Genomic DNA, 41,994 nt, shown 5'->3' with positions numbered 1-41,994 from the left:
CTCTAAANNNCATTGAAGTTCAATTAATCGATGATGCTCAAGGTAAAACATTAGCAGTTACTTCATCACTTACACTTAAATTAGAAAACGGTGGAAACATTGAAGCTGCTAAAACAGTAGGGGCAGACTTTGGTAAAAAAGTTGCAGCTCTTAAATTAGAAAAAGTAGTATTTGACCGTTCAGGTTATGTATACCACGGTAGAGTACAAGCGCTAGCAGACGCAATCAGAAACGAAGGAGTGAAATTCTAATGGCAGAAAACACAGAAACAAAAACAGTAGAAGTAGTAGCAACTAAACCAGTTGAAGCTCCAAAAGCTCCCGCTAATGGTGCAAGAAACGCTTCTAACGCAAGAAATAATAATGGACGTAGACCTCAAAGAGGAAACGGACGTAGAAGATTTAACAACAGAAGACAAACAGAGTTTGAAGAAAAAGTTGTTAACATCGCAAGAGTTACAACAGTTGTTAAGGGTGGGCGTAGATTCTCATTCTCAGCATTAGTTGTTGTTGGTAACAAAAAAGGTAAAGTTGGTTGAGGTTGAGGAAAAGCAAACGAAGTTCCTGACGCAATCAGAAAAGCTATTAAAGACGCACGTAACAATATGATCGTTGCGCCAATCATTGATAAAAGAACAGTACCACATGAACAAACAGGTACATTCTTAGCATCAAAAGTTCTAGTTAAATCAGCTCCAAAAGGTAAGGGAATCATCGCTTCAGGTGCTATCCGTACAGTTGTTGAGCTTGCAGGATACACAGATATCTATACAAAATCACTTGGTTCAAGATCTAAAACTAACTCAGTTAAAGCAACAATCGACGCTCTTAAAAACTTAAGAACAGTTGAAGAAATCGCAAAATTAAGAGACGTTAAAGTTTCTGACATAACAGGATAGGAGATTTTTATGAAATTACACGAATTAAAATCAACAGAAGGATCAAGAAAACTAAGAACTAGAAAAGGACGTGGACACGCTGCTGGTAAAGGTAAAACTGCCGGACGTGGTGAAAACGGACAAAACAAAAGATCAGGTGGAGGAGTACGTCCAGGATTTGAAGGGGGACAAAACCCATGATTCAGACGTCTACCTAAACGTGGATTTACAAACGTAAATCACGTTGAATACGAAACAGTTAATCTATCAACATTAGAAAAAGCATTTAATGCAAATGATGTTGTAACAAAAGAAATTCTTTTAGAAAAAAGAATTACTAGAAGAAAAACTATGCCGGTTAAAGTACTAGGTAATGGAAAAATTACTAAAGCACTTACAATCCAAGTTCAAGCTATTTCAGCTTCTGCTAAGGCAGCAATTGAAGCAGCTGGGGGAAAAGTAGAGGTTAAATAATATATGCGTAACAAAATCTTAAACGTTTGAAGGGGTTCAACTACCTTCATACGTAACTCAAAAAGCAAAACTAAAAACTTTTTTAGAAATAAGCAATTGCTTACTAAGATTTTGTACACGCTATTACTATTATTAATCTTCAGAATAGCAGCCACTATTACAGTGCCTGGTGTTAAAGCTTTTAATACAAATGCCGCAACCGATCCGTCTTCATTCTTAGGACTGATGGATATGATGGGTGGTGGCGCAATAAAGAGATTCTCAATCGTAGCATTGGGAATTTCTCCATATATTACAGCCTCTATTTTGATGACCATATTGCAGTCGGAATTTTTCCCTCCAATACATCGGTTAGCCAACTCTGGAGCTGCAGGTAGAAGGAAGATAAACATAATAACAAGGTGGTTAACACTTATATTTGGTATTTTCCAAGCTATAACTATAGCGAAATCATTTGAATCCCAAGGATTCTTAACAATAATTCCTGAATTAAATAAACCATGATTTATTTATTTTGGAATTCCAACTATATTATTAGCTGGATCAATGTTTACATTATTTTTAGGTGAGCAAATCACACAAAAAGGTGTTGGTAATGGTACATCACTAATTATATTTTCAGGTGTAGCTGTAGGGCTACCATCAAAATTCAAATTAGCATATGATTTCTTCGTTTCATCTAACGGTGGAGCAAGTACATTTGTAGGTATTGTTAACTTTGTTGGATATATTTCACTGTTCTTGGTGTTAATATTCGTCATAGCTTACATTTACAAATCTGAACGTCATATTCCATTGCAACAAACTGGTAGAGGATTAACTCAAGATAAGGCTAGAATGTCTAGATTACCTATTAAAGTTAATACTGCTGGTGTTATGCCTGTTATGTTCGCGGCCTTAATAGTTGTTATACCTTTACAGGTAGCTCAACTATTACCAAGGTATTCAGAATCAAGATTCTGAATTGAACATAATATGCGTTTCACAGATCCTATCGGTCTATCGCTATACATTGCAGTAATTATGGTATTTACATTAATTATGTCTATCTTAATATTCACTCCTTCCAAGGTCGCTGAAAACTTCTCTAAAAATGGGACATTTATCCCTGGAGTTAGACCTGGTGAAGAGACAGAAGTTTACTTAACAAAAGTATTATTAAGATTAGCTGTATTTTCAGCTTTATTCCTTGCCGTTATATCTGCTTCTTCTTACATAGAACAGATACTTGGTATGGATAGAAACATCACATTTAGTGGTACATCATTAATTATTTTAGTTTCAGTATCTATTGAAACATTAAATCAAATTAAGACCAGAGGTAAATCTGGAAAAATTACAAAAATACAAAACAATAAAACAACATCTAAAACTAAAAAAGGTGTTAAAAAAGAAGATAACTCTACAGGAGGGTTGCTATGATAAACAAATTTATATTTTTAGGGCCTCCAGGTGTAGGAAAAGGTACTTTAGCTTCAAAATTATCTGAAACTAAAGGAATTAAACACATTTCTACAGGTGATATCTTTAGGGCTGAAATCAAAAACAAAACAGAATTAGGTCTTAAAGTTATTGATATTACATCAAAAGGAGAATATGTTCCTGACGAGATCACAAATGAAATCGTTAAGGGTGTTCTTGAGTCAAAAGAGATTCAAGAATCAGGTTTCCTTTTAGATGGATACCCAAGAACAATAAATCAAGCAGAATTCCTTATTAAGGAAGACCTGCAACCTCAAAAGGCCATCTTATTAGATGCACCAACAGAGGTTATTGTCGAAAGACTAAGTGGAAGAAGAGCATGTCAAACATGTAAGCAAAACTACCACATTAAATACAAAAAACCAAGACAAGAAAACATCTGTGATAACGATGGTGAAACATTAATTCAAAGAGCAGATGACATGCCTGAAGCAATCCAAAAACGTCTTGAAGTTTATAAAAATCAAACAAAAGTTTTAATTGATTTTTACGAAAAGCAAGGAATTTTGGTAAAATTTAATGCAGATAAGAAACCGGATGACATATTTGCTGATATCGAAAGAGAGCTATTTTAATGATTAGTATAAAATCTAAAGATGAAATAGAAAAACTGAAGAAATCAGCTGCTATCCTGGCCGAAGTTAAGCAAGAGCTTAAGACTTTAGTAAGACCAGGCGCAACAGGATTAGAACTTGACGCTTATGCGGAAAAACGTATAAGACAATTAGGTGGAACTCCATCCTTCAAAGGATACATGGGATTCCAACATACATTATGTATTTCCCTAAATGAAGATCTAATTCACGGTATTCCTAATAACAAAAAGTTTAAAGATGGAGATATTGTAAAGATTGATATGGGTGCTGTCTATAAAGGATATCACTCAGATTCAGCTTTCACTATCGGATTAGGGACCATCTCTAAACAAGATAAGAAGGTTATCGAAGTTGCTGAGCAGTCATTCTATAAAGGAATTGATGCCATTAAGCCCGGAGCACGTATAGGTGACATTGGTCACGCTATTGGATCATTTGTTGATTCAAAAGGGTTATACGTACCCGATGATTTCACAGGACATGGAATTGGTTCATCATTACATGAAGAACCTTACATACCAAATTATGGTAATCCAGGAACTGGACCATTATTAAGAGATGGTATGGTTATATGTATCGAGCCTATGATAATGCAAGATACAGAAGAAGTGGTTATATTAGAAGATGGATGAACTGTTCGTTCACTTTCTGGAAAAAACACTTCACATTACGAACAAACTATCTTAATTGAAAATGGATACCCAGTTATCCTAACAGAGAAGGAGGACTAATGGCTTCAAATGCTATTAAAATGGAAGGGAAAGTAACAGTAGCGCACTCTACAATGGAATACGACGTTCAACTAGAGAACGGCGTAATCATCAAGGCCCGTGTTTCAGGTAAAATCCGTGTACACCACATTCGCATTTTACCTGGTGATACTGTAGATGTAGAAGTTTCCCCATATGACTTAACACGCGGGAGAATCGTGTATAGACACAAATAATTTTTGTCTATAAAACATTCACAAACAAAAAAACAAACAAAAAACAATTTTAAGAAAATTAACAGGAGAACAATTTATGAAAGTAAGAGCATCAGTAAAAAAGATGTGTAAAGACTGTAGAACTATCAAGAGACGTGGAGTGATTAGAGTTATTTGTAAAACTCCTAAGCACAAACAAAGACAAGGTTAAGGGAGATAAATTATGGCACGTATATTAAATATCGAAGTACCTAACGACAAAAGAGTCGTTATCTCATTAACTTACATTCACGGAATTGGAAGCTCACTGTCAAAACAAATCTTAAAAGAAACAAACATCGATGAAAGCACAAGAGTTAAAGATCTAACAGATGATCAACTTAACGCTATTCGTCAAGCTGCAAACAAATACACAACAGAAGGTGATTTACGTAGAGACGTTGCATTAAACATCAAACGTCTTATGGAAATTAAAGCGTATAGAGGACTACGTCACAGAAGAGGACTTCCAGTTAGAGGTCAAGTGACACAAAAGAATGCACGTACAAGAAAAGGCCCAAGAAAAACAGTGGCCGGTAAGAAAGGTTAAACCATAATGGCAAAGAAAATTAAAGCTAAAAAAGCTAAAAAGAAAAACATTACAACTGGTGTAGCCCACATTCACTCTACACACAATAATACAATCATCACATTCACAGACGAACAAGGTAACGCATTCGCTTGATCATCATCAGGTGCTATTGGTTACAAAGGTTCAAAAAAATCAACACCTTATGCAGCACAATTAGCAGCAGCTGCAGCAGCTGATTCAGCTAAAGAACACGGACTAAAAGAAGTACGTGTTGAATTAAAAGGTACAGGTCCAGGTAAAGATTCAGCTAGAAAACAACTAGAAATCTCAGGACTTAAAGTAACTCAAATTAAAGATGTTACACCAGTTCCACACAACGGAACAAGACCACCTAAAAAAGTATTAAGAAGAAGAGGTTAATATGGAAAAATTTATGAAACTAGCTTACTCAGAAATTAAAAAACAAAGAATCTCAGAGTACGAAACAGCATTTACAATTCAACCACTAGAAAGAGGTTTTGCAAACACATTAGGGAACGCAATTAGAAGAGTTCTTCTATCATCAGTAACTGGTGTAGCTCCTTTTGCAACTAAAATTGCTGGTGTGTCTCATGAATTTCAAACACTTGCAAATGTTGAAGAAGACGTTGTACAATTAATTCTTAATTTAAAAGAACTTAAATTTACATACAACCCAGAAATCATTAAAGATGGAGAAATTTACACAATTTCAATTAAATCTCCAAAAGGAGAAGTTACAGCTGCTGATCTAGTATTACCAGTTGGAATGGAAATTGTTGACCCAACACAACACATCGCTACAGTTTCAAAGGCTAAAGCGTTAGAACTTGAACTATTCGTTAGATCAGGTAGAGGTTTTGTTGGATTTGATAAAAATAAAGATTTCGTTAAAACAGTTTCTACACAAATTGAAACTAAATTAACATCAGGAAACATTATTGCTATCGATTCAGACTTTTCACCAATCAAACAAGTTGCTTACGAAACAAGAGAATTAAACTCATCAGCTCCAATTATCCAAGAAGCTTTAGAGTTTAAAATCAAAACAAATGGTTCAGTTGAAGCTAAAGACGCATTAGCTCAAGCTGCAAACATCTTAATGTCTCACTTAGCAATCATGCAAGATATTTCAAACCTAGATGCAGAGGAAGTATTTGAAGAAGCTAAAAAAGCTGAAGAAAATTCAAAATCACTTTCACTGTCAATCTCTTCACTAGATCTTTCAGTAAGATCATACAACTCTCTAAAGAGAGCCGGATACAACAAGGTTGCAGATATTTCTAACTTAACATTATCAGAACTTGAAAACATCAAGAACTTAGGTAAAAAATCAGTTTCAGAAATCATCGAAAAACTTGAAACTCACGGAATCACATTTAAAGAAGGAGACGAATAATGGCTAACCCAACACAACTATTTAGAAGAAATGCTGAATGAAGAAAAGGTGTTATGCGTTCATTAGTAACTGATGTTATCGTTTACGGTAAAATTACTACTACTGAAACAAGAGCTAAAGAAGTTCGTCGTCATGTTGAAAAAATGATTACTAAAGCTAAAAAGAACACTTTAGCTTCTAGACGTCAAGCTGCTGCTTACCTAAGAAATGTTAAAACAACAGATGGTAAAGCAACTGCTCTACAACACTTATTCAATGTTGTAGGTCCTAAGTATAATGACAGAAATGGTGGTTACACACGTGTGATCAAACTTCCTGCAAGACTTGGTGACAACTCAAAAATGGCGATTGTAGAACTAGTTTAATTCAATAATACTAATTATTACAGCTATAAAACCCTTAGCGGGGTTTTTTATTTTGCACTTTTTACATCTCAACTACATATTAGTATATGAAAATCAAAAAACAAGAAGATATAAGAGATTGTGGAATATCTGTTTTACAAGCTTTTCACAATTACTTTTATAATAGATGAATCAATATCAATGATTTCAAGAAAAAAGCCTCTTATGGTCTAAAAGGGATTAATATTGAGGGGTTGTGTGAGGTTTCTGAATCCTTTGGCATGAAATTAATTCCAATGAAGGGTGAATTCGAAGCTTTGAAAGAATTGAAAACAACAAAACCTATAATAGCTTTGATTGGCAATGAAGAAGAAAATCATTATGTGATTATAGAAAAAATAAGGAAAGATTCATTTAAGGTGCTTGATCCCATGACGGGACAGGTTGAAAATATTTCCTTTGAGAAATTTCAATTTCAATTTTTAGATGTTATTATTCATGTTCAAAAAACAAGTTATTCACACAAAAATGTAAAGGTTAATTCTATGTATGAATATTTATTTGAATTCAAAACTACTATTCCTTGAATTTTGATTTCAATTGTAATTTCAATTATCGTATTATTTTCATCTTCATTTTTCATGAAAATAATAATGGACCAAATAATTCCGGGAGCATTAAATAAAACATTAATTATTCTTTTTGTGGGATTTGTGTTGATTAGTGTTCTTGGTTCTTTGAATGCTGGATTCAAGAATTTCATAATTTATAAGATGTATTTGCATATTTCAATGGAGATCACTCAAAAATTCAACAATAAAATAAAAAATACGGAATTATTAAAAATCGAGAAATTAACTAGAAGCGATATTATAAGAAGAACATCATTTATTGAACCAATTTCTTTGTTTATATCATCAACGGTATTTTCATTAACTACAGAAGCATTGGTTTGTTTGGTTGCTTCGTCTATATTAATTTGGATAAGTGTTAAATTATTTCTAATCTCTGTTATCGTGGTTGTAATTTTATTGATTGTAACCTTTGTCAGTCAAAGAATTATTAATGCTAAATATGGAGTATTTATTAAAAAGCAACTAGATTATTCATCGATTAATTTAGATTCTTTAGAAATGAACAAACAATTGAGAAAACCGTCTATGAAACAATTCTTTTTAATTAAACAAAGTGATACTTTGTATCAATTTAAAAAGATTGATAAAAAAATTTGAATCACAAATAATGTGTATGGAGTTGTTCAAAATATTTTAATGAATGTTGCACCGTTATTGATAACCTTGTTAGCAACACAATATGTAATCAAAGACAGGATAACTATAGGTTCTTTAATTCTTTATATTTCTATGTTTCATTTCTTTGTAAATCCAATAACATCTATTACAAATGTTTTCATGAAATATCCCTTGATAAAGAAGGAAATGGATATGTTGCAATATGTATTGGATTTAAAAAACGAAAAAATTAATCCAAAAGGTAAGAAGATACAAAAAATTAATACCATAACATTGAAAGATATTGTATTTGCTTACGAAACCGGTAAACCTATATTAAATATAAAAAAATTATTGATTGACGAAAATATCATTTTGAGAGGTCCGAATGGTTCGGGTAAAACTACATTATTGGATATTGTTGTAACTAATTATCAGGTTCCTGGTGTATATTTCAATAATTTAGAAACTAAATATTACAATCTAAATTCAATAAGAGATAGTGTTTTTAGAGTAAATCCATCAGATCATCTACCTAATGCAACAATTATTGATTTTATAACTGCTGGCGATATTAAACGCTATGAGTATTTCTTTGAAAATTACAAAAGATACAAATTACACTCTATAGTCGAGGAAATGGGTTTATCTTTAAATAAAAAAATGCTAAATAATGCATCTAACTTATCTTCTGGGCAAAGGCAATTGGTGCAATTGTTACGGCTTTTTTCACAAAAATATGAATTAATCATATTGGATGAAGCTTTTGAAAATATTGAGTCGAAATTATGCAAAAAAATAATTATTGCAATAAGAAAATGTAAAGAAAAAGCACTTTTTATAGAAATATCACATAATAATATTTTTGTAAATGAAGGTAAGGAGGTATCTGTTGAATCATTTAAGCAAAATTAAAAATTGGGTTTGAGGAACATTTGGTTTCATACTAACTTTATTATTTGTTGCAACTTATTTCGTATTAACAAATCGAATTGAAAAATATGTGATTGTTAAGGTTGTTGTTTCAAAAACAGGTGTTGATAAACTTTTGATTAAATCTCAGGATATGTTTCTAATAAATAAAACAAAGAAGATAAGATTGAAATCTAGCTACAAATATTATGACGTAACGATAGAAAGTATTGAAGAGAAGGAAAATGGTGAAACGGAATTAACAATAAAAGAGAAGGTTGCTGATTTCACAATAAATAGCACTATGGAAGCAAGAGTTATATATTCTTCAATTCCAGTTTGAGAAAAAATCTTAGAACGATAGTGTTATAATTCTTTTGATGAATAAAATACACATAACAAACAACACAAAATATAACTTTGAACATGAACAATTATTTGGAAAAATTGTTGAATTAGTAGGTAAACAATTCAATACCGATGCACCCATTGAAGTGAGTGTGATAATTGTTGATAATAAAGAAATCAAAAAATTAAATAGTCAATACAGAGGTAAAGATTATGCAACAGACGTTTTATCATTTCCACAAGGAGCGTTAGAACTAAGAAAACAAATAGGTTATTACTTAATGGGTGATATATTTATTTCTTGAGAAAAAATAGAAGAACAAGCAGAAATGTTTGGTCATAACACCAAAAGAGAATGATCATATTTATTTACTCATGGAATGCTTCATTTATTTGGGTTGGATCATATGACTCCAGAAGAAGAAACTCATATGAACTCTTTAGCTTATGAAGTTATGGACGCAATCAAGATAGGTAGAGAATAATGAAAAAATTTATAAAAAAAACACAAAGAAAATTCTTATATGCTCTGATTGGATTGTGAGTAACGGTTAAAGAAGAAAAATCTTTACTTACACACATGTTAATTACAGCAATAGTGATAGGACTTGGAATTTGAGTGAAACTTTCTTTAACTCATTGATCAATTCTAGTTATTACAATTGCAATAGTGATGGGTTTTGAGGTTTTAAATACTGCAATGGAGGCTTTGGTTGACATGATTTCGTTTCAATACAATTTAAAAGTAAAGAAGGTAAAAGATATTGCAGCAGGAGCTACATTACTTGTAGCGATAGCGGCGGTTGTTGTAGGAATGTTGATATTTATTCCGGAATTTAAGGATATAGCAAATGGTATTAGATAAACTAAAAGAATTACAAAAAAACGCATATGCGCCATACTCAAACTTTAGGGTAGCGGCTATTTTAATAGATAGCAAAGGTAAAGAATGAAAAGGTGTTAATGTCGAAAGTGCATCTTACGCACCAACTAATTGTGGAGAGAGAAGTGCTTTATTTTCAGCTATTTCTAATGGTGTAAAAACACAAGAATTTAAAGAAATTCACATCATCGGGGGTTCAGAAGACAAAATAATTACACCTTGTGGTGTATGTAGACAAGTCATGATTGAATTAATGCCTATTGATGCGAAAGTATTTCAATATTCAGCAAATGGAGAAGTTAGAGTTAATACGGTTGGGGAATTACTTCCTTATGGATTTGAAAAAGGAGATTTAAAATAATGAAAACAGGATTCGTAGCAATACTAGGTAGACCAAATGTTGGTAAATCAACATTATTGAATGCAATTATGGATTACAAGGTTTCAATCACTTCTGACAAACCACAAACAACTCGTGATCAAATTAGAGGAATTTACAACGATAAAGATTCTCAAATAATATTTATTGACACACCAGGTATACATAAACCTAAGCAAAAACTAGGAGAATCTTTAAATGAAGCTTCTTATAAAGCTTTAGAAGATGTTGATGTAGTTTTATTCTTACAACCAGCTGATGAAAAAATAGGGCCTGGGGATAAAATGATCCTTGAGAAAATAAATAAACAGAAAAATAAAGTTGCAATATTAACGAAAGTTGATTTAGAGGATGATTTTGAATTATTAAAAGAAAAAGCTGAAGTACTTAAAAGTGAATATGGATTTGAAGTTGTTCTTGGTACTTCTGTTGAAATACAAAGAACAGTTGACCTTGTTATAAAAGAACTTAAGGAAAGATTACCAGAGGGTCCTAAATTCTACGACACAGATCAATTAACGGATAAATCTTTAAGATTCATTGCTAAAGAGATTATTAGAGAGTCAGCAATAAACATGCTAAGAGATGAATTACCTCATTCTATTGGTGTTGAAATAATGGAATTTAAAGAAGGTGAAGAACAATACAATATAAGTGCACGTATCTATTGTGAAAGAGAATCTCAAAAAGGAATTATCGTTGGAGCGCAAGGTTCAAAGATAAAAAGAATTGGGATTTCCGCTAGAAAAAAAATGGCTTATACCTTTGATCAAAAAATTCATTTAGATTTAAAAGTTAAAGTTAATAAAAATTGAACTGAAGATGTTCAAAAAATAAAAAAAATGGGATACTAATCCATTTTTTATTTTTTTTAAAATATTTAAAATACTATGATGCTTTAAGTTATAATTTGTTTAAGACAACGAAGGGCTTGGAAACCTGGAGTCGAAAATATAAATATTAAATAAGAATCCTTTGAGGGTGGAACGTTGGTCCCTCAAATAAGGGTTTTTTTATTTTAAAAATAAAAAACCTATATATAAAAGGAGAATATAAATGAAAAAAGATATGCAAACTATAGTTAACCACTTAAAACAATCAGGATTTGTTTTTCAAGGTTCAGAAATATACGGAGGACTTTCTAACACATGAGATTACGGACCGTTAGGAGTTCTTTTAACAAAGAATGTAAAAGAAGCTTGATGAAGAGAATTCATCACTAAGGAACCCCAAAACCATGGTATTGATGCAAAAATACTTATGAACCCTAAAGTTTGAGAAGCTTCTGGGCACGTTGGTAATTTCTCTGATCCGCTTGTTGAAAACAAAACAAACGGGAAAAGATATAGAGCGGATAAATTGATTGAAGAACACAACCCTGAAATCAATGCTGAAATTATGTCTAAAGAAGAAATGGAAGCATACCTAAAAGAACATATTACAAAATATGAAGGTGCTGAAACAGAATGAACAGAAATCAGAGAGTTTCACCTTATGTTCGAAACTCAACAAGGTGTTGTTGTTGATAAAAAGTCAACAATATTCCTAAGACCAGAAACAGCGCAAGGTATTTTTGTTAACTTTGCAAATGTTCAAAGATCACAAAGAGCAAAATTACCATTTGGTATTGGACAAATTGGTAAATCATTCCGTAATGAAGTAACACCAGGAAACTTTATATTCCGTACAAGAGAATTTGAGCAAATGGAACTTGAATATTTTGTAAAACCCGGAGAAGATGATGAAGCTTACAAATATTACATTGAAAAAGCAATGAATTTCATTCTTTCATTAGGGGTTAAACAAGAAAATGTTAAATTTAGAGAACATGATGAAGAAGAATTAGCTCACTACTCAAAAGGTACAACTGATGTTGAATACAAATTCCCATTTGGTTGAGGTGAATTGTTAGGAGTTTCAAATAGAACTGATTTCGACTTAAAAGCTCACGCAAAACATTCAGGTGAAAAACTTGAATATAGAGATCCAATGACAAATGAAGTTTATACTCCATATGTAATTGAACCTTCATTTGGTATGGATAGATTAGTTCTTACACTTATTTGTGATGCATTTGAGATCGAGCAATTAGAAAACGATGAAAGAGTTGTTCTTAAATTAGATAAAAAATTAGCACCTTATCGTGCTGCTGTTCTACCTTTAACTAAGAAAATTTCAAAAGAAGCAAGAGAGGTATTTGCATCATTAATTGATGAAGGATTCTCGGTTGCTTTCGATGAAGCTGGTTCAATTGGTAAACGTTATAGAAGACAGGATTCAATTGGTACTCCATATGCAATTACTTTTGATTATGATTCATTAGAAGATAAAATGGTAACCATAAGACATAGAGATACAATGGAACAAGAAAGAATTTCTATTTCAGAAATTGCGAATTACATTAAATAATCAAGAATAAAATAAGGGTGTAAACCTTTATTTTCTTTTTATGTAATAAAAAGGTGGTAAAATTAAAGTAATTAACGAATTGTGAGGCAAAATGCAAAATGTAAATGTTTTTGAACAAATCAAGAATTCTACGGATATTGTTTCTGAAGTTTCGGTATATGTTGATTTAATAAAAAAAGGTAAAAATTATTGAGGTGTTTGTCCTTTTCATGATGATACATCTCCTTCAATGTCAGTTTCACAAGAAAAACAAATGTTTAAATGTTTTGTTTGTAATGTTGGTGGTAATGTAATTAATTTCGTTGCGGAGTTTGAAAAAATAACTTATGTAACAGCAACTAAAAAATTAGCTGATAAAATTGGGATTCCATTTAATTTAAAAAATTCCAACCATAAAGAATACAGTGAAAAAGATCAAAAGATATTAGAAGTCTTAAAAGAAGCAATGAACTTTTTCCAATATTCTTTATCAACAACAGAAGAAGGGGTTCAAGCGCTTGAATACCTTCAAAAGAGGGGTTTAACACAACGATATCTTGATAAGTTTTCTATTGGTTATGCACCAAAAGAAGGCTTGGTTAAATTCCTTAGAACAAAAGGATATGATGATTCAGTGTTGATTAATGCATCACTAGCAACTGAAACAATGCATGATTTTTTCAGGGAAAGAATTATATTTGGAATAAAAAATAATTTCGGTCAAATTGTAGGTTTCTCAGCAAGGACTTTAGATCCTGAAGCGAAAGCTAAATATATTAACTCTTCAGATGTGAGTGTATTTAACAAATCAAGTATTTTGTATAACTATTCTGCAGCTGAACAAATGATAAGAAGAAATAAAGAAGTTGTAATCACTGAAGGATTTATGGATGTTATCGCATTAGATAAAGCAAATATCTACCATGCAGTTGCAATCATGGGTACAGCATTAACTGATGAACATTCAAAAGTTTTAAAAAATACCACTGTAGCCCTTATGTTGGATTCTGATAGGGCAGGTATTTCCGCAACTATAAAATCAATCAAAGTATTATTGAAATACAATCAAGATATATTTGTTGTAAAAAACAATTCGGGATTGGATCCAGATGAATACTTCAATGAAAATGGTGCGATAGAACTACAAAAACTAACACAAAATAGAGAACATGCGTTGGAATTTATATTTAGAATGCATATTGATAAATATGGAAGTGACTCTCCGGATAAAGTTGATGGCTTTGTTAAATCATTTACGCCTTATTTACAAAATGTTAATAACACATATAAAGACTTCTATATACAAAAGATGATTAATACTCTTGGAGTTTCTAAAGAAACAATATTGAGTAAAATTGGAGTTTCCAAAAAAGAAGATAATGTAAAAAAAGAATTTAAAAGGTATGAACCTCAACCACCAAAACCAGAAGAGTTTATTATTGTTGATATTCCAAGTCAACAGGTAACTAACGATGAACAATTAGATGAAAATAAATGATCATTACAATTGTTATCAGCAATGATGCGGAAACCAGTATTAATCAATTTGGCGATGAAACAGGAAATTAATTTTTCAGATCCAATGTTGGTATTAATTTCAAAATATCTAATTGATGCAAAACAAGGGAACATAAAAAAGGTTAGTCCAGACATGTTGAATGACATGTACGGGATAAAAGGTTATATAAAAAATGACTCTGATTTACCTAATGAAACAGAGTTTAATGATATGATTAATAGGATTAATAAGGCCGCTAGACCTAAGGCCCTTAAAAAATTACAAAATAAATTTAATGATGACAAGCTAGATGACAAAGAAAAAATCAAACTTTTAGAGTCAATGATTAAGTTACAAAAAGAAAGAGAGAAATAAATGGCAAAAGTAGTAAAGAAAAATCCGTATGAAACAATAGTTAAATTATTGAAAGCGGAACAAAAGAAAAAATCAAAAAAAGCAAAAGAAGAAATTATCTTTTCACAAGAGGAAGTTTTTGAATTCCTTAATAAAAAGAAATTATTCGTTTCAGAAGAAGGTGCTGATGAATTATTAGGGACTTTAATTGAAAATAACATTATTGGAACAGAAATTGATGCCCATGACTTTGACGATGTTAATGAAGAAGAATTACAAGAAGGAAGAGTTAGAGAAGAAAGTATTTCATTACAATCTTTTGATGAAACACAAGAAATTTCACTTTCAAATATTTCAACAGCTGCACATATTGAAGATAAGCAATTATCAAATAAACTAACAGAAACAGATGATATCGTTAAATGATACATGCGTTGAATTGGTAAATATGGAAAATTACTTAAACACGATGAAGAAATTGAATTGGCTAAAAGAATTGAAAAAGGGGATAAACGTGCAAGAGAAATCTTGATCCGTAGAAACTTACGTCTTGTAGTTAACCTAGCTAAAAAATACAAAAACAGAGGTTTATCATTTATTGATTTAATTTCTGAAGGTAATGCAGGTCTTTTAAAGGCTGTGTCAAAATATGAATGAGAACGTGGATTTAAATTCTCAACATATGCAACATGATGAGTAAGACAAGCTATTACTCGTGCAGTTGCTGACCAAGCACGTACAATTCGTGTACCGGTACACATGGTAGAAACAATTAACAAATTAATTAAGATTGAAAGAGAATTACACCAAGAACTTGGGCGTAAACCAACTGATGAAGAATTAGCAGTTGAATATGGAAATGGATTTACAGCAGAAAAAGTTCAATACATAAGAAAAATTAATATTGATCCAATTTCACTTGACAAACCAATTGGTAAAGAAGATGATTCATCATTCTCTGATTTTGTTGAAGATGATTCAGCAACATCACCAGTTGATTTTGCAGCAAACGAAGAATTACGTAAAGTATTATTACAAATTCTTGACACATACTTAGAAGAACGTGAAAGAGAAGTTATTAAAATGCGTTACGGTATCGGTGAAGATGAAAATGGTGAGAGAATGAGAGCTCATACATTAGATGAAATCGGTGAAAAATTCGACGTAACACGTGAAAGAATTAGACAAATTGAATCTAAAGTTCTAAGAAGACTAAGACATCCGCAAAAAAGAAGAAAATTAAAAGATTTCATTAATGCTTAATAAAAAAATAACTGCAAAAACAGTTATCAACACTTTAGAGGAAATTTTTCCTTTAAAACTTGCAGAAGAATGGGATAAAGTTGGAATTCAAATAGGGGATTCTAAAAAGAATGTAGAAAATGTAATCGTTGCAATGGAAATCACTTCAAAAGTTGTTGATTTTGCAATCCAAAACAAAGCGGATTTAATAATAACTTTTCACCCATTTTTATTTAATGAATCTGATTTTGGAATAACTCCAAAACAACCTTGAAAAAGAAAATTATTTAAACGTTTAATCAAGTCGGGTATTACAACTTATTCAATGCACACCGCTTTTGATAAAGAACCAAAAGGAATGCGTTTAGCAATGTTGAGAAAACTTGAATTAACAAAGGGTTCCAAACAAATAAAAGGTCTTGAATATGGCTCTATAATAACATGAGGCAAGACTTTGGGTCAATTGATGCAATTGCTCAAGGAAAAACTTAAAACAAGCGTTACATTAACTAATATTGATAAAAAGCGAGTAAAAATTAATAAGTTTGCATTCATTCCTGGTTCAGGTTCAATTGAAGGTATTCAAACTGCATGGAAAGAAAATGAGATTGATCTAGTTATAACATCAGATATTAAATGATCTGAATGAGTAACTATTAACGAAGAAAATATTTCTGTTATGGAAGTTTCTCATATAGTTGAAGATGTTTTTACAGAACATATTTGTGAATTCTTAAAAAAGAATTTCAAAAACATTAATATAAAAATGATTGAAATGGAACCTATTATAAAACATTCATAAAAAAATAAGCTACATGCTTATTTCTTTTTTATAAATTTTGCTACTTCTTTTGCAAAAGTCATTGTTGATAGATAATCCCTACCAGTTATTATGTTTTTATCCACTTCACATTCGGTGTTTGTGGATTTTTTTAATTCTAAACCAGGTCAACAAGTGAAAGAATGATTTTTTAATATACCTGCATCAAAAAGAAGTGAAGGTGCAGCACATATTGCAAAAATCCCCTTATTTTTACCGTTAAAATCTAACAATATATTTGTTGTTTCTTGGTATTTTTTGAATAAACTAGTTGATTTGCCTCCAGGTATAAAAAGATTTTCAAAATCATCAAAACTTATTTCACTAATTGGTTTTGTATCTACTTTAGCAAAATAAGAACCCCTTACTTCAGTTTTATTTTGAATTGAGATTAGCTCAAAATCAATATTTTCTCTTGTTCAATAATCGATCGCTCCTATTAATTCTGTATCTTCAAATCCGTCAGCTACAAGTATTGCTATATTTTTCATATTGCCTCCTACAACCATTATATAATAAGTTATAATTTTTCTATGATAAAACTAGGAGCGCATGTTTCCTTTTCGAAAAAAGGAAATTATTTAATTGGAGCGGGTGAATCCGCTAAAAATATGGAGGCTAATACAATGATGATTTATCTTGGGCCTCCTCAAAACACAAGGAGAGCAGATACTAGTCAATATGGGCTAGAAGAATATATGGAGAAGTTTTCAAGTGTGGTTGCCCCAGAAGATATCGTTATACATGAACCATATATAATAAATCCCTCATCTCTTGATAAAGCTGATTTCGCAGAAGAAATGCTTATTGCAGATGCGAAAAGAATGAATTTTATAGGTGCTAATTTAATGGTGGTTCACCCTGGAGCAAGTACAAAATTCGATAGGCAAGAGTCAATAGATAGATTGGTTACAACTATCAAGAATGTTTTAAAACAAACAAAAGATGTTGATATTTGTCTTGAAACAATGGCAGGTAAGGGTACAGAAGTTGGTAAAACTTTTGAAGAATTATCTTATGTAATGAAACAAGTTGACTCAGAAAGGGTTGGAATTTGTTTGGATACATGTCATGCATGGGATGCGGGTTACGACTTTAAGGATTTACCATCAGTAATTAAAAAACTAAAAGAAAATGACTTACTTAACAAAATAAAAGTATTGCATATTAACGACTCTAAGAACCCTTTATCAACTCACAAAGACAGGCATGAGAATATTGGAAAAGGCTACATAGGCCTTGAAACATTAAGGGAAATTGTTCATGCTCCGGAGTTTGAAGGGCTGCCAATGATTTTAGAAACACCTTGAGTAGATGGAAAAGATATTTATGATAAGGAAATAAAAATGTTAATTAGTGTATAATAGATTTACTATTTAATAGAACAATAACAAAATATTAAAGGAGAACAACATGGCTAGAGATGGAATCATTTTAAGATGTGCTGACTGTAAAATGGAAAATTACATTACTAAGAAAAACAAGAAAACTCAAACTGAAAAACTTGAAGTTTCAAAACACTGTCACAAATGTAATAAACACACAACACACAAAGAGAAAAAATAATTTTCTCTTTTTTTATACCCATTTTTTATTTAGGAGTAAAATTAGAGTAGTTATTTAACTATCATTAAGGAGAAATTATGAACAGAAAAGTAGTAGATAAACATTTTGCTGAAAAAGGTCTTGATGCAATCATCATTATGTCAGACCAAAATAGATTTTGATATACAGGAGTCCAATCATCATATGGATTCTTATTCATTGAAAAAGATAGAGCGGATTTATTCGTTGACTCACGTTACATCATTTTAGCTAAAAACGAAGCTAAAAACGCTGATGTTAACTTATTAAAAGCGGGAGCGTTAAAAGAATTTGCAAAAACTAAAGAATCAAAATATAAAAAAGTTGCATATGAATCTGATTATGTAACAATTGACCAATTAAACCTTGCAAAAGAGTTATTCCCAGATGCTGAATTTGTAGCTGTTTCAGGACAAGGTCTTAGAGATTACAAAACAGATGAAGAAGCTTCAAAAATTAGAGAAGCAGCATTAATTGGACTTAGATCATTTGAACAATTAAAACCAGAAATTGTTGCTGGAAAAACAGAAAAAGAATTAGCTGCAAGATTGGAATACCTATTTAAAATAAATGGTGCTACAAAAGAAGGATTTGATACTATTGTTGCTTCAGGTTACAATGGTGCAAAACCACATGCAGTTCCTTCAGACAAAAAACTTGAGAATGGTGAACTATGTACATTTGATTTTGGAACAGTTTTTGAAGGATATATGTCAGATACAACAAGAACAATACAAATTGGTGAAGTTACAGATCCAAAATTATTAGAAATTTATGAAGTTGTTAAAGAAGCTCAAAGAAGAGGTATTGAAGCGGTTAAACCAGGTGTTACTGGTGCTCAAATTGATAAGGTATGTAGAGATTACATTACTGAAAAAGGTTATGGAGAATACTTCGGTCATGGTACAGGTCATGGTCTAGGTATTGATGTTCATGAATTACCTAATACAAACTCAGGTAATAAAAATCCATTAGAACCAGGACATGTTGTAACTGTTGAACCAGGTATTTACATCGAAGGACTTGGTGGAGTTAGAATTGAAGATGATGTATTGGTAACTGAAACAGGTTACAAAGTTCTTTCATATGAATAATTAAAATTCTCACGAAGGTGAGTTTTTTTAATGAATTTAATTTATTTATCTTCATAAAATAGTTTCACTATATAATTGATTTATACAAATAAAATAAATAGGAGGTTAAATATGGGAATTGCAGTCGCACTTGTAGTATTGCTTTTATGAGTTGCATGAGTTATTGGTTGAATTGTTGTATGAGTTAAGGGAACACAAAACCAAAACTCAGTAATGGTTTTCTTAGGAGCATTTTTCACACTATTCATAGTTGGTCTAATTATCGCTATTGTTCAAACAAATGGTTGACAAAATAACAATGTAAACATTGAACTTGAGAAACAAAAACTTGAATTACAAAAACAACAATTAGAATTAGAAAAACAAAAACAACAAAAAGAATTAGAAAAACAAAAAGAAACAGAAAAACAAAAAGAATCAGAAAAACAAAACGAAAAATAAAAAAGCCAAAACTATACTTATAAAAGTATGGTTTTTTAATTGTAAAATGCACTGATAACACATAAGTATATACATACTTTATATATTTAATATATAATGTAAAGGAATATAAAAGGAGATAATATGATAGATGTAAATAAATTTAAACCAGGTATTTCTTTCCAAGACGGAAAAGATATATTTGTTGTTGTCGAAGCACAACATTCAAAACAAGGTAGAGGACAAGCTTCAGTTAAAGCAAAAATCAAGAACTTAAGAACTGGCGCAACAATCATGAAAACTTGAACAGGTGGAGATAAGGTTAAAAAAGCGCATATCGATAAAAAAGATATGGATTACTTATACAATGATGGAACATCAGCAATTCTAATGGATCAAGAAACATTTGAACAAGTTGAAATTCCAATGGAGAAAATTGAGTGAGAACTTAAATTCATGGTTGAGGGAAATAAAGTTATGGTTAGGGCGTTTGAATCAGAAATTCTTGATATCGAACTACCAGCTAATATTGAATTGAAAGTTATTGAAGCACCAGATGCTGTTAAAGGTAATACTGCTAACAATCCTCAAAAGTTTGTTAAAGTAGAAACAGGTTTCGAACTTGAAGCACCTATGTTTATCAAAGAAGGTCAAACAATAGTTATTGCAACTTCAACTGGTAAATATGCTGGGAGATCTAATTAATGGAATTTGTTACAGTTAACTATTCTTTAAATCAAACATATAGTGTTCACAAAAATGTTTTCACTCAAGTTGTAGAAAAAGTTGCTTCAAACTTTAAAAAAGAATTAAGAATTACAGAAGACATTCAAGCAAACATCATTAAAGGTGGAGAAGATATTGAATTCATAATTGAAATCGCTATTGACAAAACTGGTGATGCTTCAAAAATCATATTAGACTTTTCGAAAGCTATAGAAGAAAGAGTTGTAGATATAATCAATTCAAAACCTTCAAATATACAAATAAAACTAACAAGGAGATTTTAATGAAAGAACAATTAGCTATTAATACTTTAAAAGTAAATGGTGTAGCCGCAATTAATAAGGCAAATTCAGGACACCCTGGGATAGTATTAGGTGCAGCACCAATGATTCATACTCTTTTTACAAAGCACATGAATTTTGACCCTCAAAACCCACTGTGAGTAAATAGAGATAGATTTATTTTATCAGCAGGACACGGTTCAGCACTTCTATATGCTCAACTTAGATTATTAGGGATGATCTCACAAGAAGATCTAGAAAACTTTAGACAACTTGGTTCATTAACACCGGGTCACCCAGAATACAAGCACACTAAAGGAGTTGAAGCTACAACAGGACCTTTAGGTCAAGGGATAGCAATGGCTGTTGGTATGGCAGTTGCAGAAGAATCATTAAGAGCAAAATTTTCAGAAATAGATCACAATGTTTATGTTATTTGTGGTGATGGAGATTTACAAGAAGGGGTTGCTAACGAAGCATTATCTTTTGCAGGTAAACAACAACTTTCAAAATTAATCATTATGCATGATTCTAATGATGTTCAGTTAGATACTGATGTTAAGGAAGTATTTAATGAAGATATCAAAGGTAAGATGGAGGCGCTAGGATTCTTTTATCAGTTAGTTAAAGAGAATACTGTCGAAGCAATCGATGCAGCGATGATTGCTGCCAAGAAATCAACAAAACCTTCATTCATTGAAGTTAAAACAATAATCGGTGAAGGTGCTACAAAAGAAGGTACTTCTGCTGTTCATGGTGCTCCATTAGGAGAAGATTTTGAAACAGTTAAAAAATCATTAAATTGAACTCATGGTGATTTTGAAGTTCCAACAGAAGTTGAAGAACTTTATAAAGAAACAATTTTTAAAAGAGGTGCGGATGCATTTTCAAAATTCGAAGAATCTAAAGGACTTAAAAAATTCTTAGAAAACGAATCTATTGAAATTAATTTAGAAGTTGATAAAAATACTGCAACACGTGTTTCTTCTGGTTCAGTTATCCAACACTTAAATGAAAATGTAGAGCAATGAATTGGTGGATCAGCTGACTTAGCTGGTTCAACAAAAGCTATGGGTGGAGATGGTGTATTCTCTATTGAAAATAGAAAAGGTAGAAACATTCTATTTGGAGTTAGAGAATTTGCTATGGCTGCTATGGCTAATGGTATTGCTTTACACTCTAATTTCAAACCATTCGTTTCAACATTCTTTGTATTCTCAGATTATGCAAAACCAGCAATTAGATTAGCTTCATTAATGAAACTACCAGTTACTTATGTATTTACGCATGATTCAGTTTATGTTGGTGAAGATGGTCCAACTCATGAACCTATCGAACATAACGCTATGTTTAGATCTCTACCTAACCTAAACTTCTTTAGACCTGCGGATGAAAAAGAAGTCATGGGGGCTTACGAAGTTGCCTTAAATTCAGTTGACACACCAACTGTTATTGCGCTTACAAGACAAAACATTGTTTCATTAAAAGAAACTTCAAAAATTGAAGCTAAAAAAGGTGCTTATTACTTACATAAAACAAATTCTGAATGAACAATAGTTGCGACAGGTTCAGAAGTTGCTAATGCATATGAAATGGGTATTGAGTTAGATGTTAATGTAATTTCAATGCCTTGTGCAGAATTAGCTGATATAACTTGAGATACTCAAAAAGCATTTACAATTGAAGCTGCTACAACATATGGTATGGCACGTTTTGGTAAATATAATTTTGGTATTGATAGATTTGGAGAATCTGGAAATGGTGATGCAGTTTACGCTTCATTGGGACTAGATAAAGAAACTCTTATTTCAAAAATTAAAACAATCATAGGTTAATAACAATAAATCACTATTAATGGTGATTTTTTTATATCTAAATTTAAATATTTAAACCCAATTATGTTTACATAATGTATAATTCTTTTAATATGGCACAAACAAAATCAAGAATGAATGTAATTAACGTAATTTATGTTTCAGAATTAACAAATGAAAGACTTACAAAAGAAAGTATTAGAGAAGATTTTGATCTTTCAGAAATTGAGTTAAAATCATTAGATTGAATCATAACTAAATATGATGGACTTAAAAAATTAATTACTACATTTACAAAAGACAGTTGAACATGAACAAGGATGGCTCCACTTGAAAGAGCTATGCTACTTTTCGGTGCCTTTGAATTATCTTTCCGTGATAAGAAAATTGTAATTAATGAATTAGTTATCTTATCTAAAGGGTATATTTCTGGTGAATCATATAAATTTATAAACGCTATTTTAGACAAGGTCGCGAACTATTATGAAACTAAAAAATAAAACTTTAAAAATTTTAAAAGATGAAGGAAAATTAAAAGCTTATAACAACTTGTTCGCTCATAAGCAAACGAGATTTTTACTTACAAAAATAGTTAACATTTTAAATCCTTCTGTTGACCCTAAGGAAATGGCTTTAATTGAAATGCAATTAACCAAAAACAACGAGAATATGTTTGTGGCAGGTGCGAAACAAATTCCAATAATAACAAATGCTAGTGAATATAAAGAAGCTGATTGAGAATCTTTTGGTAAATATTTATATTTTGTTTTCCAAACAGGTGTGTTTTATCATAATAAGAAAAATGGTATTGAAAATATTTATATAAACGGTGATTATGTAGCTTTAAATATCGAGAAGAAAATGTTATTTAATAAATTTGCTGAATCAATTAAGGTTATGACACTAGAACACAATACTTTGATTAAGCAAATTTTAAAGGTGGTTTTATAATGAGAACAGCATTACAAATTATCATGGAAATGGGTTACACTAAAGATCAAGCTGAAAAATTAATAAGAGCTGGCAAGGTAAAGATTAATGGAAATGACGTTTTTATCCCATCTGAGAAGTTCAAGAAGGTTGGAGAAGTATTTATCAAGGATGTTAAAAAATGAGTTTCTAGAGGAGCATTTAAGCTTTTGGCTGCTTTCGAAGAGTTTGACTTAGAGATAAAAGATAAAGTTGGTTTAGATATCGGTTCATCAACTGGAGGTTTTACAGAAGTTCTTTTGAATAAGGGAGCAAGCAAGGTTTACGCATTGGATGTTGGTACAAATCAACTGGATTTTTCTTTAAGAAGAGATGAACGTGTTGTAGCATTGGAAAAAACAAATTTAAAAAAGATAAGTAAAGATATGTTTGCTGAAGATATTGATTTGGTGGTTACTGATGTGTCATTCATATCTCTAAAAGAAGTTTTTAGAGTGTTAGAGAATACTTTGGAACCAGGCGTTCAATTAATGGCTCTTATAAAACCACAATTTGAAGCGTTTGCTGACCAAGTTGAAGATGGTGGATATGTTCCAGAACGTTTACACAAAGAAATAATAGAAAGAGTGATTAAACACTCGAATGACTTTGGTTTTAAATATATAAAACACAAAGCATCACCAATTAAAGGTAATAAAGCAAAAAATATAGAGTATATAACTTTATTTGAAAGGAAATAAAATGAATAGAAAAGATTTTAAATTCTTAGAAGATACAATATATCTTGATAGTAGTGCAGGGGCACTAAAACCAAAACAAGTTATTGATGCAGGTATCAACTTTTACGAAAATTATTCAATCAACCCACATTCAGTTGATTCTAAAAAAGGTGTTTGATTATCTGAGAGGATAAAAGAAATAAGACGTGCAACAGCTGAGTTTTCAAACGCAAAACCAGAAGAAGTTATCTTTACATCAGGAACAACTGAAGGGCTGAATAGAATTGCTGATATGCTTTCATCAAAATTAAAAGCTGATGATGAAATTATTGTAACTTCATTAAATCATGCTGCTAATGTAATTGTTTGAATAGAATTAGCTAAAAAAACAGGTTCAAAATTAGTTTGATCAGAAACTATCTTTGATGCAATAACAGATAAAACAAAATTAATAGCTTTTGCTGAAGTTAACAATACAATTGAAGTTGAAAGAGATATGGAACAAATTTATAAAGTGGCGAATGAAAAAGGAATTTTAGTTGTTAATGATGCTGCTCAATCGATTGCTCACAAACCAGTAAATTCAAAATGAGCTGATTTTACAGTTTATTCTTCAAATAAACTTTATGGTCCAACTGGATTTGGTGTATTGATTATGTCTACAAAATTACAAAAGGAATTACCATTAGTTAGATTTGGTGGTGGTGCTAATGCAACATTTTCAAAAGAAAATTGAATTCCTCATGAAGGGTTCGCAGCAAGAGAACCAGGAACACCAAATACATCAGGTATTTTAATGCATGGAGCGGCTTTAGATTACATAAATGAAATTGGTATGGATAATATCATTAAATATGAAGATGAAATCGCTGAATACGGATACGACAAAATCGCAACTATTGATGGTGTTAAATTTGCATCTAAAAGAGGGGATAAGAACATCATTTTCAATATAGGTAACTTAAATTCTCAAGATATAGTTTCTTATTTGGGACATAGAAATATCATTTTAAGAGCTGGTCAACACTGTGTTAGATTAATTCAAGAAGCAACCGGTGAACCTTCTTGAATGAGAGCTTCAATCGGATTATATACAGAAAAATCTGACTTTGATACAATGGTTGAAGAAATTAAAAATGGGGGTGATTTCCTTGACTTCATATAATGATCCAATGGTAAAGAGAAAAATCATAATGGAAAGATATTCAAATCCTATCCATAAAGGTGAACTAGAAGGTGCTGAAGTGATGGAAAGATTTTCAACTCAATGTGTTGATAAGATGAAATTATTTCTTAAATGAGAAAATGACACTTTGGTTGATGTTAAACATGATTCTGTTGGTTGTGCAGTATTCTTGTCATCATTAGATTTATTTATCGATTATATAATTGGTAAAAATAAAGATGAAATTAGAGAAGTTGTCAAAAACTATGATGCTATGATAAATCAATCTGGTGAGTATAGTAAAGAACAATTAGATAAACTTATTATCTTTGATAATGTAAAAACACATCTTAATAGATTACTATGTGCAAATATGATTTCTGAGGCACTTAAATCAATTTAATTAATAGCGTTTACGCTATTTTATTTTGTGGTTTATAATTAATTTATGAAAGTATTATTTCACCTTGATGCCGATGCTTTTTTTGTATCTGCAAGTCAAACAATTAGACCAGAAACAAAAGGGAAACCTGTTGCTATTTCTGGTAAAAAAGGTAACTCTGTAATTGGTTCTGCATCATATGAAGCAAGAGCAAAGGGTGTTGGCTCAGCAATGGTTATCAAGGAAGCTTTGAAATTATGTCCAGAACTAATAATAATTCCTGCAGACTTTGAGTTATACGAGACATTATCAAAAAGAATGTTTGAAATACTGAGTGTAAAATACACAAATGAAGTTGAGGTAGTTTCTATTGATGAATGTTACATTGATGTTACTGATATTTGAAAAAAATATGGTTCAGCATTTAAATTAGCTAGAGATATGCAAAAGACAATAGAGAAAGAGTTGGGTTTTACAGTTTCTATTGGTGTTTCTTATACAAGGTGACTCGCTAAGATGTGTTCAGACATTAGGAAACCCAACGGCATAACGTCCGTGGGGCCAAAACAAGTGAAAGAAACGATTTGAAAACTACCAATAGATAAGTATTATGGAATTGGTAAAAAAACATGACCTCTATTGAATGAAAATGGCATTGAAACAATAGGTGATCTTGCAAAATTAAAACCTGAATCCGAATTAGCTATTACTTTCTTTAAAAATAGAGCTAAACATATCATAGATACTACTTATGGTAATTCATCCAATGTTGTAGATAATTCTAAAATAAGACATAAAGAAATTTCTAGTTCCAAAACATTAAAAGAAGGTTATTCAAATAATAGACAAGAAATAATTGAAACGTTACGTTTTTTAACGGAAAAGGTTGCTTACACAGCGAAACATGAAGGTAAAATAGGCATGGTTGTCGGAGTAACAATCAAAAATACTAATTTTGTAGTTAAACAAAAACAACAAAAATTAAGGATCCCAGTCCAATCAGCAGACGAAATATTCCCAATAGCTTTAAGTTTATTTGATAAGAGTTGAAGGGGTGAGGATATAAGGTTAATTGGTGTTAAGATTGGTCAAACAAAGAATATCAACAGTTGAACATATCAACAATCATTTTTTGACAAACCAAGAGAACCGAGAATTTGACCAATTGTTTAATCTAATAAAAGTAAAATAAAAAATACTATTAATTAGTATTTTTTATTTTAAAACATTCCGAGTTTTGCTAAAGCGTTTGAAACATCTTTTTCTGTTGTTCCTTTTTTTAATGTTAGCTCTTTTCCTTTGAACTTAAGTTTTACTTCTTCTGTTGTTTTTCCATCTTTCATATGAGTATTGCTTCAATTTTCGAAATCAATCATCTCTTTTTTCTTGCTTAGGTTGAATGTTTTGGTGCAAGATACCACTGCAATGATTGGAATTGTTATCGTGGCTAGCGATGCAAAAATTCCTAGGGATATTTTTTTAGTTTTTAACACAATCTCTCCTTTGGCTTTCTTTTTGGCTTTTGTCTCTAATTTTAATTCGAATAAATTATATAACTTTTAATAAAACTACCCAAATAAGTAAAAAGACTTAAATGTGTGGTTAAAAATTAAAAATATAAAAAAATAGTGAAGTAAGAATATAAAAAGATGAATTAAGCTTAAATAAGAAAAAAACAAATAAAGTCAAAAGACTTAGCAAAACGTAATTGTTGTATACTTTATAATGTAAATACAAGTAACTTAATTAAAAGTTATATCAAAGGAGAAAACAATGTCACAATTAGTGAATACAAGAAAAAGAGGTAATCCAGAAGGATTAAATCCAAATGTAGACAATAGCGAAAAATATGCCAAAGCAGGAACAGTTGGAAGAGTTATATGATACATATTATTTATTTTAATAATTCCATTAATCATCCACGTGATGACTAAAAATGCATTAAATAGAAAACAATCAGAAGTTAATGAATTAGCATCAGGAATTGATGTGCAGTTAAAAAAACGTAGAGATACATTAGTTAAATTATTAGAAGCAACAAAAGCTTACATGAAACATGAAAAAACAGTACTTTCAGACGTAACAAAATTAAGAAGAATGACAATCAATTCTGAAAATAGAGCGGAAGTTAATTCAAGAACAGAATCAGCTTTAGGGAGATTATTAATGGTTTCAGAAAATTACCCTGACTTAAAAGCTAACCAAAGTATTAATGAATTAATGGAACAAGCTGCATATCTAGAGAGAGAAATTGCCGCAGCTAGAAGACTATACAACACTTCAGTAAGACAATTCAATCAACAATTATTTGCTTGACCTTCAAATGTACCAGCAACAGAACTTGGTTTAGGTACTTTACCATTTTTCGAAGCATCAAGTGCAGATAAAAAAGATGTTGAAATGAAATTCGATTAGGAAACTATGAAAAGAGTAGAACAATTAATATCAAAAGAAGAATATATTTCAAAAGTAAAACCATTATTAAAAGATGAGGTTGTTGAGGGTATTAAAAACGCCGAACCTCTTCTTCCGAAGAATTACAAAAGAATTTCAAATCCTTGATATTTAATAGTATCAATATTATTAATCATTTTAGGGAGTGGAACGATATTGGGAGTGCTTATCTTTTTCTTTAAAAAAGACTCTCACGATAATTCTTATAATGATCCTTACACAGCTAACAATCCTTATGCATCTTCAACAAAAGCTAACGAAGGGCTTCAAATACCCGAATTAATTTTCATGATAATTGGAGGTATTTTAATTCTTGCTGGAATCATTATGTGATTTCATAGGAGAAAGATACTTAAAAAAATCGATTTTATTTATCGTAATTCAATGAATAATCAAGCAATTTATAAAATTGCTGTTGAAGCTTTTCCTAATTTTAAATTAACAGATGTTGAAGAAGGACTTTCTTCAGAACTTTATGAATACAAGTTTAATATACCTAGCGATGGAGCAGTGGTTCAATCATCCCCTGTATTTCATGCAATGTATAAAGATAAATATCATGTAAAATTCCAATCAGCAAGATATCACTGAGTTAGAGTTGTTAGAACTAAAAATGGAACAACAACAAGACATTATTATAGAAACTCTGGATACATTCTTATTGAGGGTGATAAAAAGAATTCTGACTATTTATATTCAATGAATAATACTTCACTAGGATCAGTATTAAAGAAAATTGAATTGGAAAATAAAGAGTTCTTAAAGACTACTAAGTATCGTTCAAATAATGAGATTAAATCAAGAATGGCATTTACTCCATTAGCTATGGAAGAAGTTTCAAAACACTATAAAACAATTCAAAGTGATTTCAAACTAATCAAAGAGCGTTGACATTATGCGTTTACACTATCAACAGATATTGGTCGTTATATTATTGATGCTAAAATGGGGAAAACAGACGAAGAAACTGCTGAAAATTATCTCGAAGATATCGTTGATGATTTCTATAAATTCTATGAAGTTATAGGTTTAGCGCTAATTCCTCCAATGTTATAAAAATACCTTAAGTGGTATTTTTTTAATTCTTTTTTATTTTTTGTATTGTTGTTTATAAAATAATGATTTATATTTTTAAAAATTAATTATAATTAATTAGCAAACATTAGTTTGCAGTTTCCTGACTGAGTTAATTTCTCAACCGGATGTAATAGCCATCGTACTCTTTTGAGCATGAGCAGGTGGAATTCCTGAGCCGACAGTAAAGTCTGAATATAGAAAATGCAACAGTGTTATCTGTAAATTTTCAACACAACTAAATAGCAGGAACATTTTACTAGGAGAAAAATGTTTAAAATTAACAAAACTATTAACCAAAAAGAAATTTGGGTTAGTTCTATGATAGGTATGACTTATGGATTCTTTGCTACGTTAATCTTAGGAACCATAATAGGGTTGTTTGGTAAAATTCCGAATATGCATTTTATGTATGATATTAAAAATATATTGTCATATTCTGTAGGGTTTGGAATTGGTATAGGAGTGGGTATAAGGTGTGGTTTAAAACCATTACAAATATTTTCACTTGGAATTGCAGCTATGATTGCTTCTGTTTCAATGTTAATACCTCATTATTCATTGACAACACACCAAATAACAACAAGTAACGCAAAGTATGGATTCTTTACGTTTACACATCTTAAGAAAGGTATTCCTGGAGATATATTATCTTCATGGTTAATATCTGTTTTATTGGTATATTTATTCCGTATCTTTGAATTCAAAACATATATGGATATATTCTTTATACCTCTTATCGGTTTATTCTTTGGAATGATCGCAGCTGGTTCGTTAACATTTATTACATCTGGAGTAGTTTCAGTTGTTGAATTAATAGTTGATGCATTAGCAAGAAGTTCAAAAGGGTTGAATGTGTTATGTGCGCCACTAATTGGAATGATAATGGGGTTAGCACTAACACTCCCAACTTCATCGGCAGCAATAGCGATAATGCTACATTTACATGGAGCACCAGCTTCAGCTGCAATGGCGGCAACAGCGGCACAAATGGTTGCCTTTGCTGTTATGACCTGAAAATCAAATAAAACAATTGGAAAGACTTTAGCTGTTGGACTTGGAACATCTATGTTACATATGCAAAACATTGCCAAGAAACCAAAACTATTAATAATTCCCGTTATTGTATCTATGATAGCGGCTACATGTGCTGTTGGATTACCTTTAGAATTCCCTGCAGGAGCAATTGGTGTTCCTACATCTGGAATGGGTACAGCGGCTCTCTATGGACCTATTTTCACATTATTTGAAAATGGATGAACAAACTACGTTCCATGAATACATGTTCTTGTAATGCAAATAACATTACCAATATTAATAACAATAGTCCTGTGATGATTATTTAAAAAAATGAAGTGAATCAATGAAAGTGAGTTGAAATTAAATGAAATCTAAAAACAACGAAAAATATATTGCTAATTATTTCTTTAAAACACAAGCAATAATTAAAAACAATAAACCAGAAAGTAGAGTGACTCTGCAATTCTTCCAACGTAATGACGATGTTGTCCTATGTGGTATGAATGAAGTTTTGGAATTACTTGAAACAAGCACAGATACTTCAAAGTACAGTATTAAATACTTGGAAGAAGGAACACTAATCAATAGTAAGGATGTTGTTCTTGAGTTAGAAGGTCCATATGCAGAGTTTGGTATTTATGAAGGAATGATTGATGGAATCCTTGCAAGGCAAACATCTTTAGCTACGAATGCTAGAAAGATTAAAAGTCTTACTAATAAGAAAATTATTTTTATGGGGGATAGAGCTGATCATTACACTAATCAAATTAGGGATGGTTATGCAATTTCTCTTGGTGGTATTGAAACACAAGTTACAAAAGCGCATACAGAATTACATGGTGGTCAACCCGTAGGAACTGTTCCACATGCATTGATCCAAATGTTCGGAGGAAATTTGGTTAATGCATTAAAGGCATATAAGCAAACTTTTCCAAATGAAAACCTAGTTGCTCTTGTAGATTTTAATAATGATGTAATCACAGATTCTTTAGCTGTTCTAGAAGAATTTGGTAAAGAATTAAAAGCAGTAAGAGTCGATACATCTGATGGTGTTTCTGATGCATATTTTAAAAATGATGAAGAATTCGGTGTAACCCCAAACTTGATTAAAGCATTGAGGGAAGAATTGGATAAAAACGGCGGTAAATATGTTGAAATAATAGTTTCATCAGGGTTTAATGTTAAAAAAATTGAAAACTTCGAAAAGGTGAATTCTCCAGTTGATGTTTATGGTGTTGGAGGATCTTTATTAACAATTAATATTGGATTTACTGCTGATGCTGTAATTATTGATGGTGTTAACTGTGCTAAAAGCGGTAGGGGATATAACGAGAACTCAAAACTAATAAAATATACCAAATAAATATTGGTATTTTTTTAATGTGAAATCATAAAAAAACATATAGTTATGGGAGGTGAATATGAAAAAAGAATTTATACCTATGACAAAAGAGGAAAGAATTAAAACTTATGGTGGGTTTGCTTGACTTGCAGCAATACCGGTTATTGCAACCCTAGTTCAAACTGTAGTTAGTTCAGGTGTGGCTATTTATCAAGCTGTTCGCGAAAAATCGGGTTCTGTTTCATTTGGTGGAAGTAAAACTATTACCCAAAAATACTCAAGCGACACACACAACTCGCAACAAAAAGGAACAAAGATTAAAAAAGTGAATGTATCAAGTTTCTCCGCCTACTAAAGTAAAGAGCAAAAAAACTCCTATATGTATGAGCAAAATGGTTATTTTTACTATATAATAATTAAGTTGTTTCAAACAACCATACCAAAATGGCATTTAAGCATAGCGCCATCCGGGTGAGTCACATTCAAAAAGGAGAACAAATAATATGTTCGCAATCATTAAAACTGGTGGTAAACAAATTCTTGTTCAAAAAGACGATACAATCTTCATCGAAAAAGTTGAAGGTAAAGAAGGAGACAAAATTGTTTTCTCTGAAGTATTAGTTCTTGGAGACAAAATTGGTAAACCATTAATCGATGGTGCTTCAGTAGAAGGTACAATCGAAAAACAAGGTAAACAAAAGAAAATCGTAGTATACAGACACAATCAAAAATCAACACACAAAAGAAAATACGGTCACAGACAACCTTACACTCGTGTAAAAATTACTGGACTGAAAGGTTAGGTGAAATAAATGGCACATAAACTTGGTGGTGGATCTACTAATAACGGTAGAGATTCACATTCTAAAAGACTTGGAGCTAAACTTGCTGATGGACAATTTACATTAGCTGGTGGAATCATCTACAGACAAAGAGGAACAAAAATTCACCCTGGTACAAATACTGGACGTGGTGGAGACGACACTCTATTCGCATTGATTGACGGTTATGTAAAATACGAAATGATTAAAGGAAGAAAATACGCTTCAGTTTACACTGAAAGAATTGAAACTCCTAAAAAAACTAAATAGTTTATCTTAACATCAGTGCAAACTGGTGTTTTTTTATGCAGTTTTTTTCAAACAACTGTTTAATATAAAAGTTCAGAACACTAGAAAAGTAAAAAAACAAAAAAGTCACCATGCTATAATTAAAACAAGCATTGGTACAAGTTAAGTAATGAATCGAAGGAGTTCGAGATGAAAAGAATCAATAAAATAATGAGTTTAGAAGAATATGAAGCGAAAGTAAAAGAACCTTTGATGAATGAAATTACAAAAGGTGTAAAAAAATCTTACAAAGAAGTTACTGATAGAATTTGAGTCGTTACTTCATGATGATATATTATCGTTTCGCTTTTATTAATAATAGGGGGTATTGTAGTTGTCATCCATGGAGCGGCCTCAATAGGTCATTCAGGTAACACTTTAACATCTCGTATTGTTCTTGGAGTAAGTACGTCTCTCTTCGGTGCATTATTGTTATTCATAAGAAGTTATAAGTTAAAAAAATGTAATGAGTTGTATGTTAAATCAATGGACAAAGACAAAATATATAAAATCGCAATAAACAATCTCCCTGATTTTGAATTGAAAGAGATTGTTGAAGATGTTATAGATGAAAGTGTTGAAAAATATACATATAAAATTCCAAATACAGCAATATTGGATGAGACTTCACCATTATTTAAAACAATGTATAAAGGTAAATACGAAGTGACATTCCAAAGTGCAAGATTTCATTGAATTGAAAGTTCAACAGGTTCGGATGGGGGTAGTTCATCGCATGAGGTATATGGATATTCTGGGTTTGCATCAATTAGCACCAATGAAAGAGATGATGACTTCTTATTTTGTATGAAGGGCGGGTTCTTAGATTCTAAAATAGGTGCTAAAAAAATTAAGCTTGAAAACAAGGAATTTGTGCGGCGTGTAAAACTTAAAAGTAATAACCCCATTAAATCAAGAATGGTGTTTACACCATTAGCTATGGAAGAAGTTTNAAAATATAAAAATAAAATAAAAAATAATTTTTATGTCACAAAACCTGATAACCATATTTATTTCGGTTATGAAACTACACGTGATCAGTTTGTTATAGATGCGGTAGTAACCAGAAAACTAGATAAAATAATTGCTAAATATTATGCTGATATAATATCCGACTTTTATTCATTGTATGAAAAATTAGGAATAATATTCATACCACCCTTTTTATAAAAGGCTAAAAAGTAAAAGTAATGTACTATGTATAAAAATATAATTTTATTTACGTAGTTTACATTGCTACTTTTTTTAATATAATATCCTTATGTTTAAAATAGGAAATATAGAAATTAAAAATAAAGTAATCTTAGCCCCAATGGCTGGTGTTACTAATAGCGCTTACAGAACAATAGCAAAGGATTTTGAACCAGGATATACTTGTACAGAAATGACTTCAAACGTAGGTTTAAAATACAATTCTGAAAAAACACTAGATATAGCTAGAGTTACAAAAGAAGAGGGTATCGTTGCTTTACAAATCTTTGGTGGAGATGTTCAAGATTACATTAATGCCGCAAAATACTTTGATGAAAATTCGAATGCTCAAATTATTGATATTAATATGGGGTGTCCTGTGAAAAAAGTGGCCATTAAGTCACAAGCGGGTTCAGCACTTACAAAAACACCTGAAAAAGTTAGAGAAATAGTTGAAGGTATAGTATCTGTTATTAAAAAACCATTAACTGTAAAGATAAGACTAGGGTGAGATGAAAACTCTTCAAATTACATGGAGTTAGCTAAGATCATTGAGGAAGCTGGCGCTTCGGCGTTGATCGTGCATGGGCGTACACGTGAACAAATGTATCAAGGTAATGCTAATTGAGATGCAATCAAAGAAATAAAAGAAGCTCTTTCAATACCAGTTATTGGAAATGGTGATGTATTCACTCCTGAAGACGCAAAAAGAATGTTAGAATACACAGGTGTTGATGCTGTAATGGTTGCAAGAGCAGCTCAAAGCAGTCCTTGAGTATTAAAACAAATGAAAGATTATATCGAAACAGGTTCTTATGAAGCAGATCCTACAATAGATACAATACACAAAACAATTAAGAGATATATTGACATACTTTTAAAGAATTGATCACCTAATTACACATTGGCTCAGTCTAAATCTGTAGCATCTCAATGATTTGCAAAATTCAAAGGTGCAAGTGATGAAAGAATGGCTTTCATGACTTCAAAAACTTTAGAAGATTTCCGAAAAAATATAGCTATATTTGTAGAGAAAATTAAAATTAAATATGAACAATAATTCATCAAAAAATAAATAACCATAGGTTATTTTTTTATTTCCTTTATAATACAAGTATGAAATTTATAGACGAAGCAGAAATACATGTAAAAGCAGGTAAAGGTGGGAATGGTGTAGTATCTTTCCGTAGGGAAGCTCACGTATCACGTGGGGGACCAGATGGTGGAGATGGTGGACTAGGGGGAAGTGTCTACTTTGTAGGTGAACCCGGAATGAACACACTTTTAAACCTGAAATTAAAAAGAAACATATTTGGTAATGATGGAGAAGACGGGAGAAGGAAAAACCAGTATGGGGCTAAAGGGAAAGATATTTTTATTAAAGTACCTTTAGGAACGTTGGTTATGAATGGAGACAAATTACTTGTTGACATAACTGAACAAAAAGAATACCTAATTGCTGCCGGTGGTAATGGTGGTAAAGGTAATACAAAATTTAAATCTTCAAGAAATCAAGCACCTAGAATCTCTGAAAATGGAGATAGAGGTGATGAGTTTAGATTAAGACTTGTTCTTAAGGTTCTTGCAGATGTTGGATTTGTTGGAAAACCTTCAGCAGGTAAATCAACATTATTATCAAAAGTTACTAATGCTAAACCAAAAACAGCAGCTTATGAGTTTACAACTCTTAATCCTCAATTAGGATTATCAAAAGTTGGAGAGAATTCATTCGTTGTAGCTGACTTACCTGGATTAATCGCGGGTGCAGCACAAGGTAAAGGATTAGGGATTGAATTCCTTAAACACATCGAAAGATGTAGATTAATAGCTCACGTTATTGATTTTGGTGATGAAATGAAAGATCCTGTTAAAGATTTTGAAGTAATAAACCATGAACTTAAAGAATATTCTTTAGGATTAGAAAAGCGTAAACAAGTAGTTATCGCTAACAAAGCAGACTTAGATGCCTTTCCAGATAACGTTAAGAAATTTAAAAAAGCTTATCCTGAAATTGAACTTGTTGAAATATCAGCATTAACTGAAAAAGGTATTGAACCACTTAAACATAAGTTATATGATGCATATAGAGCAGCAGATGAAATTGAATATAAAGCTAAAAAATCAGAGGTTACAATTACTTTTGAAGATGACTTTATCGTTGAAAAAGATTACGAAGGTATGTTTGAAATCTCAGGTAAAGAGGTTGAGCGTATTTACGATAAGATTCCTTTATCAACTGGTGAAAACTTCATGAGATTCAACAAAAAACTATCAGCACTTGGAGTTTGAGACNAACTTAGAAAACAAGGTGTTAAAGATGGAGATACTGTTAGAATCTTCTCATTTGAATTTGAATGATCAGAAAGAGAGTAATTCTCTTTTTTATTGTTTTGTTTTCATATAACTATTTAGTTATATAATTAAGATAGGTATAAAAGCGAGGTAAAAATGAAGATAGTCAAATTACATGCAAAATTACACTGTGGTTCTTGTGAGAACAAAATTAAAACAGTGTTAGGAGAAAGAGTTGAAGAAGTGTTGGTGAACGTTGCGTCGGGGTTGATAAAAATTAAATATGATGAAACAAAAATAGAGTTACAAGAAATTAAAAGATTGATCAGTAACCTTGGTTTCGATTTAAATAATGGATAAAGATAAATTATTAAAAATAAAAATAATTGTGGCAATTCCATTATTTTTATTGCAAATATATTTCATTATATTGAATGTTTTAAAACCTAAAGGAATAATTGAGGTAACCTGAAATCCACTGATATGAGGTTCAATAACTACAATAATACTCATCATTTATGGTTGAAGATTATTCTTCATATATAAAAATATGTTTAAGAAGATATTTGACATGGATATATTGCTAGGCTTAGCAGCTCATTTGTTATTTTTGTATTCAATTATAAATTCTTCTATACATTTCCAGGATACAACGTATTCTTACGAAGTCTTTTGAGAAGGAACTGCTTTATTAGTTATTTTCGCCTTTGTAGGAAACACTTTAGAGGTAAGGCTTAGAAGTAAGTCTATTGATGGATACAAAGAGCTCTTGAAGCTTAAAACAAAATCGGTGTATTTAGTAAAAAATGGCAAAGAAATAAAAGTTCCTATAAATGAAATTAATGTAGGTGATATCATTTCAATTAAAGCTAACTCAAATGTTCCTTTGGATGGAAAGATATTAGAGGGAAAAACTCACTTGGATTATTCTAAAATAACAGGAGAATCCAAAATGATCGTTAAAACCGTTGGAGATGATATGCTATCAGGCTCTATAAATATAAAAGAAAGAATTCTCTTAAAGGTTGAGAAGGATTTTGAAGATTCAACTTTAGCTTTAATAATAGATAAAGCAGAAGACTTATCGCTGGTCAAACCCAAAATCCAAGTTATTGCTGATAAGGTTTTGAGAATATTTACACCACTTGTTTTTACATTAGCATTCTTAGCATTTATTTTCTGAATAGCAATGGGTTATGGTGCGCATATTCAACTCGGTTGATTTAAAGGTGATAGTTATATAGAGAATGCTTTCCTTTCTTCAGTAACCATTCTAGCAATTGCTTGCCCTTGTGCTCTTGGGGTTGCGACACCTTTGGTTGTAACTGTGTCAGCATCTTTAGCTAATAAAAATTCATTGTTATTCTCGGAGTCTAAATCATTTGAAAAGATTAAAGATGTAAAAATTGTTATATTTGACAAAACAGGTACATTGACTACTGGTAAGATGAAGGTTGTTCGATATGAAGGTAATAAAGATTCACTTATGTTAGCTGCAGCAATTGAGAAACATTCAATACAACCAATAGCTAATGCTATAACATCTAAGTTCAACTCAACAATTAAGGTTGAAAATGTTAATGAAATAACTGGAGTTGGTATTGAAGCTACGTATAAAGGTGAAAAATACTTAATAACCAAATCTAATAAAAGAGCAAAAGTCAATGGTGCCACAATAGTATCTTTAACAACTTCTACAAAAACTCTTGCAACTTTTGAAGTTATGGATGATATAAAACCCAATGCACTTAAAACAATACAAATGTTGCACAAATTAAAAATCAAAACTATTATGATTACAGGAGATTCATCAAGAGCTGCTAAGCGTGTTGGTAATTTATTAAATATTGATGAAATGTATTCAAATATCCTACCCGAACAAAAAGCCGAATTAGTTAAAGAACTTAGAAGTAAGAATCAATTAAAGGATAAGCAACAAATATTATTCATCGGTGATGGGTTTAATGATATTCTAGCTCTAAAAGCAGCGGATATTTCTATGGCATTTGCCTCTGGTTCGGATATCACTAATTCTCTTTCTGATATATCAATCCTCAATGATGATTTATATTCATTGATCAATGCAATTAAAATTTCTAAATGAAATCAGATTAAGATAATCCAGTCTTTATCATGGGCTATGATATTTAATATACTTGCATTGCCAATGGCATTTATGATGTTTGTGTCGCCTTGAGTTGCAGCTGTAATTATGTTATTGTCTGATATTGCTGTTGTTGGTAATGCTTTATTTTATAAAATCAGAACCGATAGATACTTCAAAAAACAAAATAATAAAATATAAAAAAACATGCACATAAAAGTGTATGTTTTTAATTCGTCATTAACCATCATTTACTTTAAGTAGAAAAGCATTCTTAAATGTAGTATTATATTTATATGAAATATTCAGAATACTTAGTACAATGACTTCAAGAAGAAGTTAAAAAAGCAAACATGGATGGTGTTATAGTTGGTCTGTCAGGTGGAGTAGATTCTTCTGTCGTTGCAGCATTAGCTAAAAAAGCATTTCCAAAGAACTCATTAGGTGTTTATTTACCAATCAATAACATGGGTCAAGATTTAATAGATGCAAAAGAATTAGCAGATACAATCTCTATTGAAACAAAACTAGTTGATTTAACTGAATCATACGAAGCTATGAAAAAAGCAGTAGGAACAAAAACAAGGTTAGCAACAGCAAATATAAAACCAAGGCTAAGGATGTCAGCTTTATATGCTTTAGCACAAGAAAAAAGATACTTAGTGCTTGGAACAGACAATGCAGCAGAATGAATACTTGGTTATTTCACTAAATACGGTGATGGAGGGGTTGATTTACTTCCAATAGTACATTTGACTAAGGGTGAAGTAAAAGAGATGGCAAAAGAGCTAAAATTACCGGAAGTTGTTTGAACTAAGAAACCTACTGCCGCATTATGAGAAGGGCAAACTGATGAAGAAGAGTTAGGCTTCTCATATGATGAAGTAGATAAATATTTAAAAGGTGAATTTGTTGAAGAGGATATATTAATAAAAATTAAGAGGCAAATAGCAATCACTAATCATAAAAGGGTTCCTTTACCAGAACCTAAATCAAAAGAAGAGTATAAATAAGCATCGCTTATTTTTTTATTATAAAAAAACTCCAATGGAGTTTTTTAAATTTTGATTTTAATATCGTTCATTCCTTCTTTTTTAAGTCCTTCAGTTAGAACTTGAGCAATTTGGAATAATCCAACTGTATAGTTAGAGTGTGGATCGCGTGTTATGTTTTTTAGGACATCTAAAACATTAACTGAAGCTTCCACTGTTCCTATTATAGGGACAGTTTTTTGTAAAACGATTTTTAATGAATTATCGATTACATCTTGTTTTACATGTTTGTTATAACCTTCATAATTAGAATAATTGTATGCATTTAATTGAGGTGTCATAAAAGCTTCTTCTTTAGCTTCTCAAGAACCATTTTTCTTTTCGATTCCACCATAAAATTCAGCTTTATCACCTATAAGATGTGAGGCTAACATTTGTAAGTTCACTTCTGTAAGTTCTAATGTTTTACCGAAATCTTCTAAAATCAACTGAATTTTATTCAACGTATTATAAATAGGTGTTTTATCATTTAGAAGTTGTTTTATTTTTCCAAGAGAAGGTATTTTAATATCTCCAGTTCTGAATAAATCTACTAGGAAATTATCGTTTAAGAAAGGGTCATCAATAAGAGCACCAACATTACTTTCGTCTAAGTTTAAAGACTTTTTGATGTTGTTTGCTAAATGAGTAGTAGTTTCAGCTTTCTTGAAATAAATTTCATCTGTTGTTTTACTCTTATAAACTTTAATATCTTCCGGATGAGCGGTAGCACTTGAAACGAATTCTGCCATTCCGGCTTGTCAAGGTGTACCCTTGATTACATCAGTTTCAACTTTGAATTTAGTGTCACCAATCAAACCTCCAAAAATAGATGCTAATGAACCTATGCTTCCACCAAGGTGGTTTTTAATGTCATAAGTATCTTCTTTAGAAATTTCCACCCCACTCGCTATTTTTTTAGCATCAGCAAATCCTGCTTTTACATCGTCGTTAGAAACAAGTTTGTTAGTTTTACCATCTTGAACATCCTTTAATGTTCCAACAAGCTCAGCATCACCGATAACTTTTGTTGGGTCAGAATAGTTTATATTGATTAATGTATCTAAAACATTATCCATAACCATTTGCATTTTAAGAAGTACGTTCTGTATAACGACTTTAGCTAGCCTTTGTGCTTTATTGCTTTTATCAACATCTTTAAGATTAATAAAATTATTTATAATGGGAGAAATGATATTGGCACTATTTTCAGGGTCTACTAATGCCATGTCAAATAATTTATCTAATTGATCTTTAAATTCTTTTAAATTTTCTGAAAATTCTTGTTTTGCTTTGGCTTTAGCTTTTTCATCAGCATTACTATTTGTTGCATCACTTTCTAAGTATGAAACAAAAGCTATAATTGCGTAATCTGCTGTTCTTTTAGCTTGTGCAGTTAATGCCACTTTACCTTTAAATTTACTTAGGAAATCTCCAAAATAATTATTTAACTCCATTGCTGCAGTGTATGATTGTGCAACTTTACCTTTTGGAATGATGATTTTATTTTGTTTTTTATCATTCCCTTTTTGGTTTGCTATTGAATTACCGCAAGAAACCGCAACCACTACAGGTGTGGCAATTACTAAAGGTGTTATAGCACCTCTTAAAAGTATCTTTTTATTTAATTTCATAATTACCTCCTATAATGAACCAGCGAGTATTAATCCAAGATCAATTAATGGTTTAAGTTTCTTGAATAATACGTCTAGTTTATCCTTTCTGTAAATGATTGTGTCTCTATTATCTTTATCGACTGTTGTGATTTGTGGTGATTTGTAATCTTTAAGTATAAAGTTACCATCACTATCTTTAGCAAAACTCATTACAACATTACCTTTTTCTCCAATTAAACGTGTAAGTAGTCCTTGAAGGTTATTTTCTGCTGAAATAAATCCAGTAGATAGAGAACCAGTTATTGAATTGAATATATTTTCTAAGTGACCAAGACCACTTAAACCAAATTTAGAATCAACCGCTCCCTCACCTAGGTTTAGTAAACCTTCTAATGATTGTGAATTTAGAATTCCTTTTATTACTGGGATTAGATTTTTTATATCATCACCTTTTAATAATTTTAAGATGGCATCTAACGGTGATTTAGAATTTGATTCTGCCTTACCATCGCTTGATTTAGGATTACCTGATTTTTTAGGTTGATATATTTTCTTTGCATCTTCTTCGTAATGATTATCACTTTTTCTTTTCTTAGCAGCTGCTAAGACACCTTCAAGTTTATTATCTTTAGGATTTAAACGAAGGTTATCAAGTGTGCCTTTGTGGTCAACTTTAGAATGTTCCAAGAAGCCTTTGAATGTATTTGAAATCACTCTTGAATTAACATCTTTAACAACATGGTAAAGAACTTCCCCATTAGCTGTGGTTTCTTTATAAACTTTTAAATTTCCATTCATAAGTTTTTTTACGGTTTGGAATGCAGCATCTTTTTTATCATCTGCATCACCAGAGTTTTCGATCAATTTACCTTTAGTTAATTTATCGAAAAATGCTTTATCATCT

51 protein-coding genes and 3 pseudogenes (1 of these 54 cut by a window edge) are annotated in these 41,994 nt (G+C 31.1%); 50 read left to right on the top strand and 4 right to left on the bottom strand.

Going from position 1 to position 41,994, the window contains the following annotated elements; translation table 4 throughout:
* Positions 1-10: 10 nt before the first annotated feature.
* The 22 genes and pseudogenes from rplR to ACOMC1_RS03705 form a co-directional block, all read left to right on the top strand.
* On the top strand, positions 11-251 hold a 241-nt coding region (gene rplR, locus ACOMC1_RS03810), incomplete at its 5' end, for a 50S ribosomal protein L18 (protein WP_420331314.1).
* A gap of 170 nt (positions 252-421) precedes the next feature.
* A pseudogene (gene rpsE / locus ACOMC1_RS03805) lies at positions 422-898 on the top strand (30S ribosomal protein S5); the annotation flags it as partial.
* Between the two features lie 9 nt (positions 899-907).
* A complete protein-coding gene (gene rplO / locus ACOMC1_RS03800; protein WP_420331313.1) occupies positions 908-1,351 on the top strand; it encodes a 50S ribosomal protein L15 in 444 nt (147 codons plus the stop codon).
* 3 nt (positions 1,352-1,354) lie between these two features.
* Positions 1,355-2,776 (top strand): preprotein translocase subunit SecY, encoded by a 1,422-nt coding sequence (gene secY, locus ACOMC1_RS03795; protein WP_420331312.1) that lies wholly within the window; start codon positions 1,355-1,357, stop codon positions 2,774-2,776.
* Positions 2,770-3,408, top strand: a complete 639-nt coding sequence (locus tag ACOMC1_RS03790; RefSeq protein WP_420331311.1) for an adenylate kinase family protein — start codon at positions 2,770-2,772, stop codon at positions 3,406-3,408. Before secY ends, ACOMC1_RS03790 begins: the two co-directional genes overlap by 7 nt.
* The gene (gene map / locus ACOMC1_RS03785; RefSeq protein WP_420331310.1) at positions 3,408-4,160 is read left to right on the top strand and encodes a type I methionyl aminopeptidase; all 753 of its coding nucleotides are present in this window, start codon (positions 3,408-3,410) and stop codon (positions 4,158-4,160) included. The genes ACOMC1_RS03790 and map overlap by 1 nt, the downstream gene beginning before the upstream one ends.
* On the top strand, positions 4,160-4,375 hold the full coding sequence (gene infA / locus ACOMC1_RS03780) for a translation initiation factor IF-1 (protein ID WP_131613553.1): 216 nt from the start codon (positions 4,160-4,162) through the stop codon (positions 4,373-4,375). The genes map and infA overlap by 1 nt, the downstream gene beginning before the upstream one ends.
* Positions 4,376-4,451: 76 nt before the next feature.
* Positions 4,452-4,565: a 50S ribosomal protein L36 gene (gene rpmJ, locus ACOMC1_RS03775; protein ID WP_420331309.1), complete on the top strand. Its 114-nt coding sequence runs from the start codon at positions 4,452-4,454 to the stop codon at positions 4,563-4,565.
* A gap of 12 nt (positions 4,566-4,577) precedes the next feature.
* Positions 4,578-4,943, top strand: coding sequence for a 30S ribosomal protein S13 (gene rpsM / locus ACOMC1_RS03770; RefSeq protein ID WP_131613552.1), 366 nt, complete (start codon positions 4,578-4,580; stop codon positions 4,941-4,943).
* A 6-nt stretch (positions 4,944-4,949) separates the two neighbouring features.
* Entirely contained in the window at positions 4,950-5,345 is a 396-nt protein-coding gene (gene rpsK / locus ACOMC1_RS03765; protein WP_131613551.1) for a 30S ribosomal protein S11, read from the top strand.
* A 1-nt stretch (position 5,346) separates the two neighbouring features.
* Complete coding sequence (locus ACOMC1_RS03760; protein WP_420331308.1) at positions 5,347-6,342, top strand: DNA-directed RNA polymerase subunit alpha; 996 nt, start codon at positions 5,347-5,349, stop codon at positions 6,340-6,342.
* Positions 6,342-6,707, top strand: coding sequence for a 50S ribosomal protein L17 (gene rplQ, locus ACOMC1_RS03755; RefSeq protein ID WP_420331307.1), 366 nt, complete (start codon positions 6,342-6,344; stop codon positions 6,705-6,707). The genes ACOMC1_RS03760 and rplQ overlap by 1 nt, the downstream gene beginning before the upstream one ends.
* Before the next feature lie 86 nt (positions 6,708-6,793).
* Entirely contained in the window at positions 6,794-8,833 is a 2,040-nt protein-coding gene (locus ACOMC1_RS03750; protein WP_420331306.1) for an Mbov_0121 family peptidase domain-containing ABC transporter, read from the top strand.
* Complete coding sequence (locus ACOMC1_RS03745; protein WP_420331305.1) at positions 8,811-9,194, top strand: MAG1140 family protein; 384 nt, start codon at positions 8,811-8,813, stop codon at positions 9,192-9,194. The genes ACOMC1_RS03750 and ACOMC1_RS03745 overlap by 23 nt, the downstream gene beginning before the upstream one ends.
* Positions 9,195-9,210: 16 nt before the next feature.
* A complete protein-coding gene (gene ybeY, locus ACOMC1_RS03740; protein ID WP_420331304.1) occupies positions 9,211-9,663 on the top strand; it encodes an rRNA maturation RNase YbeY in 453 nt (150 codons plus the stop codon).
* Complete coding sequence (locus ACOMC1_RS03735; protein ID WP_420331303.1) at positions 9,663-10,043, top strand: diacylglycerol kinase family protein; 381 nt, start codon at positions 9,663-9,665, stop codon at positions 10,041-10,043. The genes ybeY and ACOMC1_RS03735 overlap by 1 nt, the downstream gene beginning before the upstream one ends.
* Positions 10,030-10,422 (top strand): cytidine deaminase, encoded by a 393-nt coding sequence (gene cdd / locus ACOMC1_RS03730; RefSeq protein ID WP_420331302.1) that lies wholly within the window; start codon positions 10,030-10,032, stop codon positions 10,420-10,422. Before ACOMC1_RS03735 ends, cdd begins: the two co-directional genes overlap by 14 nt.
* Positions 10,422-11,294 (top strand): GTPase Era, encoded by an 873-nt coding sequence (era, locus tag ACOMC1_RS03725; RefSeq protein ID WP_420331301.1) that lies wholly within the window; start codon positions 10,422-10,424, stop codon positions 11,292-11,294. Before cdd ends, era begins: the two co-directional genes overlap by 1 nt.
* Positions 11,295-11,496: 202 nt before the next feature.
* Positions 11,497-12,849, top strand: a complete 1,353-nt coding sequence (locus ACOMC1_RS03720; protein ID WP_420331300.1) for a glycine--tRNA ligase — start codon at positions 11,497-11,499, stop codon at positions 12,847-12,849.
* A gap of 91 nt (positions 12,850-12,940) precedes the next feature.
* Positions 12,941-14,701 carry a DNA primase gene (gene dnaG / locus ACOMC1_RS03715; protein WP_420331299.1) on the top strand — a complete coding sequence of 587 codons (1,761 nt, stop codon included), beginning with the start codon at positions 12,941-12,943 and terminating at the stop codon, positions 14,699-14,701.
* On the top strand, positions 14,702-15,943 hold the full coding sequence (locus ACOMC1_RS03710; RefSeq protein WP_420331298.1) for an RNA polymerase sigma factor: 1,242 nt from the start codon (positions 14,702-14,704) through the stop codon (positions 15,941-15,943).
* A complete protein-coding gene (locus ACOMC1_RS03705; RefSeq protein WP_420331297.1) occupies positions 15,936-16,724 on the top strand; it encodes a Nif3-like dinuclear metal center hexameric protein in 789 nt (262 codons plus the stop codon). The genes ACOMC1_RS03710 and ACOMC1_RS03705 overlap by 8 nt, the downstream gene beginning before the upstream one ends.
* Positions 16,725-16,741: 17 nt before the next feature.
* On the opposite strand, the gene ACOMC1_RS03700 is transcribed toward ACOMC1_RS03705, so the two are convergent.
* Entirely contained in the window at positions 16,742-17,233 is a 492-nt protein-coding gene (locus tag ACOMC1_RS03700) for a DJ-1/PfpI family protein (protein WP_420331296.1), read from the bottom strand.
* Positions 17,234-17,275: 42 nt separating this feature from the next.
* On the opposite strand from ACOMC1_RS03700, the gene ACOMC1_RS03695 reads away from it, so the two are divergent.
* The 13 genes from ACOMC1_RS03695 (at position 17,276) to ACOMC1_RS03635 (ending at position 27,030) form a co-directional block, all read left to right on the top strand.
* Positions 17,276-18,106: a deoxyribonuclease IV gene (locus ACOMC1_RS03695; protein WP_420331295.1), complete on the top strand. Its 831-nt coding sequence runs from the start codon at positions 17,276-17,278 to the stop codon at positions 18,104-18,106.
* A gap of 49 nt (positions 18,107-18,155) precedes the next feature.
* Positions 18,156-18,308 (top strand): 50S ribosomal protein L33, encoded by a 153-nt coding sequence (gene rpmG / locus ACOMC1_RS03690; protein WP_420331294.1) that lies wholly within the window; start codon positions 18,156-18,158, stop codon positions 18,306-18,308.
* 77 nt (positions 18,309-18,385) lie between these two features.
* Positions 18,386-19,420, top strand: a complete 1,035-nt coding sequence (locus ACOMC1_RS03685) for an aminopeptidase P family protein (RefSeq protein WP_420331293.1) — start codon at positions 18,386-18,388, stop codon at positions 19,418-19,420.
* Positions 19,421-19,531: 111 nt separating this feature from the next.
* Positions 19,532-19,861 (top strand): hypothetical protein, encoded by a 330-nt coding sequence (locus ACOMC1_RS03680; protein WP_420331292.1) that lies wholly within the window; start codon positions 19,532-19,534, stop codon positions 19,859-19,861.
* Positions 19,862-19,984: 123 nt separating this feature from the next.
* Positions 19,985-20,545: an elongation factor P gene (gene efp, locus ACOMC1_RS03675; protein ID WP_420331291.1), complete on the top strand. Its 561-nt coding sequence runs from the start codon at positions 19,985-19,987 to the stop codon at positions 20,543-20,545.
* Positions 20,545-20,850 carry an MMB_0454 family protein gene (locus tag ACOMC1_RS03670; RefSeq protein WP_420331290.1) on the top strand — a complete coding sequence of 102 codons (306 nt, stop codon included), beginning with the start codon at positions 20,545-20,547 and terminating at the stop codon, positions 20,848-20,850. The genes efp and ACOMC1_RS03670 overlap by 1 nt, the downstream gene beginning before the upstream one ends.
* Entirely contained in the window at positions 20,850-22,682 is a 1,833-nt protein-coding gene (locus ACOMC1_RS03665) for a transketolase (protein WP_420331289.1), read from the top strand. Before ACOMC1_RS03670 ends, ACOMC1_RS03665 begins: the two co-directional genes overlap by 1 nt.
* A 92-nt stretch (positions 22,683-22,774) precedes the next feature.
* On the top strand, positions 22,775-23,161 hold the full coding sequence (locus ACOMC1_RS03660) for a transcription antitermination protein NusB (protein ID WP_420331288.1): 387 nt from the start codon (positions 22,775-22,777) through the stop codon (positions 23,159-23,161).
* Positions 23,145-23,612 (top strand): hypothetical protein, encoded by a 468-nt coding sequence (locus tag ACOMC1_RS03655; RefSeq protein ID WP_420331287.1) that lies wholly within the window; start codon positions 23,145-23,147, stop codon positions 23,610-23,612. The genes ACOMC1_RS03660 and ACOMC1_RS03655 overlap by 17 nt, the downstream gene beginning before the upstream one ends.
* Complete coding sequence (locus tag ACOMC1_RS03650; RefSeq protein ID WP_420331286.1) at positions 23,612-24,331, top strand: TlyA family RNA methyltransferase; 720 nt, start codon at positions 23,612-23,614, stop codon at positions 24,329-24,331. The genes ACOMC1_RS03655 and ACOMC1_RS03650 overlap by 1 nt, the downstream gene beginning before the upstream one ends.
* A gap of 1 nt (position 24,332) precedes the next feature.
* The gene (locus tag ACOMC1_RS03645) at positions 24,333-25,475 is read left to right on the top strand and encodes an aminotransferase class V-fold PLP-dependent enzyme (RefSeq protein WP_420331285.1); all 1,143 of its coding nucleotides are present in this window, start codon (positions 24,333-24,335) and stop codon (positions 25,473-25,475) included.
* 7 nt (positions 25,476-25,482) lie between these two features.
* On the top strand, positions 25,483-25,878 hold the full coding sequence (locus ACOMC1_RS03640) for an iron-sulfur cluster assembly scaffold protein (RefSeq protein ID WP_420331284.1): 396 nt from the start codon (positions 25,483-25,485) through the stop codon (positions 25,876-25,878).
* Between the two features lie 45 nt (positions 25,879-25,923).
* Positions 25,924-27,030 carry a Y-family DNA polymerase gene (locus ACOMC1_RS03635; protein WP_420331283.1) on the top strand — a complete coding sequence of 369 codons (1,107 nt, stop codon included), beginning with the start codon at positions 25,924-25,926 and terminating at the stop codon, positions 27,028-27,030.
* Between the two features lie 47 nt (positions 27,031-27,077).
* Here ACOMC1_RS03635 and ACOMC1_RS03630 read toward each other — a convergent pair whose 3' ends face one another.
* Complete coding sequence (locus ACOMC1_RS03630; RefSeq protein ID WP_420331282.1) at positions 27,078-27,350, bottom strand: hypothetical protein; 273 nt, start codon at positions 27,348-27,350, stop codon at positions 27,078-27,080.
* Positions 27,351-27,630: 280 nt separating this feature from the next.
* On the opposite strand from ACOMC1_RS03630, the gene ACOMC1_RS03625 reads away from it, so the two are divergent.
* The 15 genes and pseudogenes from ACOMC1_RS03625 (at position 27,631) to nadE (ending at position 39,456) form a co-directional block, all read left to right on the top strand.
* The gene (locus ACOMC1_RS03625; RefSeq protein ID WP_420331281.1) at positions 27,631-28,272 is read left to right on the top strand and encodes a LemA family protein; all 642 of its coding nucleotides are present in this window, start codon (positions 27,631-27,633) and stop codon (positions 28,270-28,272) included.
* Positions 28,273-28,278: 6 nt separating this feature from the next.
* Positions 28,279-29,367 (top strand): hypothetical protein, encoded by a 1,089-nt coding sequence (locus ACOMC1_RS03620; RefSeq protein ID WP_420331280.1) that lies wholly within the window; start codon positions 28,279-28,281, stop codon positions 29,365-29,367.
* Positions 29,368-29,655: 288 nt separating this feature from the next.
* Positions 29,656-30,780, top strand: a complete 1,125-nt coding sequence (locus ACOMC1_RS03615; protein WP_420331279.1) for a PTS sugar transporter subunit IIC — start codon at positions 29,656-29,658, stop codon at positions 30,778-30,780.
* Positions 30,770-31,768: a nicotinate phosphoribosyltransferase gene (locus tag ACOMC1_RS03610; RefSeq protein WP_420331278.1), complete on the top strand. Its 999-nt coding sequence runs from the start codon at positions 30,770-30,772 to the stop codon at positions 31,766-31,768. The genes ACOMC1_RS03615 and ACOMC1_RS03610 overlap by 11 nt, the downstream gene beginning before the upstream one ends.
* A 58-nt stretch (positions 31,769-31,826) precedes the next feature.
* Complete coding sequence (locus tag ACOMC1_RS03605; RefSeq protein WP_420331277.1) at positions 31,827-32,102, top strand: hypothetical protein; 276 nt, start codon at positions 31,827-31,829, stop codon at positions 32,100-32,102.
* Positions 32,103-32,250: 148 nt separating this feature from the next.
* Positions 32,251-32,550, top strand: coding sequence for a 50S ribosomal protein L21 (gene rplU / locus ACOMC1_RS03600; protein WP_420331276.1), 300 nt, complete (start codon positions 32,251-32,253; stop codon positions 32,548-32,550).
* A 9-nt stretch (positions 32,551-32,559) separates the two neighbouring features.
* Complete coding sequence (gene rpmA, locus ACOMC1_RS03595) at positions 32,560-32,838, top strand: 50S ribosomal protein L27 (protein WP_420331275.1); 279 nt, start codon at positions 32,560-32,562, stop codon at positions 32,836-32,838.
* Positions 32,839-33,006: 168 nt separating this feature from the next.
* Positions 33,007-33,808: pseudogene (locus tag ACOMC1_RS03590) on the top strand (hypothetical protein); the annotation flags it as partial.
* 1 nt (position 33,809) lies between these two features.
* Positions 33,810-34,026 (top strand): hypothetical protein (locus tag ACOMC1_RS03585; RefSeq protein ID WP_420331274.1); only part of this gene is annotated, 217 nt, incomplete at its 5' end.
* Between the two features lie 91 nt (positions 34,027-34,117).
* Positions 34,118-35,107 (top strand): tRNA dihydrouridine synthase DusB, encoded by a 990-nt coding sequence (gene dusB, locus ACOMC1_RS03580; protein WP_420331273.1) that lies wholly within the window; start codon positions 34,118-34,120, stop codon positions 35,105-35,107.
* Positions 35,108-35,163: 56 nt separating this feature from the next.
* Positions 35,164-36,339 (top strand): annotated as a pseudogene (gene obgE / locus ACOMC1_RS03575) (GTPase ObgE); the annotation flags it as partial.
* Position 36,340: 1 nt separating this feature from the next.
* Positions 36,341-36,420: DUF1967 domain-containing protein (locus tag ACOMC1_RS03570; protein WP_420331366.1), on the top strand; the 80-nt coding region annotated here is incomplete at its 5' end.
* Positions 36,421-36,495: 75 nt separating this feature from the next.
* A complete protein-coding gene (locus tag ACOMC1_RS03565; protein ID WP_420331272.1) occupies positions 36,496-36,699 on the top strand; it encodes a heavy-metal-associated domain-containing protein in 204 nt (67 codons plus the stop codon).
* Between the two features lie 190 nt (positions 36,700-36,889).
* Positions 36,890-38,644 (top strand): heavy metal translocating P-type ATPase, encoded by a 1,755-nt coding sequence (locus tag ACOMC1_RS03560; protein ID WP_420331271.1) that lies wholly within the window; start codon positions 36,890-36,892, stop codon positions 38,642-38,644.
* Between the two features lie 95 nt (positions 38,645-38,739).
* On the top strand, positions 38,740-39,456 hold the full coding sequence (nadE, locus tag ACOMC1_RS03555; RefSeq protein WP_420331270.1) for an NAD(+) synthase: 717 nt from the start codon (positions 38,740-38,742) through the stop codon (positions 39,454-39,456).
* A 44-nt stretch (positions 39,457-39,500) separates the two neighbouring features.
* Here nadE and ACOMC1_RS03550 read toward each other — a convergent pair whose 3' ends face one another.
* On the bottom strand, positions 39,501-41,108 hold the full coding sequence (locus tag ACOMC1_RS03550) for a hypothetical protein (protein ID WP_420331269.1): 1,608 nt from the start codon (positions 41,106-41,108) through the stop codon (positions 39,501-39,503).
* Positions 41,109-41,117: 9 nt separating this feature from the next.
* Positions 41,118-41,994, bottom strand: the 3' portion of a protein-coding gene (locus tag ACOMC1_RS03545) for a hypothetical protein (protein ID WP_420331268.1). 2,663 nt of this gene lie beyond the right edge of the window; 877 of the gene's 3,540 nt are visible here — the last part of the coding sequence; its start codon lies off the right edge, out of view; it ends in the stop codon at positions 41,118-41,120.

This window comes from Mycoplasma todarodis, assembly GCF_965212735.1.
Classification (GTDB): Bacteria; Bacillota_I; Bacilli_A; order Mycoplasmatales; family Metamycoplasmataceae; genus Mycoplasma_K; species Mycoplasma_K todarodis_A.
This window is presented reverse-complemented; position numbering and strand designations above follow the sequence as displayed.